Origin of the sequence: Hymenobacter siberiensis, assembly GCF_018967845.1 — a bacterium.
In the GTDB taxonomy this organism is placed as follows: domain Bacteria; phylum Bacteroidota; class Bacteroidia; order Cytophagales; family Hymenobacteraceae; genus Hymenobacter; species Hymenobacter siberiensis.
The window spans coordinates 1,835,839-1,892,157 of sequence record NZ_JAHLZZ010000001.1 but is presented as its reverse complement, the minus strand read 5'-3'; the positions used below and the strand labels follow the sequence as shown (position 1 = coordinate 1,892,157).

Here is a 56,319-nt window from a genome sequence, read left to right as displayed (position 1 = left end):
GAGGGGGACATTCCGGAGTGGAAGTGGCTCGACAAGTTCGGCGGCACCGTGTACTCGCGCCTCGGCTGGGGCACGGCTTACGTGCTGTTTTACATCAACTTCGCCACGGCCTGGTGGCAGTATCTGCTGCTCCCCATTCACTTCCTGATGGGTCCTATCCACGGGGCCATCGTGAACTGGGGCGGCCATAAATACGGCTACCAGAACTTCGACAACCGCGACAAATCGCGCAACACCCTGGCCCTGGATTTCCTGGCTTTCGGCGAGCTCTTCCAGAACAACCACCACAAGCTGCCCATGCGTGTCAACTTCGGCGTGAAGTGGTGGGAATTCGACCCTACTTATGTGGCTATCTGGAGTTTGGATAAGGTCGGCGTGATTAAGATTAAGCGCAAAAACATGAACCTGAACACGATGTCGAAACTGGCAAAGCCCAAGCGCGAAGCCATGGCGGCGTAGTTATAACGTCATTCCGAGCGCAGTCGAGGAATCTCGCGTGCAATAAGTAATTCAATCACAAAAGAGGATTGCTGCCATACGCGAGATTCCTCGGCTGCGCTCGGAATGACGTTGTAAAGCCCTGGCTCCGCGCCAGGGCTTTTTTATGCCCAAGCCTAGCTAATACCCTGAACAAACGCTACCTTTGCACTCCCAATTTCGGGAAACCCTAACCCGACGGACGAGCTCCGTCACACAACCCCACCGGTTTATGGCAGTTAAAATCCGCCTCGCCCGCCGTGGCCGCAAAAAGGCCGCGACTTACGACATCGTAGTAGCTGACGCCCGCGCTCCCCGCGATGGCCGTTTCATCGAGAAAATCGGTACCTACAACCCCCAAACCAACCCCGCCACCATCAACTACGACGCCGACCGTGCGTTCTACTGGATGATGACTGGTGCTCAGCCGACCGACACCGTTCGGGCCATGCTCAGCTACCGCGGCGTGCTCTACCGTCGTCACCTGCAGCTGGGTGTCGACAAGGGTGCCATCACCCAGGAAGTTGCTGACCAGCGTTTCAGCGCCTGGAAAGACGAGAAAGATGCTAAAATCGAAGGCAAGCGCACTGGCCTCGATGATGCCAAGGCTACCGCCAAGAAAGCTGCTTTCGACGCCGAAACCAAGGTGAAGGACAACCGCGCCGAGGTGCAGCGCCAGAAGGCTGCTGCCCTGCTGGCCGCCAACGCGCCCGCTCCTGCTGCCGAAGAAGCTACCGAGGCTCCGGCCGAAGAGGCTACCGAAGCTGCTGCCGAGTAGGTTGTACGGTTTCTGAAAACCGAAAGCGTTTGGGAGTTGTGAGCCGGACCGGCTGGCAACCCCCAGACGCTTTTTCGTTATCCCCTCCCCTATTATGACGCTCGACGAAACCTATCAGCTCGGCTACCTCATCAAAACCCACGGCCTGCGCGGCCAAATAGTGGCCCACTTCGACGTGGATGATGTAGCTGCTTACACCAAGCTCAAAACGGTGTACCTGACCTTGGCCGGCGCGCCCACCAAGCTGGTGGAGCACCACATCGAAAAGGTGCAGCCCCAATCCGGCAACAAAGTGCTGCTGAAGCTGCGCGGCATCGACCGCATTGAGGAAGCCGAGCCCCTGCGCGGCTCGCAGCTACACCTGCCCCTGGCTGCCCTGCCCGAGCTCGAAGAAGACCAGTTCTACTTCCACGACGTTATCGGCTTCACCGTGGTAGATGAAAATATGGGCCCGCTGGGCACCGTAGAGAACTTCTACGAGCTACCCCAGCAGGACATGCTGGCCATGAGCTACCAGGGCCAGGAAGTGCTAATTCCGGTAGTGGATGAGCTGATTAGCCACGCCGACCACGCCAAAAAAGAGATTTACGTGAACCTGCCCGACGGCCTGCTCGACGTGTACCTCAAGCCCAGTACCCGCCAGCAGGACGAAGCCGAGTAGAAACAGCTTTTAGCTGTCAGCCATTAGCTTTTAACTCTCAAATTTCACAAAACAGAGAGATGAGCTAACAGCTAAAAGCTATTGGCTAACAGCTAAAAAAATGAGAATCGACATCCTTACCTGCCTGCCGGAGCTGCTCGTCAGCCCCTTCGCCCATTCCATCGTGAAGCGGGCGCAGGACAAGGGTCTGGCCGAAATCCACGTCCACCAGCTGCGCGACAAAGCCATCAACAAGCACGGTCAAATTGATGACTTCGTGTTTGGGGGCGGCGCGGGTATGGTGCTGCGCGTGGAGCCCATTGCGGCGTGGATAGACGAGCTGATGGCCGACCGTACCTACGACGCCATCATCTACCTCACGCCTGATGGCGAAACCCTGCGCCAGCCGCTGGCCAACCGCCTCTCGCTGATGCAGAATATCATCATGCTCTGCGGCCATTACAAGGGCATTGATGAGCGCATCCGCCAAACCTACATCACCCACGAAATCAGCGTGGGCGACTATGTGCTGAGCGGCGGTGAGCTCGGCGCGGCCATTCTGGTCGATGCCGTGGTGCGGCTGCTGCCGGGCGTGCTGGGCAACGAAGAATCGGCTTTGTCCGATTCTTTTCAGGACGATTTGCTGGCTCCGCCCATCTACACCCGGCCCGCCGAGTGGCGTGGGCAGGCCGTACCGGAAATCCTGCTTTCGGGCAACACCCCCAAAATCGAAGAGTGGCGGCACGACCAGGCCCTGGCCCGCACGCAGGCCCGCCGCCCCGATTTGCTCTCGTAGCGCATGCTTTAGCTTGCGCAGTCGTTGAATTGACAGCAAATCAGGGAACAAGCTAACGCATGTTCTACAAATCACTTGCTAAACCCACGGGAAAGCGCTATCTTTGCGCTCCGTTTCGATAAAATACTAATTCCCGACGGCGGCGCCGTCTTTCGCAATTTTCTCAGCCATGAGCGTACTACTTGACTTTATCCAGGCCGAATCGCAGGAGCGCCGCGCCAGCTTCCCTCTGTTCGCCGCCGGCGACACCGTGAACGTGCACGTAAAAATCCGCGAAGGTGCCAAGGAACGCATTCAGCAGTTCCAGGGCGTTGTTCTTCAGCGTCGTAACCCCAGCTCCAACGGTGAAACCTTCACCGTTCGCAAGATTTCGAACCAAATCGGTACCGAGCGTATCTTCCCCCTGCTGTCGCCTAACATCGAGAAAATCGAGGTTATCCGTCGCGGTAAAGTACGTCGCGCCCGTCTGTTCTACCTGCGTGGCCTCTCGGGCAAGCAGGCTCGTATCAAAGAGCGTCGCTTGAACCCGGTAGCCAAGGCGGCCGTAGCTTAAGTATTGCCGCAGCCGCAAGGCTGCCCCACAAAAAAACCGACTCCCCAAAAGAGAGTCGGTTTTTTTGCGTGTAATACGGCCGGCTATGTCACCGGTAGATTGCAGCTCTAGCTATTCGATGCCGAGTCGGCCTTCAAATCCTCCGCAGGAGTATTCTCCTCATCGTGGCCCAGCTGCTTGGCTGCGGCCAGCAAGGCCTCGCTCAGCGCTTTTACACGGGGCTGCGTGTTGCCATCGGCAAAAACGGCAGCGCGGTCAGTGTTGGTACCCATCCGATGCAGGAGCTTGCGCACGAGCTGCATGTCGGGGTTGCTGGTGCCGCCAAAATGGGCTTTCAGGCCCTGCAAATCAACCACTACCTGATGTAGTTCGGGGTTGTCGAGGGCCTTCACGTCGGCAATCCATTGCTGCAGGGTATTGTCGAGGCCTGCGCGGGCCAGCGCTTCGGTAAGGCTGCCGCCGAGCAGTTCGATGGTGCTATCGAGATGAACCTGGTGTTGAACTTCGGTCTTTTCCATGGGTGGGGTGTCTTGGGTTGGATTAATAGGGCAGCAAGTACTGCCCTTATTGCCAACGTAGTTGAGCCGGCAGGGTTGGGCGCAGGGCAAACAAAAAGCTCCACCGGTGCGGGTGGAGCTTTTTGTTCTGGCAAGCATTTGACGGCCGGGGCCGGCGGACACTACTCGATTTTGTTCAGGCGGTCTTTCACGGCTTCCAGAGCCACGCGCATGTTCACAATATCGCCCCGGGCAGCTTCCTGCTCTTTCAGGTTGGTGTCGATAAGGTTATTGAATTGCTGGAGCTCAGCAGCGTTAGCAGCCAGCATCTGCTGGATTTCAACTTTGCGCGCCTTGTTCTTATCGATGTCCTTCTTGATGGTGTTCGCCTTCTCGATGACAGCCATGTGGTTGTTCTGCGAGGCCACGAGTGCACGCTCAGCTTCCGAAATCTGCGAAACCAGGTCTTCGCGGTACATCATGCGGGCGAAATCTTTCAGGTATTTCTCGGCCGACTTCCACTGCACGGGCGTCGACTCCTTGCCGAGGTAAGCATTGCCCAGGTCGATGCTCCACCATACGGTGGTACCGGTGGGGGTAGCGTCGACCTTGCTGATAACGCGAATCGGGTTGGGTACAATTTCTTCAATAACCACGCCATCCATCGTGAGCACGCCTTTATTATTCTTCAGCTTGCTACCGAATTTATCCCCTAACTGCTTGATCCAGTCGGTTTCAACGCGGCGGTTATCGAGCTGCATGCTCACCTGCTGACCTTTGCGCGGAATGCTGTTAATCGATTTATCTGCTTCATCCACAGGGGATTTCTGGGCATAGCTGCCCAGTGTAGCCAGGCATATAAGGATTAGAATGAGTACGCTTCGTTTCATGGGAATAAAAACTTATGAAAGCATTAAAGATGGTCGGTCAGAAAGCCGTTGCTAGCGGTACCGTTGTCCGGTTTTCAAATTTAGGACCTTTATTCTATGCAACTTCTGATAGACCTTGCTTTTTTCAGGATTATGCCATTTTTGTTGATTTATTCATATCAGGGCCATATTAAATTCTACAAAAATTTATTATTGCTTCCCCACGACCTCAGAATACTACTAGTAAGGGGCACCCTGACGCAACAAAGTATCGGAATCGGAGGTTGTAGCCGCCTATGCTAATAACTGTTTGCCGCACCGAGCATTTCAATGCTGCCCACCGCCTGCACAATCCTGCCTGGGACGACGCCCGCAACCAGCGGGTATTTGGCAAGTGCAATAACCCAAATTTTCATGGCCACAATTACAACCTGACCGTGCGCCTGACCGGTGAGATAGACCCGGAAACTGGCTACGTTTACGACCTGAAACGGCTGAGCGACCTCATTAAACACGAAGTCCTCGACCGCTACGACCACCGCAACCTCAACCTGGATACGGAAGAGTTCCGGAATCTAAACCCCACGGCCGAGAACATCGTCGTGGTCATTTGGCAGCGCCTACGCCCGCATCTGGACGCGGCGCTGGCCCTTTCGGTCACGCTCTACGAGACAGACCGTAACTTTGTAGAATATCATGGATAACCCTTCCGGCCCACTTCCGGCCTCCGACGCGCACTTGCCCATAGGCTTGCGTACGCCGCTGCGCGATGATGCTTTCGCGCGCTCTGATGAGGACAAGATTACGGCCATCAGCGGCCATTTTGAGGCTATCATGCGCGAGCTGGGCCTCGACCTGACCGACGACAGCCTAGCCGGCACGCCGCGCCGCGTGGCGAAGATGTACGTGCAGGAATGGTTCAAGGGCCTCGACCCCAAGAACCGGCCCGATGTGCGCATGTTCGACAACCGCTACGAGTACCACCAGCTGCTGGTGGAGCGCGATATCACGCTGTTTTCGTGCTGTGAGCACCATTTCGTACCCATTATTGGCAAGGCGCACGTGGCGTATCTGCCGGGGGTCAACGTAGTGGGCCTGAGCAAGCTGAACCGGGTAGTGCAGTACTATGCCCGCCGCCCGCAGGTGCAGGAGCGCCTGACGCGCCAGATTGCCGAGGAGCTAAAACAGAGCCTGGGCACCGACGATGTGGCCGTGCTCATCGAAGCCGACCACCTCTGCGTGATGAGCCGGGGCGTGAACGATACCAGCAGCTCGACGCTGACCAGCGAGTACGGCGGCCGTTTTGCGGAGGATGAGGCGCTGCGACGGGAGTTTCTGCGGCAGATTGGGAAATAATACCGGAATTAGCAGTTAATTCGGTGTCTGTTGTCGGCCGGCAAGGACACTCCAGTAAGCGGGCAATTGATGTTCCATAACCGATAACGCCACCATGACCGATACCTCCCCTCGTAAAGTCCTTATTACCGGTGGCACCGGCATGATTGGTACCCGCCTGGCCGAAATGCTGATTGACAGCGGCTTTGAGGTGGCCCTGCTGAGCCGCGAGCCTGCCAAAAGCAACCACTACCATAGTTTCCGGTGGGACGTGGATGCCGGCACGATTGACGAGGCAGCCATCCCGTATGCCGACTACATCGTGAGCCTAGCCGGAGCCAGCGTGGCCGACGGCAAGTGGACCGATGAGCGCAAGCGCGAGATTATGACCAGCCGGCTGGGTGGCCTGGCATTGCTGGCCCGCGAGCTAGCCAAGCCCGGCCACCACGTTCAGGCCGTTATTTCAGCGTCGGCGGTGGGGATTTATGGCGATGCCGGCGATAAGCTGGTGACTGAGGAAACGCCTCCTGCCCTGCCTACCCATGACTTTCTGGCCGATGTATCGCACCAATGGGAGTTGGCGGCCGCACCCATCGCGGCGCTGGGCATCCGCACGGTAATTCCGCGCATTGGCGTGGTGCTGAGCACGGACGGCGGGGCGCTGCCCCAGATTGCCCGGCCCGTAAAGCTGGGCGCGGGCGCGGCGCTGGGCAGCGGCCGGCAGTACATGTCCTGGATTCACCTCGATGACTTGTGCCGCCTGTTCATCGCCATGCTGGAAGACCCGGCCTGGCACGGCACCTACAACGCGGTGGCCCCCTACCCCGCCACCAATCAGGCCTTCACCGAAGTGCTGGCCGATGTGCTGCACCGCCCGCTGATATTACCCAAGGTGCCAGCCTTCGGCCTGAAGCTGGCGATGGGCGAGATGAGTGAAATCGTGCTGGCCTCACAGAACGTGAGCGCCAAAAAGGTACTGGCGCAGGGCTTCACGTTTGAGTATCCGGAGCTGCGCGGGGCACTAGGGGCATTGTACGGGACGGAGTAGCACACTGGCGAGCTTGGGATTGAACCGTCACTAGCGTTTTTCCTGTATCTTAGGCTACTGCCATCATTTCTTTTGTTATGATTAGCCAAGAACAGATTTCCGTTATCCTGAAAGACTTGCCGCGCGAGTTTTCCATCGATGAATTGGTTGATAAGCTCATTCTGGTAGAGAAAATTGAGGAGGCAATAAAGCAAGGTGAACGGGGCGAAACGTACTCGACCCAGGAAGCGCGCGAGCTGTTGCGGCAATGGTCCAAATAAGATGGTCGCGGCGCATTATTACGGAGATTCACGAAGCCCGCGATTACCTGCACGCCTTTTCGCCCCGCTCGGCTGAGCGGCTGACGGATGCTGTTTTTGGCAAAGCTGCCTTACTGGAAAGCCAGCCGTTGCTGGGCCGCGTGGTGCCAGAAGCCGAAGGCCCGGATGTGCGTGAGCTATTCTATCAGAAATACCGCCTGAATTACCGGGTCGTGAGCCAGACCGAAATTCTGATGCTCACGCTGCACCCGTCGTTACGGCCGTTGACAGCGGGCTCGCTGTTGGAATAATATGTTGCCGGTGATGTATTCAACGTTTCCGAAAACCGTTCTGATGGCTCCGAAAAGTTCTCTAATGGCCCCGCGAGCCAGCTGAGGTCTCCAGTAATGAGTCCGATGTACCGGAAAGGAAATTATTGTGCCTGCACATACCGAAGCTGTTTAGAAAGTCGGCTTTTGGTTGATTTTTCGCAAAAAGATGACGACAAAGGCGAGCCAGTGCCAGGCCAGCCAATTGCCGACGCTGGTTTCGTAGCGCACGAGCAACGTTTTAAAGCCGTCGAGCCAAGCGTTGGCGTGTTCGACCACGACGCGGCGGCGGTAGAGTTCGGGATCGAAAAAGGTGTCGTCGTCGGTCTGCCAGTCGGCGGCGCGGCGGTTGCGGGGAATGTTGGCCTCGATGTCGCGCCGGGCGCATTCCTGACGAAAGCCTTGGGTGTCAAAGGCTTTGTCGGCGTTCAGAAACAGCCCGGCGACGGGAATATTGGCCGCTTCGAGCGAGGCGCAGATTTCCCCGAACAAGGCGTTGAGCTGGTGGGTGTCGTGGTGGTTGCCCGCCTGCGGGCTGGCGCAGGCCAGCGGCTGTCCCCGGTTATCGGCCAAGAAGAGGGCTGTGGTGGTACGGGCTTTCTTGCGGCCCTGATAGCCGACGGCCTCCCCGCCGTTCTTGGCGGGCGTGTGGCTGCCGTCGAGTTGGACGCTGGAACAGTCCAGATGGGCCCCGTTTTCGCGCAACAAGCGGAGCCATACCCCTTGCCAGGACCCGTCCTTGCGCCACGCATTAAAGCGGGCGTACACGCCCTGCCAGGTCAGCGATGCGCCCGTAAAAAACTGTTTAACAGGCAATAATCGCCATTGACAGCCGCTTTTGAGTTTGTAGAGAATGGCTTCCACCAACTCGGCCGGCTCCACGATCGAGGGGCGGCCATGGGCGGAGAAGGTGAGCGCGGGCAGAATCCATTGGCGAATCATATCTTTGGACAGGACTTCCATTAAAATGCGAAAAAAGGAGTGTTACACCTCAAATTTCGCGCTTTTTTGGGAGTCCTTTGACTTTCTAAACAGCTTCACCCTCCCACTAATGGCTACAATACAGGAACAGGCAGCAACGAAAGTTTTTCTAGCAGACAAGTGCGTTGTCTTAACCCAAGGAAGCAAGGAAGTAGTCCGAATTCCTATTGATAGTATAAAGCTGATTGGCGAATACACAACGGCAAACGGCCCAGTGGCTGACGATTGGTTTATCGTCTTCATGACTTCGGAGAAGAACTGGACGCAGATTTCTCACTACACTCCCGGAATGTTGGAGATGCTACAGGAATTAGGCGCTCATCTGGAAGCTGGGATAATAGGGTGGCTGGCCTATTCGACTAGCTGGAAAACCAACATCATCTGGCCCCAACAGGTGGCAGGGCAAGAAATGTGGGACGCAATCAGCGAGGTTCCGACAACGCTAGTTGGCCGGCTCAAAAAAGCTTTGGGGCTGGGAAATCAGCACTTAGTGTTAACAACGGCTTCGGCCTCCGTTTTCTAAAATAGCGCTAACTAGCGCCGGCCCTTTACACTATCCGGCACACCGCTTCCGCTGTTCATCTGCTCCAGCAGGTTGTCGGCGGCTATGGTGTCCACGGCCTCGGCGCGGCGGCGGGTAGGCTCTGATTCCGACACGCAGTTATACTTCTTCACGATTTTGACCGAAGCGGCGGGGAAGTGGCCGGGGGTGTAGTCCAACTCTTTGTCTTTGTACACTTTCTCCATGAACTTGCCGAAAATGGGCAGGGCCGTGCGGCCGCCTTCGCCCTGCTGCGAGCCGGTGAAGTGAATGCTGCGGTCTTCGCCGCCCACCCACACGCCGGTCATCAGGTCCTTGGTCATGCCCATATACCAGCCGTCGGAATAGTTGGAAGTGGTGCCGGTTTTGCCGCCGATTTGGTTGTCGTTGTGCCAGAGGTCGTAGTCCCACAGGGCCTGGGAGGTTCCGCCGGGCTCTTCCATGCCGCCGCGCAGCATGTAGGTCATCAGCCAGGCGGTTTCGGCCGGGATGGCGCGGTGCTGCACGGGGTCAAACTGCTTAATAACGTTGCCGTTGCGGTCTTCGATGCGTGTCACGAGGCGCGGGTCGGAGCGGAAGCCGGAGTTCATGAACGTGCTGTAGGCGTCCACCATCTCGTACACGCTCACATCGCCGGCCGAGCCGAGGCCGATGCTGGGCACCGATAGCAGCGGCGACGTGATGCCGACTTTGTGGGCGTATTTGGCCACGTTGTCCCAGCCCACTTTCTCAGTCAATTGGGCCGTCACGGAGTTGACGGAGCGGGCCATGGCGTGGCGCAGGGTCATGTTGATGCCGGTGTATTCGCGGGTCACGTTGTCGGGCTTCCACTCCATGGGCTTGCCGTTTTCGACGTAGTTGATGGTTACGCGCTGGTCGCGGATGCGGTCGCAGGGCGTATAGCCGTTGTCGAGGGCCGTGAGGTACACGAAGGGCTTGAACGTGGAGCCGGCCTGGCGCTTGCCCTGCTTCACGTGGTCGTACTTGAAAAAGCGGTAGTCGAGCCCGCCCACCCAGGCCTTGATGTGGCCGGTGAAGGGGTCCATGCACATCATGCCCGATTGCAGGAAATGCTTGTAGTAGGCCAGCGAATCGAGCGGCGACATGACCAGCGTAGTGTCGTTGTCGTCGTGCTTCCAGGTGAATACTTTCATCGGCCGCTTGGCATTCAGGGCCGAATCGAGGCGCTGGGGCTGGTTGCGGTAGTGGTTGGCGAGGGTTTTGTAGCTCTCGGTGCGCTTCATCTGGGTCGAAATGAAGTCGGGGATTTCGTTGCCCTGGTCGTCCACCCACGGGTCGCGGCCCTTGTTCTGCCAGAAGTTATCGAACTGTCGCTGAAGGGCTTTCATGCGCTCGTGTAGGGCCTCTTCGGCGTGGGCCTGCATGCGCGAATCAATGGACAGGTAGATTTTGAGGCCGTCGCGGTACATATCGTGGCCCGTGCTGTCGCACCACGCATCCACAAACTGGCTGATGGCGCTGCGGAAGTAGGTATCGGGCCCGTCGATGTGCTTTTCGACGTGGTAATCGAGCACGATGGGCGTGGCTTTGAGGGCCGCGATTTCGGCTTTGGGCAGCACCCCGGCCTGGGCCATGCGGTCGAGCACCACGTTGCGGCGGCGCAGCGCGGCCGCCGGGTGGAACTTGGGGTTGTAGGCCGTGGGGTTGTTGAGCACGCCCACCAGCATGGCCGCCTGCTCGGGCTTCAAGCTATCGGGCGAGGTGTTGAAGAAGGTTTTGGCCGCTACTTTAATGCCAAAAGCACTGGAGCCATACTCCACCGTGTTGAGGTACATGCGCAGGATTTCGCGCTTGGTATAGTGCCGCTCCAGCTCTACGGCGGTGAGCCATTCCTTGGTTTTGGCCACAATGGTGCTCACCACCGGAATGTAGCCCAAAGCGCCCCGGCTCTGCTGGCGGCGAATTTTATAGAGGTTTTTGGCCAGTTGCTGGGTGATGGTGGAGCCCCCGCGCTTTTCGCCATGCAATGATGCCCAGAAGCCCCCGAGCACCGCCGTGAGGTCGATGCCCGAATGCTCGTAGTAGCGTACGTCCTCGGTTGCGACCAATGCTTTGATGAGTAGGGGCGACATCTGACTGAGGCGCACCGGCGAACGATTTTCGCGAAAGTACTTGCCAATCAGCACCCCATCCGACGTATAGATTTCCGACGCCCGCTCCACTTTGGGATTCTCCAAATCGGCCAGGCTGGGCGACTTACCAAACAGGAACATGAAATTGGTGCTCACCAGAAAAGGGTACACCAAAAACAGGATAATAACTAAGCCGAACACTACCCAGGCCCAACTGGCTACCCGCAGCGGCCAGCGGCGGCGCGGCGGCTTGGGCTTAGCACCGGAAGAAGAAGCGGAAGGAGACGTTTTGAGGTCGGCCATAAGAGGCGGCAAGTAGAAAAACGGAGCCTTGGCTCCGCCACGAAGAACGGCAAATATACCAGACCCCCGCCCCAATAGTCAGGAATAAACGCCCGGTGGGCAAATCGGGAGGCGTACCCCGGCCAGTAGGCTAGTCGCGCTGCCGGGCCGCCAGCACGGCTTTGTGGTGCACGTTGCGCAGGGCTTTGGCGCGGCGGCGCTGCCAACGCCAGCCCAACTCCCCCAGGGCCAGCAGGATAATGCACAGACCCAGGAAATAACTCCAGTGCAACAGGCGGATTTGGCCGCGCGTGGGCGAGTCCAGCTCCTGAAACAGCAGCAGGCCCCAAAGCTCATCGAGCAGCGTGAAAGCCCACACCGCCGCCGCCAATACCCGCCCGGCCCGGCCCAGCGCCAGATGCCAGTGCAGCAGATACAGCACCACGCCCGGCAGCGCCGACAGCAGCACCAGCGGCGCGGCCTTTACCAGCGGCAGGCCCAGGAAGATGATGCTCAGCGTTTCCTTTAGTACCTGCGCGCCGGCCAGGGTCCGACCCAAGCGCGAGATTTTGGGAACGACGGCCGACGGGTGCAAGTGAGAAGTAGGCATAGGGCGGGACAATGCGAAGCAGCTAAGTGGCCCCCAAGATACTGAGCTTCGGCTAGTAACGCCGCGCCATGGTGCGCGAAGCCTGGCAGCGCCACGTCAGCACCACAATCAGCAGACCTTTTACGGAATCGAGCAATAAGTTGTCGGGCTTGCCAAAGGCGAAATAAATACCCGCGCCGATGCCTATCCACCACACGCCCAGCAGGTAGCACCAAGTAGCAAACCCGGGCCGCCGCCGCGCCACTTGCACCACTGCCACTGCCGCCACCAACGACACAAACAGCAGCAGCCACGCCACGATGTAGGCCAGAAACGTGGTTTCGGGACCGTACTTCACCCCAAATTGCGTGAGGGTGAACACCGGGGCGAAAAATGCCCCCCCGGTCAGCGCCAACTCAATGAGCAGGGCGATGATGAGCACAGTCAGAAGCAGCTTACGCGCCATGTAGGGTAGGCGATGATGATACCGTAGTGGGCTGTTCTCAGTATGGGAAGCCTAACGGGCCGCCAAGCTAAACAATAATCTTTAATAAATCATTATTTCAAGTTTCGAGAAACCTTGCAACTGAATATTATGACTAGCATAAAGCCTGAATTGATTCATTGATAGGCATTTTTTGTCATTAACCCACGAGAGTGAGGCTGATGCCGGTTTACATAATCCCCTGATTGAGTACCACCCCCGGGTCGCTCCCAAAGGCTGTTTTTCACTCTTTGTTCTGACTACCCGGCCAGGGCACTTACAAGGCCATAACAGGTGAATAAGCAGGTAAAAAGCAGTAGCGGTGACAAAACCACGTAAGCCGGCAACACGATGCCCCACATCAGCAGGCGCACCACGCCCGAGCCATGATAAGCGCGCAGCCAGGTCCGCAACATGCTCAGGACCTGCACGCCCCCAACCTGCACCAAGGCTCCCAGCACAACCCAGCTCCAAAGCTGAGCTTTGTGGTGGGTTGGCATTATCTCATTCTCAAAAAAAATGCTCAGGCCCGCCACGACGATGGCTGCCGCCGTGAGCCACAGGCGGGGCGGCACCACGGGCCACGGCGGTAGCCAGCTGCGTTTGTTAGCCGCCATGACTGCGCGCGAAACAGCCTCCCCTACTGCCGCGACCATAACAGCATGAGTTGGGTGAAGGCCAGCAGCAGCAGGCTCAGCAGCACAATGGTGGCCGGCAGCACACCACGTATCAGTCGCCGCCAGCGGGCATCGGGCGAGGCGGCGCGTTCCTGCCACACCAGCAGCAGGCCCAGCGCGGCCACATCGCCGATGCAGAACAGGATGCCGAAAAACGTGAGCGCGAATTGGGAAATGGAGGTCATCCGGAGTCTTTATTTATAAGTGACTATTGCTGTTTTTCAATTGCTGGTGAGCCTACCAGTCGGCGTAGGTCAAGCCCTGCCAGCCGGTTTGGGCCCGGTGGTGCGCCTGCCATTCAACCACGGCCGCGTTGAGGTGCTGCTGGGCAGCGGCGGCCGTGATGGCGGTGGCATTGCCGTATTCATCGGCGGTGGTGAGGTGGGCGGCGGCATCGAGCGCGCTGCGGTGGGCTACCAGCGTGGGCAGCGTGCGGCCGGGCATGGCCAGCAGAAAGCCAATATCGACGCTGCGGAAGCGGGCCTGGAGGTTGTATTCCGCAATCCAGACCTCCCAGTTGCCGGCGGCCAGTAGCAGCAGCACCGCATAAGCGGCCAGCGAATTGAGGCGTACGAGGCTGTAGGCCGAGCGGCGGTGCCAGATTTTGAGCAGCACCATGGCCGGCCCAAAAAACACCAGCAGCAGGAAGAAGCACACCCCAATGCGCTTGTAGGCAATCCCGCTGTTCAGAATATAGTAATAGTTGCGCAGGCCCACCGAGGCAGCCAGCACGACATTTTGGGCCACCCACACCGTGGCGCCCCAGCGCAACCACGGCAGGCCGGGCGCATAAAAATTCAGGTTGCGACGGAAGAACCACAGCACGATGCCCATGGCCAGCAGGATGCTGAAGATGAGCACATACGTGCCTTCGTGCACGAACTGCGCCAGGTCGAACATCGGCGCGGGCTCGAACCCAAACCAGAGCCAATTGATATCGATGGCATTCACCGCTAGCAGCAGCACATTCACCAGCCCGAAAACGGCGGCGGCGACCAGAAATTCCTTGCGCAAATCGAGCATCCGGGTGTTGCGGAAGCCGAAATCGGGCCGGCGCACCCCGAAGGAGGCCACCCGGTCGCGCTGCCGCCGCACAAACTCCCCGAAGCGTGATTCGTGGTCGGCGAAGTAGTACACCGGCACCACTATCACCACCCCGGCCGTTACCAGAAAGCCCAGCGCGATAAACAGCAGGTGGCCCAAGGAGATATCGGGCAGCAACCGCACCAACCACTCGCCCAGCCGCGCCAGCGCCTGGCTGCTCAGGGCCTCGTGGCGCGGGTTGGCCACCGCGAAGAGCAGGTGAAAAGCCCCCAGAATGCCCAGCGGCACCAGAAAAAAGCGGCCGTAGAACCAGCTGCGGCGCATGCCCGCCCCGGTATTGCGCGGAGCCCGCCCCCCAACACTATGCGCAACTAGGCTTTTGCCAGGCTATTAGCCGCCGTTAGCAGGGCATAGAGCACCAGCTTCAGGTGCGGCTGGTTCACGTAGCCCAGCAGCATCAGCAACGAGGCCATACAGGCCAGCGCCGCCACCGCCGAACCATATACCGCCATCATGGCGGCCCCAAACAGGCTGCCGCCCACCATCAGCCAGAAGGAGCCGGAGCGGCGCACCGCCGCGTGGCGCGGTAGCAGCACAAACTGCACCACCAGCACAAACAACGTGAATACCAGCATATTTATCCCGCCGCCCTCGCGCCAGAAAAGCCAGTCGAATAGCACTACGCCCAGCGGCAGCAATGCCTTCTAGATGGTTGAAAGTGACGCTGCAGCCGTGGTTTGCAGCTGGGCCGTATCCGAATGGGCGGAAACAGGAATGACCGGGTTCATGAACAATCAGTTAGATGAAGAATAGATTTAAGGCAGCTAAATGAGCCGGGCCAGCAGCTGGAATAAATCGAAGAACCAATCTTAAAAAAACTTTGCTATTCAAAGTTACTAGTCAAAAAAAAGAGCCTGACTTGCTCCTTTCTCAAAAAATCAGGGCCGCAGCAGCTTCTCCAGCGTGGCCAGGTGCTGCTGAAACTCAGCCTTGCCGGCGGCGGTAGCGGTGTAAGTCGTGTTGGGTTTCTTGCCGATAAACTGCTTGCTGACGAGGACGTATTCGGCTTTTTCGAGGGCGGCTACGTGGCTGGCAAGGTTGCCATCGGTCAGGTCGAGCACTTCTTTTAAGTCGTTGAAGCTCACAGAATCGTTGGCCAACAGCACGGCCATTACGCCCAGCCGCACGCGGTGGTCAAAGGCCTTATTGAGAGTGTGGATGAGGTGCTTCACCGGGTTGCTGCGGGGTTATTGGGCCGAGGTGCCGGCCGCGCCCGGCCGCTCGTAGCGGTTATACATCAGCAGGCCGTAGCCAATGTGGCCCAGGCCAAAGCCGAGTGCAAAGTAAGCCAAGCCCCAGCCGGGCTGCAGCATGGCCAGCAGCCCAAGTCCGATTTGGCTGAGGCCCAGCAAACGAATTTCGTCGAGGGTGTACTTGCTGGCGTTGAGCAGCGCGAGGCCGTAGAACAGCAGCAGGCACGGCACCACCATGCCCGCATCGCCGCCCAGGTACAGGCGCAGGCAGAACAGCTCGCCCGCCACCAGGGCCACGGCCAGCCGGCGTGCCGGGCTGCTCCACAGGGTTTGCCCGCTGCTGTGGGTGCGGCGCCGAGTAAAAAACACGGCCACCAGCAGCGCCGCCGCAATCATACCGCCCGCCAGCAGCAGCAGAAACGGCAGGGCTGCCCGCCGTTCCGGCTCCGAGGCCTGCATCAGGCGCAGGTAGCCGTCGGGAAATTCGCTTTGCAAATAGAAGTGGCCCGCCGCCGACCCCAGCAGCGCCACCACGCCCGCCCCTACCCCACTCAGGCCCGAGAGCGACAAAAAGCGCGAGCTGCGCTCCATAATAGACATCTTTCATGCATATATTTATAAAACAAACAAGTTATAACATGTAAATCACTGGTTATGAATGATAAATACAAACTACTTCAGGCTAACCCAACCATTTGCAAACGGCTTTTTGGGGTTGATTTTGTTCAACTGCAACAAGTGCTGGTGAAAGTGCAAAACCGGATTGACCAGTATTTGCGGGAAAATCCGCTCTCCAAACGTGGAATTGAGGCAGAATTGAGCGTTGCGAATCAACTGCTGCTGACATTCGAATACCTGCGGCAATACCCCACTTTTTTGAGCCTGGGGTTTTCGTACGGAATCTCGGAAAGCTATTGCCACAAGATTTTTCACAAGATGCGACCCATTCTAGCCGACGTAATCGGGCTCAAAAATCCGGAGAAATTAAAATATACCCACGTAAAAACAGTTGTCGTTGATGTTACCGTGCAGCCCATCGAACGACCGAAAAAGAATCAGGAAGTCTACTATAATGGCTCTAAAAAAAACATATCATTAAGTCACAATTAATTATTAGTCAAAAGGATAAAACGATTGAGCATTGCCGGGTAGAACTGGAAGGCCGCAAGTCAGATATTCGCATTTTTCAGGAGACGCCCCTGGAAATTCATCGGAAAATTAAGGTGAAAGGCGATTTAGGATACGTTGGCATTCAAAAAGTGCATGCCCGCAGCCAAATCCCGCACAAAAAACCGAAAAACGGGGAATTGACCATCAAGCAAAAGAGGCAAAACAAGGCTTTTAGGAGCAAACGAGTCAAAATTGAACACGTTAACCGGCTGTGCAAGTGCTTTCGAATGGTTAAAGAAACCTACCGGAACCGATTGAATCACATTGCGCAAATTTGGCTCATCGTATGCGGACTCATAAATCTTAATATTGAAAAAGTTATACGTATTTAGGAAAGAGGTCTAATAGCGCGGATTTCGGTGAGCTGAGCAAGGGGGTCGGGAGCAGCGGCGGACTTCATATTTTTCGAAGTGCTTTGTAATGCAAAGTTGATAAAAAGAGTTGATGTATTTGTCATGCTTCCACCAAATTTTATTCTCAATGCCTGCCGCCCCCGCAGCTATTGCCCAGCCCAAGTTAGCGCCTACACAATCGGGGGAAGCAGCGCTTTGCTCAATACTTGCATCTACGGGACAGGATTCGTAATTCTCCGGTGGCGGAGGCGGGGTTGGATTTGGCCTGCTTACAGCAGTTTTCAGCGCATCAACCTACTGTCCAAATACTAAGCATACCCCAACTCACCGGTCAGCCTACGCCGATTCGGCGGGAAACAGCAGGGTAAACGTGGTGCCCCGGCCCAGCTCGCTGGCCACGCTCACCTCGATGTGCAGTAGACCGCAAGCCTTGGCCACAATGGACAAGCCCAGCCCGGTACCGCCGATTTGCTTGTGCGCCAGCGCATCGGACCGAAAAAGCGGGTCGAAAATCCGCGCCAAATCCTCCGGCCGAATGCCGATACCCTCGTCGCTGATGGTGCAGCGCAGGTGCGCTGCGGGCCGCGAGAAACCCACGGTGATGGCAGAGCCGGCAGGCGAATACTTAATGGCATTGGCCAGCAGGTTGTCCAGAATCAAATCGACCAGAAATGGGTCTGACACGATGGGCGGCAGGTCACCGTCTTCCACATCGACGCGGATGTGCTTGGCACTGAGGTCGACGCGGTGGCGATGCAGCACATCGTGCACGCAGCTGAGCACCGACAGCTCCTGCCGCTTCAGGTCTTTGGCCTGGGTTCCGAAGCGGGCCAGCAACAGCAGCTGGTCGACGAGGAGGCTGAGGCGGTCGATTTCGCCGATGCCGAGGCCGATGCTTTCCACGTATTCGGCGGGCGTGCGGGGCTTGCGCACCAGCACTTCGAGGGTGCCGCGCAGCACGGCCAGCGGCGTGCGCAGCTCGTGCGAGGCATCGGCGGTGAATTGCTTTTCGCGCTCCACCGCCTGCTCGATGCGCTGGAGCAGGCTGTTGATGGCGCTGGCCAGGGTGTGGAGCTCGTCGGGGCGCGGCGGCAGGGCAATGCGCTCGGCTAAGTTGTTGCGGGTAATGCGGTTGGTGGTGGCCGTGATTTGAGCAATGGGCGCAATGCTGCGCCCGGCCAGCCCCCGCGCCAGCCCAAACACCAGCAGCAGCACCACCGGAAACGAAAGCAGCAGCACGGTTTCGAGGCTGTCGAGCACGTGCCGGGCCGCCTCCGACGAAATGGCCGCCACCAGATAGCCCACCGTGGTGCCGGCCGGCCGAATAGGCTCGGCCAGCTGCCGCAGGGCCTGCCCGCGCAGCGTGGAATTCAGCGGCACCAGCGGCGGGGTGGCGTCGAAGGGCAACAGGTCATTTTTCAGGTTGGGCGAGCGGTCGAGCACCCGGCCGCGCGCATCGGCCAGTTGAATGAACACCGGGGCCACCTGCACCTCGCGGTGCTCCCGCTCCTGCCACTCCTGCCGGTGCAAAAAGACCACCTGCGAACCATCCAGCCGCAACTTTCCCATGTACTTGGCCACCTCAAATCGCAGGCTGTTGTCCAAATCGAGGTACACCCGGTGCTGCACCACGCCAAAAACCACCAGGTACACGGCCGCCACCAGCGCGGCGGTGGCCAGCATGTAGTGCAGGGCAATGCGGTTTTTGAAAGTGAGCGACATTGGGGGATTTTGGGGCATGGGTGGCAAAGTTGCTACGTTCTGGCATTTCGCCCTCCTACCTCAGCTAGTCCCGGGCCACGTAACCAATGCCGCGCACGGTCTGCAAATACTCGTCATCCTTTCTCATAACCAGCTTCTTACGCAGCGCGTTCATGTACACATCGAGCACGCCGGTATTGTATTCGAAGTGAATGTCCCACACATTTTCGATAATGCTTTGGCGGCGGCACACCTTGCCCTTGTTGCGCAGCAGGTATTCAAGCAGGGCAAATTCCTTCTGGGTGAGGGCAATTTTCTTGTCGTTTTTATGCACCTGGTGCGTGTCCACATCCAGCGTAATGGGGCCGAGCACGAACTGCTCGGCCGACGCGGGCACGGGCCGCAGCTGCACTCTGATGCGCTCCAGCAGCTCCGCAAAATGAAACGGTTTTTTGATGTAGTCGTTGGCACCGGCCTGCAAGCCGGCCACGGTATCGGCCACGGTGTCTTTGGCCGTGAGGAAGATAAGGGGCGTCGTGAGCTGCCGGGCGCGCAGCTGCTGGCACACTTCCAGCCCCGTGAGGCCGGGCAGCATCCAGTCCACGAGCAGCAGGTCGTAGGGCCGGGCCTGGGCCTGGGCGAGGCCGGCGGGGCCGGCAGCGGCCACATCCACCACAAAGCCCTCTTCCTCGAGGCCCTGTTTCAGAAAGCGGGCAATACCGGATTCGTCTTCGATGAGTAGCAGGTTCATAAGCGGGGAGGCGCCGACCGCAGCAGCGGAGAGCAAAGGTTCAAAGTTCAGCTTAACGGCATCCTCCTATCAGCGGGTATCCCCGAACGAAGATGAGCCAATATTTTAAGGGAATATTAATATTTTTCCAAGAAAAAGCAAAGATGCCGAGGCGTAAAGATGGCCAATTCAACCCCATTCAATGCAGGGCCCTGCTCATCTGCCGCGTCCTGGCTTTAAACCACCCGGTTTGTCGGCAGCAACGTCGGCGGGCCGGGTGGTTTTTGCGTAAGTTCGGTTTATGCGCCTTCGCCTTCGGTTGTTTGAGTTTGAGGATTTGCCGTGGTTTCCGGCCACCATTCGGGCCGGGATGATGGATTACCTACGATTTATGATTTCGCTGCTGGGCACCTACCGGCCCATTGCCCCGCTGCTGGCCGAGGGCCTCACCCGCACCGCCCAAACCCACGTGCTGGAGCTAGGTGCCGGGGCCGGCGGCGGCACCGAGACCGTGCTGGCCGCCCTGCGCACCCACGGCCAGCCCACGGCCACCATCACCCTCACCGACCTCTACCCCCAGCCCGTCGCCTGGGCCGATATTGCCCGGCGCACCCACGGCGCCATTGGCTACGAGCCGGCGGCGGTAAATGCCCTGGCTGTGCCCGCGCAGCTGGCGGGCTTCCGCACCATTTTTTCGGCCTTCCACCACTTCCCGCCCGAGGCGGCCACTGCCATGCTGCGCGATGCCGTGCGGGCCGGCACCGGCATCGGCGTGTTTGAGGGGGCGGGCAAGCACTGGGCCGAGCTGCTGCTGGCCGTGACGGTGCTGCCGGTGGCGCAGCTGCTGCTCACCCCGTTTTTCCGGCCGTTTCGACTCAGCCGACTGGTATTTACTTACTTAATTCCCATCATTCCGCTCTGCACTATCTGGGATGGGTCGGTATCGCTGCTGCGCATGTACTCCACGGCCGAGCTGCTGGCCCTGGCCCGGGCGGCCGACCCGGACAGCACTTTCGCCTGGCAGGCCGGCAAAAAGCGGCACTGGTGGGGGCCACAGGTCACGTATCTCATCGGCTGGCCAAATGCTACGCTTAATTGATAAGGAAGAATGAGGAAGGAAGAATTGACAGAGCGACCTTTGTTGTCATCCCTCATTCTTCATTCCTGATTCTTCATTGATAATTGAAAATTATCGGCGGGCACTGCCGCTGCTGCGCATCCCGTTTTCCGTGTACCTCATGCCCGTGTTCTGGTTTGGGCTGAGTGCCCTGCGCGGGCCGTGGAGCGGCTGGCGGGCCCTGAGCGTGTTTGTGGTGCTGCACCTACTGGCGTACCCCGCCTCCAACGGCTACAATTCCTATTACGATAAGGACGAAGGCAGCATTGGTGGCCTCAAAGCGCCGCCCAAAGTCACGCCCGAGCTGCTGCACCTGGTCTGGCTGTTCGATGCGCTGGCCGTGGCGGGCGCGGCGCTGCTGTCACTGCCCTTCGCGGCGCTGGTGGTGGTGTATTTGCTGGTGTCAAAGGCCTACAGCTACGAGGGCATCCGGCTGAAGAAATACCCGCTGCTGAGCACGCTGGTAGTGGTTATTTTCCAAGGCGCTTTCACGTTGCTGATGACACAGGTGGGCGTGGGCGCTACGCCGACGCAGCTTTTTGAGAAAACCAATCTGCTGCTGGCCTTGGTGAGCACGCTGTTCCTGTGCGGCTCCTACCCACTCACGCAGGTGTACCAGCATGAGGAAGATGCCCGGCGCGGCGACCACACCCTGAGCCTGCGACTGGGCATTCGGGGCACGTTCATATTTGCGGCGGTGGGGCTGCTGGCGGGCGCAGAGGCGCTGGGCCTGGCCTATTGGCTGCGCCAGGAAATCCACCCACTGCTGATTTTTCTGGTGGCTACCGGGCCGGTGGTGGTGCTGTTCGGCCGCTGGGCCTGGGCCGTGTGGCACGACGAAAGCGCCGCCGATTTTGAGCACACCATGCGAATGAACCAGGTTTCATCGTTGTGCCTGAGCGCGGCCTTTATCGCCATGCTGCTCTGGCGCTGAGCGCTGGCCGTGCGCCAGCGGTAACTTAAGCAGCCCCTCGGCGCGTATCAATGGGGCATTTCACTTCACTGTGCCCCCTGTACCACCCGACTCTTTCTGTTGCTGCCGCTACTGGTCGCCTGCAACGCCACTCCTTCGGCCGTAAATGAGGAAACAGTTTCGCGTGCAGCTGACCGCCAGGGCTCCGATACCACCCAGGCACTGCCCGCCCCCGATACTGCCCGCACCAAAGCCGTTTCGGCCCTGAGCGATACCCTGCGCGTGGCGCGGCTGACGCACAATTTCAGTCGCCCCAAAGGCCCGACCGATAAGTTCCAGCTGGTATTTCGTGGCCCGTCCATCCTCGAAGGCGCCGCCGAATTCACTATCACCGACCCCAACGGCCAGGTTGTTTTCCGCGAAATGCTGACCGAGCCCGACCTCGAAGCCGTCCTGGTGTATGAGATGAAAGCCCCCACCGCCACCCGCGCCGAGCGCGAAACCTTCGTGCTCCGCCGCATCGACCGGTTTTTCCTGCCAGTGCAGTTTCACACGCCGGCCGTGGGGGCCCTAACGCCGTTTGTAGGTGGCATTGAGAACCTCGCCCCCGCCACTTGGACTGACTTGGCCAAACGGCCTGATGCCATCGGCTTCGAGTACCTGAAAGGCAAGGAAGACCGCCGCCATATTACCTGGTCGCCCCTAAAAAAGCAAACTGTGCGGCTACAGTAGCGGCTGCGTTAGCGCCCCGATTCCTCGCGCAACAGCTGCTCCAGCCCCGCCCGCAACTGCTCAAACGGCTGGTAGCCCCGAGCCAGCACGTAGCCCTGCTCTCCAATCCGCACCACGGCCGTGGGGAAACCCTGAACCCCAATGCGGGCCACGGCCGCAAGCTCCTGTTGGGTGGCCGTAGCCGTTTCGGGTGCCGCCCAGCGCCGCAGAAATTCGGCCTCATCCACTTCAAACGGGGCCAGCAGCGGCGCATACGTAGTGGCAGCGTTCAAATCATGGCCGTCGCGGAAAAAGGCCGTTTGCACGGCGTGGGCAAAAGCCACGGCGCGGGCCGGGTCCTGCGTAAGCTGCCGAAACGCCACAATGGCCCGGCTCGGCGGCTCGGAATCGTAGTAGTAAGTCCCGGCCTCGCCCAGCGCCTTGAACGGTTCGCCAAAGGCTACGCCGGTTACGTCTTCCACCTGCCCCAGGGCCTGGCGGATGTAGTCCCAGCTTTCGCCAATCGGGCCGGCATCGGCATCGCGCACCATGCCGCCGCACAGCACCGACACATCTACGCGCCCCGCAAACGCCCGCTGCACCTGGTTGATAACCGAGCTCATGCCGTAGCACCAGCCGCACAACGGGTCGTGAACGTAGAGCAACTCGGGCAGCTGGACGAGAGATTCGGGATTCATACGCAGTTTTTTTGCCAAAAATAGCGCCCTATTGCTCGTCCGGCGACTTATGCGGAACAGGTAAAATTTATTTTCGACGGTGGTGAATTTATTCTTCCAGCCCACAGTTTGCTCCGTGATATCTAACCCTATTCAAGTGGACAATTTTTATACGTCCATTTATTATTATCGACGATTGTTATTCTACTGATAGCCCGCCGCAGCAATGTGGCGGGCTTTTTCAGGACCATTTGAGTCGATTAAATTATTTTAATAAAATGAATAATTCAAACGATTAGGCTGTACTGACTCATCAAAAAAAGCCCGCTGCATTGCTGCAGCGGGCCTTTTCGCTTTTGATAACCAGGTTATTTAGCCGTTCATCGCCAGCAGGAATTCTTCGTTATCCTTGGTGCCTTTGATGCGGTCCTTGAGGAATTCCATGGCCTCGGTGGCCGTCATGTCCGACATGAACTTGCGGAGCACCCACACGCGGTTCAGCTCGTCCTTGCTCATCAGCAGGTCTTCGCGGCGGGTGCCGGAAGCCGGAATGTCGATGGCCGGGAACACGCGCTTGTTGGCCAGCTTGCGGTCCAATTGCAGTTCCATGTTGCCGGTGCCCTTGAATTCCTCGAAGATAACCTCGTCCATCTTGGAGCCGGTTTCGATGAGGGCCGTGGCAATGATGGTGAGCGAGCCGCCGCCTTCCACGTTACGGGCCGCACCGAAGAAACGCTTGGGCTTTTGCAGCGCGCCCGCGTCGATACCACCCGAGAGGATGCGCGACGAGCTGGGCTGCACCGTGTTGTAAGCCCGCGCCAGGCGGGTGATGGAGTCGAGCAGAATCACCACGTCGTGGCCGCATTCAACTAAACGACGCGCTTTATCCAACGCCATTTCGGCGATTTTTACGTGGCGGTCGGCCGTTTCGTCGAAGGTCGAGCTGAGCACTTCGGCCTTCACGGTGCGGGCCATGTCGGTCACTTCCTCGGGGCGCTCGTCGATGAGCAGCACCATGAGGTAGACTTCGGGGTGGTTTTCGGCAATGGCGTTGGCGATTTCCTGGAGCAGCACCGTTTTACCAGTCTTGGGCTGAGCCACGATGAGGCCGCGCTGGCCCTTGCCGATGGGCGCAAACAAATCGAGCACGCGGGTGCTGATTTGGCTAGGCTTGGTGGTGAGCTTCATGCGGTGGTCGGCAAAAAGCGGGGTGAGGTGGCTGAACGGCACCCGGTCGCGGACTTCCTCCACGGTGCGGCCATTCATGCTTTCCACGCCCACCAAGGCGAAGTATTTCTCGCCCTCGCGCGGCGGCCGGATGGTGGCCACCACCGTATCGCCGGGCTTCATGGCGAACTGCTTCACCTGCTGCGGCGACACATACACGTCGTCGGGCGAGCTGAGGTAGTTGTAGTAGGGCGAGCGCAGGAAGCCGTAGCCGCCGTCAGGCATCAGCTCAAACGTGCCGCCGCCGGGCACCACCAAATCCAACTCCTGGCGCTGTGGGCGCTGGTTCTGCTGCTGGTTTTGATTCTGGTTCTGACCTTGATTCTGGCCCTGGGGCTGGTCGGGGCGGGGCGAGCCATCGGGGTTTTGCTGGCGCTGCTGGCGTTGCAGGTCGCGCTGGGCGTAGCGCTCCTCGCGGGTTTGGTTGCGGTTGCCTTCGCCACGGGGCTGGTCGTTGCGCGGCTGGTCCTGGCGGGGCTCGCGCTCCTGGCGGGGCTGGTCGTTGCGGGGCTGCTGATTGTCGCGGTTTTCGCGGGGCTGCTGGTCCTGGCGGGGGCCACGGGGCTGGTCCTGGCGGGGCTCGCGTGCTTCGCGGTTGTCGCGCTCGAAACGGTCGGCGCGGTTTTCGCGGCGGTCGGCAAAGCCATTGCCACCGAATTCGCGGCGGCCGTTAGAATTGCCTTCGCGGTTGTCGGCGCTGGGTTCGGGAGCGGGCGCAGCAGCGGCGGCAGCCTCATTAGCGGCTTTTTCGGCGGCCATTTCGGCAGCACGCTGCTCGGTGATGGGCCGGCCGGCACGGTCAACGCGCTCCCGACGGGGGCGGTCGAGGCGCGGAGCGGCAGCATTCTGGTCGTCGGCGCTGACGGCGGGGGCGGCAGCTTCTTCGGGAGCGGTGGCCGGTGCCTGGGCCAGGGTGGCACCAGTGGCCTCGGAAGGCGCAACCAGGGCCAGGCCCTCAATAGAATCCAATATCTCAACCGTGGGGGCCACCGCGACGGCCACTGCCGGGGCGGGCTCCTCGGCAACGGCAACGGCGGCTTCGCGGCGCGGCTCGCGGGCCGGGCGGGCATTTGGGGCCTTAACCACGGGTGGCGCTACATCGGAAAAGGGCTGTTCGGCCGTGCTGGGGGCGGCGCGGCGAGTGGCCGTGCGGGCTGGGCGGGCAGCACTGGCGGCGGGCACCACAGCGGCCGGGCTGGCCGCCGCCGGAGCAACGGCAGCCGGGGCAGCAATAGCTGGAACTGGAGCCGCGCCGGGGGTGAGAGCCTGGTGGTCGAGGATTTTATAAATCAAATCCTGCTTACTGAGCCGTTTAAAGTTGCCAACGTTTAGGTTTTCGGCAATTTCCTTGAGGTCGGACAGCAGCCGGTCCTTCAACTCGTTAATGGTATGCATAATGGAAATAAGGGGGGAACATCTGGCTGTAAAGCGCGGGGGGCTGGCTGCCCGCTATGGCCCACTGGGGGCGCAAAAAGCCAGCTACGACACGGCGGCGGGGCCGCTGGAAATATATTAATTCGCGGGGGTCCGAACAAGCTACTAGTGAGCAACGCACGGCGCGAGATGAATACGCAGGAAAATGAGGTGCAGAATGGGCCGCTGGAAATTCAGCAAACAGACGGACCAACGACGGGCACTGTGGCCTGCGGGCCCGACCAGGACGGCCGGTTGCTCCCGCAATGTTAGCGCATTACGGACAAACTGCCAAATCGGATGCCTTCCGAATAGTGTTTGAACGCGGGATGGGGCAAAATAAGTTGCGCGTCGTGCCAAAGCTTTCGCAGCCAAGGCGGTGGTGAGGTCGGTTTTTACTTACGACCTTTGCCCGGCTTACCCCAACCTGCCTCATGCTGCAACTTTCCGTTCTCCGCGACCAGACCGACCATGTGCTGGCCGGCCTCGCCAAAAAACGCTACGCCACCGGCCCCGCCGATGTGGCCGCCATCCTCGACCTCGACCAGCGCCGCCGCCAGCTCCAGACCAGCCACGACTCGGCCCAGGCCGAAGCCAACGAGCTGGCCCGCCAAATCGGCGGCCTCATGAAGTCCGGCGACAAAGCCGGGGCCGAAACCCTCAAGGCCCGCACCGCCGAGCTGAAGCAGCACACGCAGAGCGCTGCCGCCGAGCTGGCTCAAGTGGAGAGAGAGCAGCAGCAGCTCCTGTATAAGCTGCCAAACCTGCCCCACGCCAGCGTGCCCGAAGGCCGCGCCGCCGCCAACAACGAAATTGTGCGCGAGCACGGCAGCAAGCCCGAACTCGGCTCCGATGCCGTGCCGCACTGGGATTTGATTAAGAAGTACGACATCATCGACTTCGAGCTGGGGGTGAAAATCACCGGCGCGGGCTTCCCCGTGTACAAGGGCCAGGGCGCCCGTTTGCAGCGCGCCCTCATCAACTTTTTCCTGGATGAGGCCCGGGCCGCCGGCTACACCGAGATGCAGCCGCCCATTCTGGTGAACGAGGCCAGCGGCTACGGCACCGGCCAGCTCCCCGATAAGGAGGGCCAGATGTACCACGACGCCAAGGACGACCTCTACCTCATTCCCACGGCCGAGGTGCCGCTGACGAATATTTACCGCGACGAGATTATTCCCGTTGAGAAGCTGCCCGTGCGCATTGCCGGCCACACGCCCTGCTTCCGCCGCGAGGCCGGCTCGTGGGGAGCCGATGTGCGCGGCCTCAACCGCCTGCACCAGTTCGACAAGGTAGAAATCGTGCAAATCACGGAGCCGGAGCACAGCTATGCCGCCCTCGACACCATGGTGGCTCACATCGAAGGGCTGCTGCAAAAGCTGGAGCTGCCCTACCGCGTGCTGCGCCTCTGCGGCGGCGACATGGGCTTCACCAGCGCCCTGACGTTTGACTTGGAGGTGTGGAGCGCCGCCCAGGGCCGCTGGCTCGAAGTAAGCTCGGCCTCGAATTTTGAGACTTACCAGGCCAACCGCCTCAAGTGCCGCTACAAGGTGGACGGCAAAACTCAGCTGCTGCACACGCTCAACGGTTCGGCGCTGGCGCTGCCCCGCATCGTGGCCGCGCTGCTGGAGAACAACCAGACAGCGGAGGGCATCAAGCTGCCGGCAGTGCTGCACAGCTACTGCGGGTTTGGGATGATTGTCTGAACCGCGGATTCGTCGGATTTAACGGATTAATCGGATTTTGTGGCCGATTAGCCTCGTCCCTCTTTGCCTTTCTTGTTTGATGAATCTAGTTGTCGACCACAAAATCCGATTAATCCGCTAAATCCGACGAATCTGCGGTTCAGACCTAATACTCCGCCATTTCCTCATCCACGTAGCACCAGAGCCACTGCTCGCCCGGCTCGGCCGATGATACCACCGGGTGCTGACTGGCTTGGAAGTGCCTGGTAGCATGCTTATTCCTGGAAGAGTCGCAGCAGCCGACGTGGCCGCACTGCTGGCATACGCGCAGGTGCACCCAGGTATCGCCGAGGGCTACGCACTCGGGACAGGCGTACTCGGGGGCGGTTTTGAGCTTGATGACGGCGGTAAGGTGCTGGCAGGGTTCGGTTTCGGACATGGCGACGGGGGTTGGTGTTGGTGTATCAAGTTAGCGCCCATCGCGCAATGGCGGCAATTCCAGGTTCAGGGTCTGCTCGCGCATGCACTTGAAATGGCCTTGCGGGCACTTGGCAAAGCCGATTTTGGAGCAAGGACGGCAGCTCAGGCCCTCTACTTCCAGCACCTTAAATTCGGTGCGGTACGGGTACATGCCGAAGGCGGGCACGGTATTGCCCCACACGCTGAAAATCTCTTTGCCGAAGGCGGCCGCGATGTGCATCAGGCCGGTATCGTGGCTTACCACAAAATCGGCCTGCCGCAGCAGCGAGGCCGACTGGTGCAGCGAGTAGCGCCCGCAACCGTTGTGAATTGAAGATTGCACAACTTTATTACTGTGAGATTTTTCGCTCAAAAAGCGGATAGCGCTTATCACTGATTCAGCCTCGGGAGCATCTTCTGGGCCGCCGAGCAGCACAATGGGCCGTGGGGCCAGACGTTCGCACAGTTCAATCAGCTTGCCTAAAGGCAGGCGCTTAGTGGCGTGCTGCGCCCCGATAGCTACGGCCACGTAGCCAGTGGCAAAGCCGGCGGGCAACGTGGCCAGGGCCACTTCCTGACCGGTGGGGATGAAGTAATCGAGGCCCTTACCATCGTCGTGCACGCCCAGCGGGGCGGCGGCGGCCAGGTAGCGCTGCACGATGTGCACGCGCGGCAGCTTATCAATCTTGAAATTGACCAGCAGCCACTTTTGCCAGTTCAGCTTGTCGAAACTGCTGGATTTTACGCCCAGCCGTAGCTTGATGAGGCGGGTGCGCAGGTTGTTGTGCAGGTCTACGATGTAGTCGAACCGCTCGGCTTTCAGCGCCTCCACCAGCTCGCCCAGGCTACCGGTGAGGCAGTGCACTTTGGCGATGTAGGGATTGGGTTCCAGCAGGCTGCGGTAGCCGGGCTTGGTGGCGAAGTGCACCTCCGCACCCGGCACCTGCTGGGCCAGCGCCCGCACCACCGGCGTGGTGAGCACGATGTCGCCGATGGAAGAGAAACGGAGAACGAGGATTTTCATTGAGGCAAGGCAGAACGCTCACTTCCCCTCCTTTTTTAAGGAGGGGAAGTGAGCGCCGAAGAGGCGCGAACGGGGGTGGTGAGTCGTTGAACGATGCGCTGAAGCAAGTTGGGCGGGTATCGTTCGGGTATCGTTCAACGACTCACCACCCCAATTTTCACTTCGTAAAAATATCCCCTCCTTAAAAAAGGAGGGGAGTTTCGTTCTACTCAAACAACGACTTCTTATACTCCAGCGGCGGCGTGATGCTGGCTTTGCGGGCTTCGAAATAAGCCGCTGCCTCTTCCACTGATTTCGCGTTGAACGTCATCTCCTTCGTCAGATGGCCTTTGCGGCCCATCAGCACACCGTAGCGCATGTCCTCGTAGCCGTTGGTGTGATGGGCATCGGGGTTGATGCTGAGCTGCACGCCCTGGTCGAGGGCGTAGCGTACCCAACGCCAGTCGAGGTCGAGCCGCCAGGGGTTGGCGTTGATTTCGATGATGACATTGTGCTGGGCGCAGGCATCGATAACGGCTTTGTAGTTGATGGGGTAGCCCTGGCGGCGCAGCAGCAGGCGGCCGGTGGGGTGGCCCAGCATGGTCGTATAAGGATTTTCGATGGCGCGCAGCAGGCGGTTGGTCGCCTTGGCCTCATCCATTTTCAGGTTCGAGTGCACCGAGGCCACAATGAAATCGAAGCTGGCCAGCACATCGTTGGGGTAGTCGAGGGAGCCGTCGCTGAGGATGTCGCTTTCGATGCCTTTGAAGATGCGGAACGGGGCCAGCTCGGCGTTCAGCTGGTCGATTTCCTGATGCTGCTGGCGCACGCGCTCCACGCTCAGGCCGTTGGCGTAGTGGGCGGCCTGGCTGTGGTCGCAGAGGCCCAGGTACTCGTAGCCGTGGTCGCGCAACCAGGTGGCCATCTCACGGATGCTGTGGTTGCCGTCGGACCAAGTGCTGTGGTTGTGCAGGGAGCCGCGCAGGTCACCGTCTTCGAGTAGGTGAGGCAGTTTTTTATCGGCCGCCAGGGCAATTTCGCCCAGGCCTTCGCGCAGCTCGGGCACGATGAATTGCAGGCCGGCGCGCTCGTATAAGGCTTCTTCCTGCTGGAATTTCTCGCGCCGCGCCAGCTGGCGCAGGGTGAGGTGGTGAGCTAGTGAGGTGGTGAGCTGTTCGCTCAGATGCGCCTCGGCGGCAGAATTCAGGAAAACTTCGGTGGTAAAATCCTCCGGCTTCACCAGCAGCACTTCTACCGGCGTGCCCGATTCGGTGGCCGTGCCGCGCCAAGCAAACGGCCCCGAGCGGCGCGGGTCGGATGTGAGGCCGGCCGTGGTGCTCAGCAGCTCGTGGGCGGCGGCCGGCTTTTCGGTAGCGGCCACCAGGCGCACGGTTTCCACGATTTCGAGGCGGCGGCGGATTTCGCCGGCCACAGCCACCTGCTCGGTTTTCAGGCCATCGCGCAGCAGCTGGGCCAACTCGTTGCCCAGCTTTTCGGCCTGCGGGTAGAGCAGCTTGCCCTTGCTCTGGCCCGCAAATTCCAAGGCCTCCAGAATGCTGTCCTGGGTCTTTTTACCGAAGCCCTTGAGCTTACTCACCTGGTCGGTTTCGGCGGCCTCGCGCAGCTGCTCAATGGTTTCGAGGCCCAACTCACGCCACAGGCTGCGGATTTTTTTCGGACCAATGCCTTTGATGGCCAGCATTTCGACCACGCCAGGCGGCGTCACGTCCAGCAGGCGCTGCAGGTCGGAGAAGGTGCCGGTATCGAGCAGCTCGGCCACTTTGGCGGCGGCGGTTTTGCTCAGGCCGGTGCGGTCGGGCAGGCCGGCGCGCTCCACTTCCGCCACCGGAAAGCTCAGGGCATCGAGGGCGCTGGCCGTGCCTTCGATGGCGCGGACTTTGAACGGGTTTTCGTCGTGCAGCTCCATGAGCTGGGCGGCCAGCTTGAAGGCACGGGTGAGGGCGCGGTTATCCACGGGGAAGGGGCTTTGGGAGGCACGAAGGTAGTTTATCCCGGGGCTTACGTGGCGCGGCAACGGGCGACCAACCCGCTCGGCTCGGAAGTGCCCGGCCCGCAGGCAGTACCTTGGCCACCGGGCCGGGAGCGCGAAACAGCCCGCTCAGCCCACCCCATTGCCATGTCCAAACCGCCTTTTTCGCCCCGGCTGCTGCTGGCCCCGCTCCTGCTGGCTGCCGCCTGCGAGCACCCCAAAACCGCCGTTATTACCTCCTCCCCCGCTTCTATTGAGCAGCTGGAAGGCACCTGGCTGGCTGCGCACGAAGAGAACCACGGCGATACGCTGGTGTACCGCCCCAATACCCACAAGTTCCCACCGACGCGGGGCCGCACGGGCTTCGCTATCAGGCCCTACGGCCGGTTTGAGCAGTTCGATATCGCGCCCACCGACGGCCTTATCGGCCGCCCCGGTACCTGGACCGCCGACGGCGACACCCGCCTGCGCATTCACCTCACCGAGGGCCAGCAGCCGGACTATACTTTTGAAATTCTGTCGCTTGACAAAAAGGTACTGGAACTGCGGCGGGTGAACTAAGGTGCTTCCCTTCACAAAGGGCTTTTATGCTCCAGGTTGGAAATAGCCGCGTAGCGGTGGCGTTCCCGCTGGTAAGCTGTCACCGCTACGCGGCTTTCGCCCGCTTATTATCCGGTCTGCTACAAACCTGCCGCCGCTACACGGCTACTCCCAACCTGGGTTTTATAGCACCAACGGCGGCGGCGGCTGACGTTTCATGCCATACTCATTTTCTGGCAGGAGTTTTGGCATACTGCAGCGAGCGAACCCGCCTCGGCTCCGCGCTTCAACTTCCGGCCCCGCCCGTCGTAGAACCCGACGCAGCATGGACGGCATTGTTCACAGTCTCTCACTTTCTACGTGTATATCCTCATGTCACTCATCAATTCTTTTGGTCCCGTGCGGGCTTTTGCCCTCGGGCTGGCCCTCATTAGCCTGGCCCCGGCCCAAGCCCAGAAAACCACTGTTAAGACCAACAAGAGCAAGGTTAAAACCAAGATTTCGGATGCTTCCGGCACTACCGTCAGCAAAACCACTGTGGTAGCCCCTTCGGCCCCTGTGGTTGCAATGGAGCCCCAGTATGCGCCCAGGCCTGCGAATGCACCCGAGCAGCCCGCTCCCGCACCAGTTTCGCCCGTCGCCTCGTCGCCGCAGGTAGTAACGGCGGCCCCGGCCGCTCCGGCTGGGCTGCCCGCCGAATGGATTTCCGACCTCGGCGCGGCGCAGGCCCAAGCCAAGGCCACCAACCGGCCCATTCTGGCCGTTTTTTCGGGCTCCGACTGGTGCAAGCCCTGCATTATGTATGAGCAGGAAGTTTTTGCCAAGCCCGAGTTCATGGCCTATGCCAAGGATAAGCTGGTGCTGGCGCACTTCGATTTTCCACGCATGAAAAAAAACCAGCCCACCGCCGCGCAGCTCAAGCTGAACGAGGCCGCCGCTGCCCAGCTCAATAAGGAAGGTGATTTCCCGCTGGCCGTCGTTATCGCGCCCGATGGCAAGGTGCTGGCCAAAACCGGCTACATTGCCGGCGGCCCGGCTGCCTTCGAGGCCTACCTGAAAAAGGTGGTGCCCACGCTTTAGGAAATCTTAAGGCTGATGGGCCAGCCGGGCACGAACCAATGTCGGTCCTTTGGACTTTGCGACTAGCATGCACATGAAACTAACACCTGGAATAGCCGTTTGGGCGCTGCTGGTGATGCTGTTTTCAGCAAGGTCGGGCAGCGCCCAAACCGTTTCGGCCCCGCGCCACACCTTCACGCGCAGCGCCCACCTCATGGGTTCGCACTTTACGTTCACGGTGGTGGCCGAGAATGATTCGGCGGGGCAACAGGCCTTGCGCGCCGGCCTGGGCGAGGTGAAGCGCATCGACCGGCTGATGTCGTTCTGGGATTCCACGTCCGAAGTGGTGCGCATCAACCGGGCGGCGGGCGTGCAGCCGGTGGCCGTGTCCGCCGAAACGTTCGATTTGATTACCCGCACCCTTAACCTGTCGCGGCTCAGCGGGGGCGCGTTCGATATCACCTTCGCCAGCGCCGACAAGCTGTACAAGTTTGACCGGCATGCCCACCCTGCCCTGCCCGATTCGGCGGCCGTCCGGGCATCGGTGCGGCGCATTGGCTGGCAGAAAATTCAGATGGATGCCGCGAAGCACACGGTTTTCCTGCCCGAAAAAGGCATGCGCATCAACTTAGCGGGCATTCTGCAGGGCTACGGCCTGCGCCGAGCCAAGCAGGTGCTCGACAAAATGGACATCAAAGGCGGGCTGATGAATGGCTCGGGCGACATCTATTGCTGGGGCCGGCAGGCCGACGGCTCGCTCTGGCGCGTAGCTATCGGCGACCCCGACCACCCCAACAGCATGGCCGCCTGGGTGGACGTGACGGACATGGCCGTGGTGACGGCCGGCAACTACGAGCAGTATTTCACGGTGGACAAGCAGGTGTACGGCCACATCATCAACCCGCACACCGGCTACCCGTCTATCGGGCTGCGCTCGGTTACCATCCTCTGCTCCGATGTGGAGCTCGCCGATGGATTAGACGAAGTCGTCTTCGTGAAAGGCCCAACCGCCGGTTTGGCTTTCATCAACAGCCTGAAAGGTATTGATTGCACGCTGATAACCGACGACAACCGCACGCTGGCCTCGCGGGGCATGACATTGAACTACTACCACGGCGCGACTCCGGCCGCCCGTCCCTGATTTTTTGCAATTCCTATGACTTTGAAAACCATCTCCTTATCTGCGCATCCCCGCCTGGCGCTGGGGCTGCTGCTGCTGCCTTTCGGGGCGGCGCTGCCGAGCTGCGTGTCGGTGAAAGCCTACCAGAAAGTGTATCTCAACGACGAGGACATGAAGCTGGCCAGCAAAACCGTGGAAACGCCCGAAACCAACTTCGAAAGCTACCGCGAGGGAGCCGGGGGGGCCAATGGCGGCAAAGTAGGCGGCGGCTGCGGCTGCAACTGATTCAAAGCACAAAAGAGCGTCATGCTGAGCGCAACCGAAGCATCTCGCTCGCTTCGTTGCAACCAGCATTGATTACTACCACAGGCGAGATGCTTCGGCTGCGCTCAGCATGACGCTCTCTTACAATGTTCTACAAAACCAGTTCCTTGAAAAAGCTACTACTCCCCCTGCTGGCCCTGAGTGCCCTGGCCACCCCGGCCCTGGCCCAGACCGGTACCACGCAAAACCCGAACCGCATCGACGGCTACGGTGCGCCCGTGAGCCCTTCGGTGCCGGTGAGCCGTGCGGCCGACGAAACGACCATCGACATCATCGGCGGCTACTACCAGCAAACCGGCAGCCACGGCGCGGTAGAAGGCGGCCGGGGCACCCAGCAGCTCACCGATGTTCCCCCGGCCATCATCATCAATGTGCCGCTGGATACCGTGAGCCGCCTGAGCGTGAACGTAGGGGCCGATTTCTATGCCTCGGCCTCAACCGACCGTATTGACTTCGCACTGAGTACGCCTTCGGCCCATGACGTGCGCATCCACGGCGATTTCGGCTACAGCCGCGAGCAGAAGGCCAAGGGCACCATCTGGGGCGTGGGCACGGGCGTATCGAAAGAATATGATTACCTGTCGTTTAACTTGGCTGGCTCCTTCGCCAAAACCTCGCAGGACGGCAACCGCCAGCTGAGCCTGGCCGGGCAGGTATTCTTCGACCAAGTGACGCTGATTACACCCATTGAGCTACGTGAGCCGGGCAATGGTCGCGGCAAAAGTCAGTATGGCACCGACACGCGCCAGACCTACAACTTCACGGCCACCTACTCGCAGGTGCTCACCAAGCGCTTGCAGGCGGCCATTAGCACCGAGCTGGTGTCACAGAACGGGCTGCTGAGCACGCCGTTCCACCGGGTGTATTTCCGCGACAACCCCGCGCAGAATACCGTTCCGACCCTGAGCGACAACTTCATTCCGCGCTTCCCCACGGCGGCCCGCATCGAAAACCTGCCCCGCGCCCGCTTTAAGTATCCGGTGAGCCTGCGGCTGAACTACTACGCCTCTGATTTGGTGCAGATTCGTGGATTCTACCGCTTTTACAACGACAACTTTGGCGTTGTAGCCCACACCTTTGAGCTGGAGCTGCCCGTGAAAATCACGCCGTTTTTCGTGGCCTACCCCTTCTACCGCTACCATACCCAGACGGCGGCCAAGTATTTCGCGCCGTTTGCTCAGCATTCCATCAACGACACGTATTATACTTCCGACTACGACCTGGCGGCCCTCTCGGCCAACAAAGTGGGCCTGGGCCTGCGCTACTCGCCGGTGTACGGAATTGGGCGCTTCCACGTACCGGGCAAAAACGCGCAGGGCCTGCCCCGCGTCATGCGCTTCAAGTCGCTGGATGTACGCTACGCCAACTACCAGCAAACCGGCTCCTCCATTTACCTCGCCGCCGACCGCGCCGACCTGAAAGCCAATATTATCAGCTTCGATTTGGGCTTTGCCCTATAGAAACCGGGGCATTTGCGCCCGGCTTTATTTTCTTTGTGGTGTGTAAACCAACGGCCGGCCGGCATCAATGCCAGTGCCGGCCGTTTGCGTGTCGCGCCATTGCCCTACTTTACTCATTTACTCACTCACCCATTTACCCATTTACCGCTTGAAACACTGGCTCGTTAAATCAGAACCCGAAGCTTACTCCTGGGCCACCTTCGTGCAGGAAGACGGCACCGCCTGGACCGGCGTGCGCAACTACCAGGCCCGCAACAACCTGAACCTGATGCAGCCCGGCGACCTCGTGCTCTTCTACCACAGCGTGAGCGAAAAGGCCATTGTGGGCCTGGCCGAAGTAGCCGCCCTGGCCCACCCCGATGCCACGGCCGAGGCCGGCTCGCCCTGGGTGGCCGTGCCGCTGCGGCCGGTGCAGCCCATTTCGCGCCCCGTGGGCCTGGCCCAGCTCAAGGCCGATGCGCGGCTGGGCGAGCTGGCGCTCATCCGGCAGTCGCGGTTATCAGTGCTACCGGTGCGGCCCGAGGAGTTTGATGCCATCCTGGAGATGGGGGCCGAATAGCCGGTTGAGCGGCCAGATAAAACGCAGAATACAGTTGTAACTTTAAAGCAGTAGCTGCGCGTTAGAAACAAGTATTCACGGTTGCTTTTTACGGCGTACGGGCATGAAACTTCGCTACCTTTTGCTGTTGATTTCGTTGGCCACGCTGGCCGACCTGGCACCGGTGCGCGCTCAGCACAAGCTTCCGCTGCCGCCCCCCGCCAACGCGCCCCACCAGCCGGCCCGCACCGAGCTCCTGCTGGAGCGCCACGAAAGCGAGGTGCACGTGCAGCCCCTGGCCCCGGACAGCACCGTGGTGGTACTGATAGGCCGCGACCGGCCACTGTCGAACAAAACTAAGTTCTCGTTTCAGCAGTACGACCGCGACCTGCACCTGCGGCAGGAGCTGCCGCTGGAAGTGGACGAGGAGTTTGATTTTGTTCGTATGTGCGCCGAGGGCACCACGGTGTACGCGCTGTTCACGTCGCACAGCACCGCCGGCCGGCTGCTGGTGGCCGCCTTCAATGGCCCGGTGAGCCAGACCCGTACCCAAACCTTCGATACCAAGCTCAGCCGCGAGGTGGTGGAGCTGAAGGCGCTCGATGGCCGCCTGTTTGCCACGGTACTGCTGAACGACCAGCTCCACGTCACGGCGCTGCTGCTGGACGTGGCCACCGGCCAGATGCAGTACCTGCCCTCCGTGTACGAGCCGCTGCCTACGCAGCTCACCTTCGTGGCCGATGCCGCCACCCGCCGCGCCGAGTACGTGCTGAGCCAGACCAACGGCCGCAAAAGCCGCCTGCTCCTCAAGCAGCTCACCGATAAGGGCCAGCTCGTGAGCTCCGAATTTGTGCAGGCCGAGAGCGAGCGCAGCCTCATCACGGCCCAGCTCACGCCGCTGCAGGACACCACGGCCCGCCTGCTCATGGGCACCTACTCGCTCCGTGACCCCACTTATGCGCAGGGCCTGTTTGCCACCGACCTGCGCCTAGGGGCCAACACCGGCATCAAGCCCCCGCTGCGGTTCTACGACTTCCTGCACCTCAAGCATTTCTTCGACTACCTCAAGCCCAGCCGCCAGGCCCGGTTGCGGCTGCGCACCGAGCGGCGCATTGCCCGCGCGGTGCCACCCCTGCGCTGGCACTACCGGCTGCTACTGCACGAGCTGCGGCCCCAGCCCGACGGCAGCTACGTGCTGGTGGCCGAAGTGTACTACCCGCACTACCGCTACAACAGCTACGGCAGCTACACCGGCCCGCTCAATAGCGGCATCGGCAACCAGTATGGCTCGCCCTACGGCAGCTCCCGGATATTCGATGGCTACGAAACCACGCACGCCCTGGTATGCGGGTTCGACCGTGCCGGCAACCTGCTCTGGGACAATACTTTTGTGGTAGAAAACCTGCGCCGCTCCGAGCTCGAAGAAGCCGTGCGCCTGCAAATCCTGCCCGATGGCCGCCTGGTGCTGGCCTACCTCGACGAGGAAAAGCTACGCTATAAGCTGGTGAACGGGGCCGAGTCGTCGCCCAACGACCAGCAGGTGCCCGTCCAACTCGGGGCCGGCCCCAACGACAACGGAGCCGAACACGCCACCGATACCTATCAGGCCGACCTGCTGCCCTGGTTCGGCAGCCGCTTCGTGGCCACGGGCTACCAGCACGTGCGCGTGGAGCGTGGCAAAGACCGCGACGTTTTTTTCCTGAATTCGGTGGTGTTTTAGGAAAAATCGTTTGTCATCCTGAACGGAGCGAAGGACCTTATCACATAAGAACAGTTTGCAGTAATTTCAAACCCCTGCCAACGTGATAAGGTCCTTCGCTCCGCTCAGGATGACAAATGCCTGCACTTGTAGCCCAATCGCCTCCCCTACCTTTGCCGCATGATTACTAAACTCCGCTTCCCGGTCCTCATCCTGTTCTTACTGCTGTCGGGTTGCCGCGCCGGTGGCCCCGGCAGTCCTTCGCGCACCGTTTCTTCGTTTTTCTCGAAATACAACGGCCGCGAAGGCTTCAAAACCACCGAATGGTCGGCCGACCTGCTCCAGCGCCTGGCCCTGGTGAAAGCCGCCAAGTTCCTCGGCGGCTCCGACCTCACCAACGCCATCACCGGCATTCGCTCGGCCAAGGTTATTAGCTTTGCGCCCATCACCACTTCGGCCAAGGAGCTGGCCAGCCAGGGACTGCGTAGCGAAGCATCGGGCATTCTGCAAAGTAACAAGTATGACGCCCTCACCACCGCCGGCTTCGGCGGCAGCAACTACGCCGTGTCTACGCGCGGCGCGGGCAACAGCATTTCGGAGTTTGCCGCCCTCGGCACCCTGCCCGACGTAGCCGATTCGTTCGTGCTAGTGTCGGTACAGGGCAATTTCACCAGTGCCCAGGTAGCAGCCCTGAGCAAATACCTGCCGCAGATTGTGCAGGCCACCGGTAAATGAATGTGAAGAATTGAAAAATGTGGGGAATGTGGGGAATGTGAAAATGGAGTTGTTTAGAAAGTCCCCGAACGGTCATGCTTCGCTGCGCTCTGCATGACCGTTCGGGGACCTTTTGTGACTTTCTAAACAACTCCAATATTCTTGGGCGCTGTACAACTAGCTTACCCTATTCTCACATTTCCCACATTTTTCAATTCTTCACATTATTTTCTCATCAAGGCCTCAATCTCATCGGCCTGAATCGGAATATTGGCCATCAAATCTTCATTGCCATTGGCAGTGAGCAGGATATCATTTTCCAGGCGGATACCCAGGCCTTCCTCGGGAATGTAGATACCGGGCTCGCAGGTGTACACCATGCCGGCTTCGAAGGTGCGGTACTTATAGCCCACGTCGTGGACATCGAGGCCGAGGTAGTGGCTGGTGCCGTGCATGAAGTACTTCTTGTAGAGCGGCGCAGCGGGGTCCTGGTTTTTCACGTCGGCGGCATTCAGCAGGTCGAGCTTGATGAGCTGCTGCTCCATGGCTTCGCCTACCTGGCGGTGGTATTCTTCGATTTCGGTGCCGGGTACGAGGCGCGTTTTGGCGAAATCCATCACGTTCAGCACGGCATCGTACACCTGGCGCTGGCGCGGGCTGAACTTGCCATTGACCGGAATTGAGCGCGAAAGGTCGGCGGCGTAGTTGGCGTATTCAGCCCCGAAGTCGAGCAGAATCACCTCGCCGTCCTGGCACTGGTTGTCGTTGGTGGTGTAGTGCAGCACGGTGGCATTTTTGCCGCTGGCCACAATACTGCCGTAGGCCGGCCCCCGGCTGCGGTTGCGCATAAACTCGTGCACGATTTCGGCCTCAATCTCAAACTCCCACACGCCCGGCTTTACGAAGCCCAGCAAGCGCCGAAACGCCTTGCCCGTAATGTCGCAAGCCTCACGCATTACCCGGATTTCCTCGGGGCTCTTGATGGCACGCAGCTGGTGCAGCAAGCGCGCCGCCCGGCGGTAGGTGTGCAGCGGGTACTGCGCCTGCAGGCTCTTAATGAAGCGGGCATCGCGCGTTTCCACTTCAACCACGGCCCGAATGTGCTCGTTGGAGGCTAGATACACGTTTTCGGCCTCGTTCATAATCGCGGGCAGCACCGACTTGAAGCTCTCCAGCCACATAATGGTGGGGATGCCGGAGTTCTGGCGGGCCTCGTCCTTGGTCAGCTTATAGCCTTCCCAGATAAGAATGTGCTCGGAAGTTTCCTTCAAAAACAGGATTTCGCGGTGCTGAGGCAGGCGCGCATCGGGGAAAATAACAAGGATGCTTTCCTCCTGGTCTACGCCGGAGAGGTAGAACAGGTCGTTGCTCTGGCGAAATGCCATGGTACCGTCGGCGTTGGTCGGCATCACATCGTTGCTCTGGAAAATGGCCAGCGAAGCCGGCGGCAGCAGCTCACGGAAACGGCGGCGGTTTTCAATAAAAAGCTCGGGGGCAAGGGGAGCGTAGCGCATGGGCGGGAGTTGAGTTGGAATGGGGCCGCAAGTTAGGTAGCCGGCAGCCGGCATGGGCGGCAGCCACAAGCGGGCTTTAGCTGGGGCTAAAAACCAAAAAGGCCCTTGCTTACGAGAAGCAAGGGCCTTACCCAAAACTCAAAAAGCGCCGGCCGATAGGTCGGCGCTTTTTTTGTCTGTCATTCGTCTAGTAGTTGGGCGGCCATGTTGACCCCCTCCACGAGCAGGCGCAGGCTCCGGCGGCCGAGCCAGAGGGTTTGCCAGCCGGGCGACCCGTCGCCTGTGCGGCCCAGGTGGCCGCCGAGTGCGGCCAGGGCCAGGTAGACCTCGCGCACCGTGGTCAGCGGGCGCCGGCGCTGGTGGCGCAGCACCCGCAACTCATTGGTCGTCAAGCCGGCGGATTCGGCGGGGGCATCCGGTTCCAGCCGACTTTTCTCGCGCAGGTCCACCAGCGCCAGCGCCACCACGCTGAGCAGGGCCACGGCGGCGAAGAGCCGGTGGGCGGTTTGCAGTTGCAGCTTTTCGGCCCCCAGCCCCGTTTTTAGAGCCTTGTGGAAGTCCTCAATCAGCCAGCGGCTCGCGTACTGGCGGGCGCAGGTCAGGGCCTGGGCGAAGTCGGTGACGGGCTGGTCGCTGAGCAGCAGCCACTCCAGGCCGGGCCCTGCGGCGTCCGGGCCCCGTTCTTCCCAGACCCGCACCAGGCCGACGGGCACTGGTTCGCCCTTGCCGGTGGCCCCGCCCGGCCGCTGCGGGGCCCGCAGGGCCAGGGCCAGGGTGAAACTGACCTGCAACACCACCTCGCGGGCCGGCTGGCGGGGCCGCCCGCGCAGGGCCAGCACGAACGTGCCGGCCCTGGGCTGGGCCCGCGCCGAGGCGAAGAGGCGGCCGGCCGGCGTTTTGGCCGCCCCGGCCACCAGGGCCCGGTTTTGGGCGGCCCGCACCACGAAGCCCAGCCCCTGGGCCTGGCACTGCTGTAGGTGCTCGTAAATGTCGGCCCCGCGGTCGGCCACCACCACCCAGCGGGCCCCTGGCGGCGGACTGCCGACCGCCCGCAGGCTCTGGGCCCACAGGGCCGATTCGCGCACGCGGCCCTGGCGGGGGCGCGAGCCGCCGTTCGGGTGCGCTTTTTCGGCTTCGGGCACGGGCTGGCGCACGTGATACTGCTGGTCGAGCAGGCCCAGCAGCGGCAAGGCGGGCCGTTTGGCCGTCGGGTTCGGGTCCTGCGCCGGCCAGGCGGCGGCCACCAGCGAGTGCAGCAGAACGCCCTGGCTCGTGGCCTTGCCTGGCCCGACCGGCCCGAGGCCCGCCCGGCGCTCGGCCGCTTCGGGCCAGCTCAGCTCCGTGGTGTCCTCGACCAGCAGGTACGTGCCGGGGGCCTGCAGCTGCTGTGCAACCACTTGACGGTGATGGATTTGCAAAACATCGGGGGTGGCCTGGGCGTGGCCCAGTAGCTGGTAGGCGGCCTTACCGGCGTAGGCCTGCCCCTGGCTCAGGCGCGGAATACTGGCGCCGGGCGCGCGCGCCCAGCCCGCCGCCAGCGTACATACCCGCCGGCTGCGACGCACGTCGCCGAGCGACACCCCCTCAAAATGCGTGTGCGCCCACTGCTGCGCGTTGCCAAAACCAGTTGAAATGCTCATGCCCGCAAGCTACCAACCGCCTACAAAAAGAGCGCCGGCCTCTCGGCCGGCGCTCTTCAAAAGTTTTGGGTAAGGACAAGGCTTACGAGAAGCAAGGGCCTTTTAAAATAGCAAACAGCTGGGCCTTACATTTTAGTTGAGGTCTTTTTCACCGTCATTTTGTTGGCATGGTAGCGCATATCGGGCGTGCCGTCGGCCTTCATCGGGCCGGTGCGCATCTTGGTGGTTTTGGTCGATTTGTTCTCCGAGTAATGCATATCGGGCGTGCCATCGGCTTTCATTTTGGTGCTGCTGGTGGCCGTCGACGATTTGGTCATGCCCGAGGGCGTGGTCATCGTGCTCGATTTGCTGGTCACAGCCGCGCCCCTGGTCGTGGTGCTCGACTTGGTCATGCCCGCCGGGTTGCTCATCGTCGATGATTTTACCGTGGTCCTGGTGGCGGGGGCCTGCATGGTTTTGGTCGTCGTCATTTTCGACGAACTAGTGCTCATCTGGGTGCCGGCCGGCGTAGCAGTTTGGGCATGGGCCACCGAACTACCAAGCAAGCTGAGGGAAACGAGGAATCCGAGAATGCGTTTCATGAGATTGGGAGTGAGAATAAGCTGAATGGTGTGATAATTCGCCTCTTACGGGGTTTCGGGCCGCGTGGTTGGATACCAATGCAGCTATTTTTTTACGCCTCCTGCCAACCTCGTTTTCTCCCTTACGGCACGCATTAAACCTTCCCGGCCGCCGGGCCTCCAACCCGCATCTTTTCCCCTATCACTGTTTTTTATTCCCATGAAAAAGTCCTTGTTTTCGCTCTTGGCCGCTGTTGGTTTTCTGGCCGTTTCCTACACTTCCGCAGCGCAGGTCGTTATGCCCGGCATCAATGCCCGCCAGCGCAACGAAAGCGCCCGCATCCGCCAGGGCGTGGCCACCGGCGAGCTGACCCGCACCGAAGCTGCCCGCCTCAAAAGCCGCGAAGCCGATATCCGGCAGGACAAGCGCGCCGCCCGCGCCGACGGCGTGGTAACCCGCGACGAGCGCCAGGACATCCGCAAGGATGAAGCCAAGGCCAGCCGCGCCATCTACCGCCAGAAGCACGACGGCCAGGAACGGCCCCGCGCCGAGCGCTAAGCGCGTCGGTAATACGGCCCCTTTTTCGTCACAAAAATCCCTGCATCTTTTGTCAGATGCAGGGATTTTTTATTAAATTATGTTTGATATTTAAAATATAATACTACTTTAGTGCAATCAATCACACAGCCGGCTAAACCAAGCCGGTGTATACTCCCACTTCCTGCCGCCTTATATATGAAGCACATTCTCTACTCTGTCCTAACCATCAGCGCTTTATTTTTACTCGGGCCGGCTTCCGCCACCGCGACCCCCACTCGCCACAGCCTGAGCGATACGCCCGCCGATGTGCAGCGCAAAGCCGCCGCCCGCGAGAAACAGACTGCCGCCCGTGAAAAAGTTGTTGCTGCTAAAGCGGCTAAGCAAGCCTCCAAAATGCAGCGCCTGGCCATCAAATCCCGCAAGGTCACGGGTAAGCTGCAACGTACCATGCTCGTCTTTCTGGGCCTGGAAGAAAGCAAGGCTGTAACCTCGCCGGCCCGCCTGCGCCGCCAGCTCCACAGCCACCAGAAACAGCTGAAGGCCCGGGCCCTCATGGCCGCCCGCGCCCATCGCCACCGCACCCACGAGTAGTATCCGTACTCACCTGGGTTTCTCAAAATACCCTTTGCCGCCATGGTAAAGGGTATTTTGCTGTCTACTGGTTTTCAGAAGTTGTCTTGCCCGGCTCCAGCCATGCCTCACAGACTTGCTATAAATTATTTGCTATTTTATTTAATAATATATATTTTAGCATGTAATTGACTGAGCCAGTTGTGCCGGGCTACTCTGGGGGCCCGGGCGGCGTGTTGGCAATACTGCCCCACTGTTTGTGTCACCCATTGCTGTATCCCATGAAAACGTATTGCTACTCGCTATTGGCAGGCAGCGGGCTGTTCTTGCTGTCGGGGAATGCTCCTGCGGTAGCTCGCCCGGCTTCGTCGCCCGCCGACAGCCCCACCGAAATCTAGCGCAAGGCCGCGCGGGTACGCGCAGCAGCCGCCAAAAGAGCCGCCCTCATAACCCGTAATAATGCCCGCACCACCCGCAAAACGGCCACCAAGCTCAACTACGCCATACTGGCACTGTTGGGCTTGGAAGCCACTCGGAAAGTTACCTCCCCGGGCAAGCTGGACTGGCAGCTGCATCAGCAGCAGCTGAAGCGGGAGGCCCTGCACGCCTCGCAGGCCCGCAAACGGCGTTGCACCCGCGCGCTTAACTAACCCGCGCTGCGGAATAGCCGCAGCGCGGCAACAGGTTTGTAGAAAAAGAGGGATAAACCGGAAAAAGCCGCGTAGCAGTGACAGAATCGCCCCGTTTTTCTGTCGCCGCTACGTGGCTTTCCCTCTTTTGTCCACCGCCCTGCTACAAACCTGTAGCCGCTACGCGGCTGTTGAGGTACTTCGCAACTTGGATTAACTAGCTTGGTTGCTCGTTGAACGCTTGTAAGCTGCATTTTAGGGCGAGAAACGAGCAACCAAAAACCTATTTGAACTCCTGGCTCAGGAGTTACCGACGTACCAGCAGCTGATTAAGACCGGCTGTAACAGCCGGCCACAAAAAAGCCCTTTGCCAGTGCGGCAAAGGGCTTTTTCAGCGTCAAGCGGTGGCGATTAAGCCGTTACCTGGGCTTCCAGCTTTTGGGCGAGTACGTGCTTGGGCACGGCGCCTACTTGCTTATCAACGATTTGACCGTTTTTAAATACCAGCAGCGTCGGGATGCTGCGGATACCGAACTTCATGGAAATCTGGGGGTTGGCATCAACGTCAACTTTGCCGACAATGACTTTGCCTTCGTATTCGCCGGCCAGCTCTTCCACTACGGGGCCTACCATGCGGCAGGGGCCACACCATTCGGCCCAGAAATCGACCAGTACGGGCTTATCGCCGCTGATGATTTCGTCAAAGTTGGCGTCGGTTATCTCAATTGCTTTGTGTCCCATTTCAATTTGGGTTGAGGTTAATTAGATAGAATAGTCTGGCGTATACGGCCAACGGGGTCGCAAGGTAGCAGATAGTATGGTAAAACAGCGGGGCCGGAGGAAAGTTCAGTGGGGTGGGCCAAGCCTGGTTTATTCTGTTACTATCACCAGCTGCGTAGTTGCCAACCGTTGGTTATCGGCGTCCAGCACCAGGAAATAAAGCCCTGCCGCGAGGCGCGGCAGGCTGCTCAGCACAAAAGTAGTGGAACCGGACGGATACGGTGTGGGAGCCAGCGGCACGACCACCAGCCGGCCCAGGCCATCGTAGAGGCGCAGGCGGATGCACCGGGCTTCGGGCAGCACAAGTCGTACCGATACCGGCCCGGCAGCTGGATTGGGAAACACGCTCATTGCCAATGCAACAGCAGCGGCGGGAGCCGAAGCCACCGGTGCAGCCGACGACCGGCTCAGGCGCATGGCCTCGGCATAGGTCGAGCTGAGGCACAGGCTTGCCACGGCATGGTTGGGCTGAGGCGCAAGCAGCCCCGTGCAAGGTGCCGCCACCGGAGCCGACCCCAGGTCCGGCACCTCAACCAGGGTGGCTGGGTAACGGGCCACCAGCAGCACCGGCTGAGCGGCCGGCACACCGGGCCGGCGCAGCTGCACCCATATTTTCACGCTCACGGCGCTGTCGGGGAGGAAACCGGCCGCGCAGTTCGCGGGGCCGTCCAGGGTAAACACGCGCCCGGCCAGGCAGGCGGCGCTCACGTAGTCGGTGCGCACCAAATGCTGCATGGGGCCGGCCGGGTCATCGGTGAGGGGCACCGGGGCTTCGTAGGTGCCAAAGTTGCCGGGTGCGGGCGTGCCGGGATACGTATTGCCCCCCACCACCAGGGCAGCCCGGAAATCAGTCACTTCCAGGCCGGCGGCCGGGTTCAGCGCGTATTCCAGGTCGGCGGGCAGGCGGAAGCGGTAGCGCAGGCGCGGCTGCCCGGCCGCGTCGCGAACGGGCTCGATGCTACGTTCCACCACGGGGCGACGCAACAGGCTCAGCACGCCCAGCGCTTCGTTGTAGTAGGGGTAGCGGCTCGAATCGGCCCCCGCCGCAGCCCCCGGGGTAGCCAGGCGAATGGTGCCCAATGATACGTTGGGCGTGGAATACCCGCGTAGGCGGCTACCCGTTTGGGCAAAGGCACTGGGCTGAGAAACCTGCGGCACGCCCGGCCCGGGCAGGTTGGCACTGAGGCCACCGAGGGTCAGAAAATCGAGCCCGTTGGTAAGGCGCTCGGTGCGCGGATTTTGCAGAAAACCGGGGCTGAGGAAGCGTCGACTGCCGGTGCTGGCATCGGCATCGCGGGCTTTGAACCAGTACCATGCGGCCGAGTCGAGGGCCACGGCCAAGGCCGCGTCGTGCGTTCGGGCCTGCAGCCAGTCGCGCACGTTGCGCTGCTGGCTGGCCACCGCGCTGCTGGTATAGCCCATTGTCAGAAATGCGCCCGGTACCTGGCCCACGTAGCCGAGCATGGGCAGGCCGCGCAGCGTAGAGCTCTGCACGTTACCAGCCCCGTAAGGCGACAATACCAGGCCGCTTACAGGCCCTGCAACGTTCACGCTGGGCAGGTTGTACACGGCCGTGGGATTACCGGGCACCCGGGGGTCGATACCGGCTACTTCCACCTCCAGCTCCGACCGAAATAAACAGGTGCACGGGTCATAGTCGAGCGGAAAATCAGCAAAAAACCACTTACCTGATTGGTTCAAATGCTGCCCAACGCCCGTGAGCACGGCCGCCACGCCAGCCGGAGCATCGAGCAAGGCGGTAGCCGGAGCCGCCACCCGGTTTAGCAAACCCGATTTCATAGCTAATCCCTGGCCGCTGGCAAAGCGCAGGCTAATAGAATGATTGATAGGTCCCGCTGCCGGTTGGCCTCCGTGGCAAACACCCGCATTGTGCCCGTAAAGCGGTGGTAGAGCACCACGTAGGGCAGCGCCGCCCCACCGGCCCGAGGCTGCCCGTGCTCGGTGTAGCCGAGGTTATAAGCCAGCAGCTCCCAACCGTTGGCGGGCAGGTCGCCAGCCCCGAGCAGGGACGTTAGCATGGGGTTGTCCGACTGCTGGTAAGGCGTGTAGAGCTCGTACGCCAGCCCTTGCCCACTATGCGGGTCGAAGCCATAGAGCTGGTACAGCCGATTGGCGCTGGAGCCAGTACCACCGGGCGCGAACCAGTTGAAGAACGTGTTGCGGCGGTCGGGCCGGAGTGGGTTGGTGGGCTGATTGGGGTCGGTGCTAATGCCAGTGGCCGGGCATGGGCCGGTAGCCTGGGCCCGGGCCGCCAGTGGGCCGCCCAGCAACAGCAGTGCCAGCAGGCTCAACTGTTTCAGTAAGTGGTGTCGCATTTTAGCTGATTGGGTAGAAATCAGGCGGCAAGTTACTATTCCGCAATCATGCAACCGCTCATATCAGGGTGCAAACTTCCATATCCAGCTCTCTCATCTTTTCGATGAAGGTTTTGGGTTCAATCTGGAAGCGGCGCGAGAACATATCCACTGCCAGGTGCTCGTGCGGCTCCACAAACTGGATTTCGAGCCGCTTGCTGCCGGGCGCGTGTTCGATGGCTTCTTCGAGGCGGTCAAGCATGGGCGCGGTGACGGTGCGCAGGTCGAGGCGCACGCGCACGCCTTTGCTGCGCTTTTCGGCCACGTCGGCCAGCGGTTCCATGGTCAGGATGCGCAGGTCCCACTGGTCCTGGGTGTGGCGGCGCAGCTCCTGCTTGAGCTTGACGTACATGGGCGGCACCTGCTCGTTGGGGTAGTTGCGCGGGTTGATGAGCGGGGCAAACTTAGTGTAATCGTCGCGGAACAGGGCCGGGTTGATGCTCGTCTCGTAGTCCTCCAGGGTGAAGGTGCAAAAGGGCTGGCCGGTTTTAGTGGTCTTGAATAATACGTTGTTAATCAGGCCCGCCACGGTAATTTCTTTGTTCTTGATTTCGTCGACCTTTTCCAGGCCGCAGGTGCAATAAGCATCCAGCTCCAGCTTAAAGGCATCGAGCGGGTGGCCCGAAAGGTAGAAGCCCACCACTTCCTTTTCGCGGCGCAGCTGCTCGGTTTTGCTCCAGGGCTCCATCTCGTGGATTTTGGGCATGGGCGCAGCCACGGCCCCGAAAGCGCCCGCGCCAAATAGGCTGTGTTGGGCCGATTCCTTAGCGGCAGCATGCTGCTGGCCCACTTTCATGGCCTTTTCGATGAGGTTCTGGTCGCCGGCCGGGGCATCGAGATAGAGGCGGCGGTGCTTGTCGAAGCCATCGAACGCGCCGGCCTGGGCCAGGCTTTCGAAGGTTTTCTTGTTCACGGTGCGCAGGTTCACGCGCTTGGCGAAGTCGAAAATATCGGAGTAGTTGCCACTGCTTTCGCGCTCCTGCACCATGCTTTCCACGGCCAGCTCGCCCGCGCCCTTCACCGCGCCCATGCCGAAGCGGATGGCCCCTTCCTGGTTCACGTTGAATTTCAGGAGGCTTTCGTTCACGTCGGGGCCGAGCACGGGCACGCCCTGCTTGCGGGCTTCCTCGATGAAGAAAGTCACCTTCTTGATGTCGCCCATGTTGTTGGTGAGCACGGCGGCCATGTACTCGGCCGGGTAGTTCGCTTTTAAATATCCAGTCTGATATGCCACCACACTGTAAGCCGCTGAGTGGGAGTTATGTACAATCAGTCCGTTAGCCACGAAGTTATGGTCCTCGGCCACGGTCAGGTCGTAGGTTGGCTCCTCACCTGCCGGCGTGATACTCACAACCTCATCCCAGAAAATGTCGCTATGTGCGACCTGGCTCAAAGCTTCCGACTGGAAAAAATCGGCCAGCAGGGCCAGGGTGCTGCGCCGGAATGCCTGCTTGGCCTGGCTGCCCTGCCCGATAAATTCCTTCATGCTCACGCCCGACTGCGCCCCCACTTCCCGCCAAGTGAGGCCACGGCCTTCGCGGGCCGTGGCAACCAACTGCCGAGCGTAGCGGTGCGGCACGGTGTCTTTGCTGGTCAGGCCGCGCTGCATACTGGCCAAGTAGGTGCGCAACGTGGCCACGGCCGCCTCGCGGCTCAGGCAGTGCGGGGCAATCAGGTCAGCAAACCGCTCCACGGCCTCCGTGCCTATCAGGCGCACCGTGTAGCCGGGCCGCAACGTGTCGCGGTACTTGAACTGCTTGGCGTGAATACCGCTCTGGATGCCCACGCGCAGCAGTAGGGCCTGCACATCGTCGGCCAGCTGGCGCGAGGACGTAGCGTAGAACGGCGTCCGCTCTTTGTGGTTGGCAATGAAGCCGTCGCCGGCCCACAGGCGGCCCAAGAACAGTGTTAGGTTGCTGTCACACAGCGCAAATATCGGCGCGGGTACAAACTTTTCGGTGGCTTTCTTGCCCGTTAGCCCCAGCTTTTCGGCCCAGGCATAAGACCCGCAGCGGCGCGGCCCGCTGCCCGCGTGGCTTTGCCGGCCCGTGCTGGCGCACACTTCATAGCGCTTCGAATCGGCACGTTGATAGATGCGGCCCACGGTGTCGGGAAACTGCCCGATGGCCGCCGCAAAGTCCTCCACGAAGTCGAACTGGTTGCCGAAGAAATACAAGCAGCTGGGGTGGCAGGTGTTGCCCTCCGAAATCAGGCCGGCCAGCGCAATCAGCTCATGTGCGGGCCAGGTGGCGGCGGTAGCAACGGGCAGTTGGCGCGGGGCTGCGATGCGGTCGCCGGGAGCCAGGTTTTCCAGCAGCGTCCAGCCTGTCGGCGTGCGCAACGGGTGATTGGCGGTGGCCCGCAGGCGCTTACCCTGCCGCGTCAGCACCTCAAATACGGGCTTGGTGCCGTTGGCAAACACATCGGTCACGGGCTGCACACGCAGGGTGCCGGCCTCGGTCAGGGCGTGTACGTGCAGGTCGGCGGGCCGCTGCGTATGAATTTCGGCCATCGTCCAGCGCCGGCCGGTGAGGGCATCGAACACGACCGCATCACCCGTTAAGCAGCGATTGAAGCCGTACTCCGCGAATTTCTCCATCACGTCGAACACTTCGTTGGCTTTTTTGGCCGGAATGTCGTGCAGGTTTTTTGAGCCTTCGATGAATTTCTCGCGCTCGAGGGCCATCTTTTTCATGTCCTTCTTACCCATGGCGCGGCGCAGCAGGTCGGCTCCGCCCAGGGAGTAGCCGGCCAGAATCTGGGCCGTCTGCATAATCTGCTCCTGGTACACCATAATGCCCTGACTGTATTCCAGGATGGGTTTTAGCAGCTCGTGCGGGTACACCACTTCCTCGCGGCCGTGCTTGCGGTTGATGAAGTTCGGGATGAACTGCATGGGGCCGGGCCGGTACAGGGCGTTCATCGCAATCAAATCCTCGATGTTGGTCGGCTTCAGGTCCTTGAGGTACTGCCGCATCCCTTCCGACTCGAACTGGAACGTGCCGATGGTATCGCCGCGCTGGTACAGCGCGTAGGTCTTCTCATCATCGAGCGGAATTTCGTCGATGTCGATTTTCACGCCGTGGTTGCGCTCAATCAGGCGCATGGCATCCACAATCACCGTCAGGGTTTTGAGGCCCAGAAAGTCCATTTTCAGCATCCCGGCGCTCTCAATCACCTTGCCGTCGAACTGCGTGATGAGCAGGTCGGAGTCCTTGGAAGTCGAAACGGGGATGTACTTCGTGATGTCGTCGGGCGCGATAATCACGCCGGCCGCGTGGATGCCGGTGTTGCGCACCGAGCCTTCCAGCTGCGTGGCCAGACGCAGAATCTGGCCCTTGAGGTTGTCGGGCGACTCATCCCGCCGAATCATATCCAGCTCCAGATTCTCGGCGAAAGCGCCGGCCAGGGTGGTACCCGGCTTGTCGGGCACCATCTTGGTGAGGTCGTTGGTCTGGGGCAGAGGCAGCTCCATGGCGCGGGCCACGTCCTTGATAGCCGACTTGGCGGCCATGGTGCCGAAGGTGATAATCTGGGCCACCTGCGTTTTGCCGTACTTCTCCACCACGTAATCGATGACTTTCTGACGGTTCACGTCGTCAAAGTCAATGTCGATATCGGGCATCGACACGCGCTCGGGGTTCAGGAAACGCTCGAACAGCAGCGAGTACTTAATGGGGTCGATATTGGTGATGCCCACGCAGTAGGCCACCGCCGAGCCGGCGGCCGAGCCTCGACCCGGCCCCACGGCCACGCCGATGTTGCGGCCGTGGTTGATGAAGTCCTGGGTGATGAGAAAGTAGCCCGCGAAGCCCATCGTCTGGATGATGCGCAGCTCATAATCAAGCCGTTCCTCCACTTCGGGCGTGCGGTCGGAATAGCGCGGCGGCTTGGTCATCGTCACGGTACCGTTGCCGGCACTGGGGCCAAACGCGCCCACGTAGGTCAGCTCGCGCAGGAATTCGTCGGCGTTGGCGAAGGGCGCGGGAATGGGGAAGTTGGGCAGCAGGATATCGCGGGCCAGCTTGGGGGGCGTGATTTTGCCGACAATCTCATTGGTATTGTCCACGCTCTCGGGCACGTCAATGAACAGCTCGTTCATCTGCGCCTGGTTCTTGAAGAAGAACTGGTCGTTAGCGAAGCCGAAACGGGTGTGCGGCTTGGGCTTCTGCAGCTCCTCGTCGATGCGGCGGAGCTGGCGCTGGGCTTTTTCGTCGCGGGAGTTGTCGCGGCGCAGGTTCTCCAGCAGGTCGTATTTCACCTCGCCCTTGCCGGTCATCAGGGTATAGTAATTGGTGCGAATATCCCCAATCGGATTGCTACGCTCCTCCCCGGTATTCACGCACAGAAGCAGGTCGTGGGCCGCGTAGTCGGTCTGGTCCACGTAGTGCGAGTCGTTGGTGCAGATGACTTTGACGTTGTGTTTCCGGGCCAGGCGCAGCAGCACCTGATTCACGTCTTCCTGGCTTTTGCCGGTGCCATCGAAATTCATCAGGCCGTGACGCTGAATTTCAATGTAGTAGTCCTCGCCGAACATATCGAGCCACCACTTCAGCTTTTCTTCAGCCTCGGCTTCGGTTTTGAAAAGAATGGTTTGCGGAATCTCGGCACCGATGCAGCAGCTGGTGGCAATGAGGCCCTCGTGGTATTGTTCCAGCAGCTCCTTGTCGATGCGCGGAAACTTGGAGTACACGCCCTCAATAAAGCTCAGCGAGCACAGCTTGCTCAGGTTGTGGTAGCCGGCCTGGTCCTTGGCCAGCAACAACTGGTGGTGGCGCTTATCCTTCTCCCCTTTTTCTTTGCTGAACGACTTTTTGTGGCGGTCCTCCACTAGGTAGAACTCGCAGCCCACGATGGGCTTCACGTTATACTTGTTGGCCTCGGCCACGAAGTTGAACGCGCCGAACATATTGCCGTGGTCGGTGAGGGCCACAGCGGGCATGCCATCGGCCTGCGCCTTCTTCATCAGCTTGCTGATGCTGGCCTGGCCGTCGAGCAGCGAGTATTGCGTATGGCTGTGAAGGTGCGAGAAAACGGGCATATCTTTTAATTACTAATTAATAATTACTAATTATTAATTAACAGTGGGGTTGTTTAGAAAGTCACAAAAGGCACTCAAACGGTCATGCTTCGCTGCGCTCTGCATGACCGTTCGGGGACTTTCTAAACAGCTTCAGTGGCTGGTTTTAGTAAAGATACCCCCGACCAGCGGGCATTGCCAAATGCCCAAAGCCTGCTGCCTGATTCCCTGATAGCTGCATTTATTTCGGCTCGCGCGCCGAAAGCCAACCCCCTTTTCGTGCTCTTTTATTTCGTAGCAGCCTGCACGCGCAGCACTTCGCCCAGCTTCACGGAGGCATCGGGCTTGTTGTTCCAAGCTTGCAGGTCGGCGATGGTTACCTGGTAGCGCCGGGCGATGCTATACAGCGTTTCGCCTTTCACAACGATGTGCTGCACAGCCGCTTCGGCAGCCGGCGCGGATGGCGCGGCGGTAGCTACCGCCGTTAGATTCGCTTTTTTGGGTACGTACAACAGCGCCGGGTTTATTTGCCCGGCAGCACGCGCAGCGGGCATTGGCGCGGGCGCTTTTACAGGTGCCGCTTTAGCCACCGGAGCTGGCTGCTGCTCAGCATCTTTCAGCGTTAGCACCTGGCCCGTAACCAGGCCATAAGGCGGAGCCAGCTGATTGATGGCAATCAACGTAGCGGGAGCAATATTATACAGGCGGCCCACGGAATACACCGTTTCGCGGGCTTCCACGCGGTGCCTTGCGTCGCCGGGAATGGCGCGCACGGCCACAACAGCGGCGGGCTTTGGCGCGGGCACGACAGCGGCGGGCACCAGGGCAGCTTCGGGCCGGGGCGCAGCGGCAATCGGCGCGGCCACTACGGCCGGAGCTGGCTTTGGTGAATAAACGGGCGCGGCAGGCGCAGCTACAGGCACAGGCCGGGCCGCTACCGCCGGGCGGCTGGCCACGGGGGCCGCTACGGTCGAGTCGGGCTGGCGCGGCTCATCGGCCAGGGGCGCGGGGGCCGGGGCGGCAGCGGGCGGCGGCAGGTAGGTTCTTTTAGCAAACGACGGCTGCGCGGGGGCCGGAGCCGGGCGCGCCGGGGCCGGAGCAGCTACCACCGAAGCGGGCGCTACCGCTGGCAGCGTCGCCGCAGCGGTAGTAGCCGTTTCCAGCGCTTCTCCCCAGCCGTCGGTGCTTTCGATGGTGACGCGCTTGGTTTTGCCGGACTCATTTTTCACTTTGATTTTGACCTTCACTTTGCCATCGCCAGGAGACCCCGTGCGGCGGGCGGCCAGGGCTTCGTTGGCCTGGTCGACCAATATATCCGTCTCCGTTTCGGCGGCCGTGGTGGCTACGCTGGGCCGCTCCAGGGCCGCGCCTTCGGGCAGGGTGCGGTATTCGATGGCGGTTTCGCGGGGGCGGGTGTGCTGGAGCCACAGCACCCGGCCGGGCCGCAGCTCCTCGACGCGGGCCATGCGGTTTTTGCTGTAAATGGCCTTCTGGCGGATGCCGTACTTCTGGGCCACATCAAAAATGCGCTCGCCGGGCGAGAGGACGTGGTATGGCACGGCGGCCACGTCGCGCTTTTTCTCCAGGAAATAAGGCCGGCCCGTTACCACCTGGTCGAAGGCCGATAGCTCGTTGTGTTTCAGGAACTCGCCCAGGCGCTGGTGGCCGCGCCGGGCCAGGTCGGCCATGGTTTCGCCGGGCAGGGCGATGAGCGCGCGCAGCTTGTTGAGGCGCACCTCGGCGGTGTTGGCGGCCACGGTGGGGGCATTCAGGAGCTGGCCCCGGCTTTGGAGGCGCTGGTTGGCCACAATGCCGGCGGCCTGGGTCACGTCGCCCACCGGCACGATGAGCGTGTAGGCTTTATCGGCAGGCACGGTGGCGGCCAGCAGCCAGTGGTTGTGGATGGTCAGCGCGCCCGAGTCGACGTGCAGCGTGAGGGCCTGGGCATAAAGCGTTTGGCCGGCCACGGCGGGGAACTCCTGGAGCAGCAGCTTCGGCCGGGGGTTGAGGCCGCAGGATGGCTCGAAGGCGATTTTTTGGGCCAGAAACATCAGCACGTAGGGCGAAGTGGCCTCGGTGATGGCCATTTCGGTGGCGTCCGCGTCGGTGGGCAAGGTGTAGGGTTTCACGCCGCCCAGGCCGGTGTAGTAGCTCAGCAGGGCGTTCATCCAGTTGTGCAGGCTGGCGTTGCTGCGGGTGAGGTAGCGGGCGGCGGCGCGGGTGCTGGTGGTGAGGTGCTGGCGCTCATCCACGGCATCGTTCACGCTGAGGCCCAAGCCGGTGGCAGTTTCCTGCTTGAGCTGCCAGTAGCCCACGGCCTCGTGGTTGCTGCGCGCATTGCCCAGCAGGGCGCTTTCCTGAAGGGCCAGATAGCGGAAATCGAGCGGCACGCCTTCTTCCTTCAGCACCCGGTCGATGATGGGAAATGAGGCATCGGCCAAATCAACCCGCGCCTGGAAAGAGGGCTGGTGGCGGCACAGGCCGTCGGCCTTTTGCTGCACCAGGCGCTGGGCTTCTTCGCTGAGCACGAGGTGAATGCCGGCCACGTCCATGGCGGCGGGCACGTCGGGGTGCGGGCGCGGGGCCAGCGACTGGGCGGCCAATGCGCCCGTCAGCGTTAGTAAAATCCCCAGCAGCAGAATCGAATTTCGCATAAATAACCCCGGGCCGGCAGCAGCTACCGCAGCAGCTTTCGACCCGGAAGTTACAAAGAACCTGATTTTTGCGCAAACAGCGGGACGCTCATGAGACAGAGAAACATCATGCTGAGCGCAGTCGACCCATCTTTACCGAGGAAGTAAGTAGCTACTATCGTGGTAAAGATGGGTCGACTGCGCTCAGCATGACGGGCATTTTATTGCTTTCGCTCCGGAAAATCCGGCCCTTACTGCGGGCCACCGCCGGGCGGCGGGCCCCCGCCCCCACCGGGCCGGTCGCCGCCACCGTCCGGACGGCTGAAGCCACGCCCTTCGCCACGCCAGCCGCCGCGCCCGCCGCCGCGCCCGCCGCCTTCGCTCGGCGTGGGGGCTATCACGTTGCCGCTGCGGATGTTGTAGGTAAACATCAGCATGAAGTAGCGCTGGAGAATGGTGGTTTGCACGTCCTCGTAGTAGGCATCGGTCACGTTGCGCTGGATGGAGCGGTTCTGGCCCAGCAAATCGAAGGCGTACAGCCGGATTTCGCCGCGCTGACCGGGAAATACCTTCTTGCCCAGACTGGCATTCCAGAGGATATATTGCTGGTTGTAGCCCGCCGAGAGGCCCGAGTAAGCCTGGTGCAGCACATCGGTGGCAATATTGATGCCGGGGCCCACAATCCAGTTCAGCCGGAAGCGCGTCACCTGCGAGAAGTAATTGGTATTGAGCCGCGTTTGCAGGGTATTGATGACGTAATTCTGGTTCGAGGTGGTGGAGGCCGTGAAATCGAGGTTGGCGCTGATGTTGGAGCTCAGCGTGAGGCCGGCCCCAAAGGTGGGCACGCGGGCGTAGTTCAGGCCGCCGTTTACCAAGCCGGGGGTTTGGGTGTAGCCGGCATTGGCGCTCAGGTTCACGTTGGTTTTAATGGCCTTGATGGGCCGGCCGTAGCTCACCAGCGAGCGCACCGTGTACTGCTGGCTGAGGTTGATGGGCTGAATGAGCTGGCCACCGGCGGGCAGGCGCACGGCGGGCGAGCCTTCGGGCGTCACAATAGTGTCGCGGGCGGCCACGATGGTGCGGTTCGAAATCGGGTTCTGGGTATAAGCCCCCGATAGCAGCGCGAAGAAGTTGCTCGACACTTCGGGGTTAGAGACCGAGTAGCGGATGTTGAGCGAGTGCTGAAATTCCTGGCGCAGCGTGGGGTTGCCGATGGTGAGCTGCAAGGGGTTAGAGTTATTCACCACCGCCTGCAGCTGGCTCACGCTGGGGGCGTTGGTATTGGTGCGGTAGAACAGGCGCAGGTTCTTCTGCCGTGTGAATTTGTAGTTGAAGTTGGCCGTCGGTAGCACATTCACGAAGTAGTAGCGCCCAATGCTGGGGCGCGGAAACTGCGCATCACTGTACAGCTCCGAATACTGCCCGGCCAGCCCGAAACTAGCCTGGTACCTGGGCGTGATGTGCCGGTAGGTGAGCCCGCCCGACTGTGTCAGATAATAGTTCTGGAACACGTTGCTCAGGCCATCGTTCTGCTGGCGGGTGTCGCCGGTGAGCACGTCGTAGGTGTATTTGCTGGAGTTGTTGGGCGCATAGCTGATGGCGTAGTTGCCCTGCAACACGTCCTTTTTGGTGAGGGCTTCGGTGAGCGCGAGGTTGGCGTTGATGCTGCCACCGTGCTGCGTAAGGTCACTGGCCTGGTTGAGGTTGTTGAGGCGCGAGCCGGTGTCGATGGTTTGCAGCGTGGTATTGCTGTTGCGCTGCGTATAGGTGCCCCCGATGCTGAGGCTGGCGGTGCGGCCGGCCTTGGCAAAACGGTGGCGCAGCAGCAGGTCGCCGCCCGTGTTCAGGCCCTTGTTGTTGGAGCCGTAGTGGCTGTTTATTTTGCTTTGCGTGGTGTCGGCGCGGCGCGTGAGGCCGTCCACGGTGCTGTTGGCATCGTTCAGCTGGTA

The 56,319-nt window shown here is 60.5% G+C and carries 54 protein-coding genes and 2 pseudogenes (2 of these 56 cut by a window edge); 27 read left to right on the top strand and 29 right to left on the bottom strand.

The genetic code is table 11. The features are described 5' to 3' along the window. From KQ661_RS08220 to rplS, 5 genes are all read left to right on the top strand, one after another. A protein-coding gene (locus KQ661_RS08220) for an acyl-CoA desaturase (protein WP_216680176.1) crosses the window boundary here: on the top strand, positions 1-459 show its 3' portion. It extends 330 nt beyond the left edge of the window; the window shows 459 of its 789 coding nt (coding positions 331-789); its start codon lies off the left edge, out of view; its stop codon occupies positions 457-459. A gap of 250 nt (positions 460-709) precedes the next feature. Then, positions 710-1,255: a 30S ribosomal protein S16 gene (locus KQ661_RS08215; RefSeq protein WP_216680175.1), complete on the top strand. Its 546-nt coding sequence runs from the start codon at positions 710-712 to the stop codon at positions 1,253-1,255. Between the two features lie 94 nt (positions 1,256-1,349). Beyond that, positions 1,350-1,916 (top strand): ribosome maturation factor RimM, encoded by a 567-nt coding sequence (rimM, locus tag KQ661_RS08210; protein ID WP_216680174.1) that lies wholly within the window; start codon positions 1,350-1,352, stop codon positions 1,914-1,916. Positions 1,917-2,016: 100 nt separating this feature from the next. After that, positions 2,017-2,691: a tRNA (guanosine(37)-N1)-methyltransferase TrmD gene (gene trmD, locus KQ661_RS08205; protein WP_216686126.1), complete on the top strand. Its 675-nt coding sequence runs from the start codon at positions 2,017-2,019 to the stop codon at positions 2,689-2,691. Positions 2,692-2,860: 169 nt separating this feature from the next. Further along, positions 2,861-3,244: a 50S ribosomal protein L19 gene (rplS, locus tag KQ661_RS08200; RefSeq protein ID WP_168671900.1), complete on the top strand. Its 384-nt coding sequence runs from the start codon at positions 2,861-2,863 to the stop codon at positions 3,242-3,244. Between the two features lie 107 nt (positions 3,245-3,351). Here the strand turns inward: rplS and KQ661_RS08195 are convergent, their stop codons facing one another. Together KQ661_RS08195 and KQ661_RS08190 are read right to left on the bottom strand one after the other, a co-directional pair. Further along, positions 3,352-3,762 (bottom strand): hypothetical protein, encoded by a 411-nt coding sequence (locus KQ661_RS08195; RefSeq protein ID WP_216686125.1) that lies wholly within the window; start codon positions 3,760-3,762, stop codon positions 3,352-3,354. Positions 3,763-3,923: 161 nt separating this feature from the next. Next, positions 3,924-4,631: a hypothetical protein gene (locus KQ661_RS08190; protein ID WP_216686124.1), complete on the bottom strand. Its 708-nt coding sequence runs from the start codon at positions 4,629-4,631 to the stop codon at positions 3,924-3,926. A gap of 275 nt (positions 4,632-4,906) precedes the next feature. Here KQ661_RS08190 and KQ661_RS08185 point away from each other — a divergent pair, with 275 nt between their 5' ends. From KQ661_RS08185 to KQ661_RS08165, 5 genes are all read left to right on the top strand, one after another. Continuing rightward, on the top strand, positions 4,907-5,314 hold the full coding sequence (locus tag KQ661_RS08185) for a 6-pyruvoyl trahydropterin synthase family protein (protein WP_216680170.1): 408 nt from the start codon (positions 4,907-4,909) through the stop codon (positions 5,312-5,314). Then, entirely contained in the window at positions 5,307-5,966 is a 660-nt protein-coding gene (gene folE, locus KQ661_RS08180) for a GTP cyclohydrolase I FolE (protein WP_216680169.1), read from the top strand. The genes KQ661_RS08185 and folE overlap by 8 nt, the downstream gene beginning before the upstream one ends. Positions 5,967-6,060: 94 nt before the next feature. After that, the gene (locus KQ661_RS08175) at positions 6,061-6,993 is read left to right on the top strand and encodes a TIGR01777 family oxidoreductase (protein ID WP_216680168.1); all 933 of its coding nucleotides are present in this window, start codon (positions 6,061-6,063) and stop codon (positions 6,991-6,993) included. Between the two features lie 77 nt (positions 6,994-7,070). Further along, positions 7,071-7,253 carry a hypothetical protein gene (locus tag KQ661_RS08170; protein ID WP_168671906.1) on the top strand — a complete coding sequence of 61 codons (183 nt, stop codon included), beginning with the start codon at positions 7,071-7,073 and terminating at the stop codon, positions 7,251-7,253. Then, complete coding sequence (locus KQ661_RS08165; protein ID WP_216680167.1) at positions 7,241-7,543, top strand: type II toxin-antitoxin system RelE/ParE family toxin; 303 nt, start codon at positions 7,241-7,243, stop codon at positions 7,541-7,543. Before KQ661_RS08170 ends, KQ661_RS08165 begins: the two co-directional genes overlap by 13 nt. A gap of 150 nt (positions 7,544-7,693) precedes the next feature. Here KQ661_RS08165 and KQ661_RS08160 read toward each other — a convergent pair whose 3' ends face one another. After that, positions 7,694-8,524 carry an IS5 family transposase gene (locus tag KQ661_RS08160; protein WP_216685353.1) on the bottom strand — a complete coding sequence of 277 codons (831 nt, stop codon included), beginning with the start codon at positions 8,522-8,524 and terminating at the stop codon, positions 7,694-7,696. On the opposite strand from KQ661_RS08160, the gene KQ661_RS08155 reads away from it, so the two are divergent. Further along, on the top strand, positions 8,508-9,065 hold the full coding sequence (locus tag KQ661_RS08155) for a hypothetical protein (RefSeq protein ID WP_216686123.1): 558 nt from the start codon (positions 8,508-8,510) through the stop codon (positions 9,063-9,065). The two genes, KQ661_RS08160 and KQ661_RS08155, sit on opposite strands and share 17 nt — an antisense overlap. 11 nt (positions 9,066-9,076) lie before the next feature. On the opposite strand, the gene KQ661_RS08150 is transcribed toward KQ661_RS08155, so the two are convergent. The 9 genes from KQ661_RS08150 to KQ661_RS08110 all read right to left on the bottom strand — a co-directional run bounded on the left by KQ661_RS08150 (position 9,077) and on the right by KQ661_RS08110 (position 16,096). Further along, on the bottom strand, positions 9,077-11,479 hold the full coding sequence (locus KQ661_RS08150; RefSeq protein ID WP_235726944.1) for a transglycosylase domain-containing protein: 2,403 nt from the start codon (positions 11,477-11,479) through the stop codon (positions 9,077-9,079). Positions 11,480-11,609: 130 nt separating this feature from the next. Further along, positions 11,610-12,068 carry a hypothetical protein gene (locus tag KQ661_RS08145; protein ID WP_216686122.1) on the bottom strand — a complete coding sequence of 153 codons (459 nt, stop codon included), beginning with the start codon at positions 12,066-12,068 and terminating at the stop codon, positions 11,610-11,612. Positions 12,069-12,120: 52 nt separating this feature from the next. Next, positions 12,121-12,513 carry a hypothetical protein gene (locus tag KQ661_RS08140; protein WP_216680165.1) on the bottom strand — a complete coding sequence of 131 codons (393 nt, stop codon included), beginning with the start codon at positions 12,511-12,513 and terminating at the stop codon, positions 12,121-12,123. A 278-nt stretch (positions 12,514-12,791) separates the two neighbouring features. After that, complete coding sequence (locus tag KQ661_RS08135) at positions 12,792-13,148, bottom strand: hypothetical protein (RefSeq protein WP_216686121.1); 357 nt, start codon at positions 13,146-13,148, stop codon at positions 12,792-12,794. 23 nt (positions 13,149-13,171) lie between these two features. Continuing rightward, positions 13,172-13,393 carry a hypothetical protein gene (locus tag KQ661_RS08130; RefSeq protein ID WP_216680163.1) on the bottom strand — a complete coding sequence of 74 codons (222 nt, stop codon included), beginning with the start codon at positions 13,391-13,393 and terminating at the stop codon, positions 13,172-13,174. A gap of 52 nt (positions 13,394-13,445) precedes the next feature. Continuing rightward, a complete protein-coding gene (locus tag KQ661_RS08125) occupies positions 13,446-14,576 on the bottom strand; it encodes a DUF4153 domain-containing protein (protein ID WP_216686120.1) in 1,131 nt (376 codons plus the stop codon). Positions 14,577-14,623: 47 nt separating this feature from the next. Continuing rightward, the gene (locus tag KQ661_RS08120; protein ID WP_216686119.1) at positions 14,624-14,950 is read right to left on the bottom strand and encodes a hypothetical protein; all 327 of its coding nucleotides are present in this window, start codon (positions 14,948-14,950) and stop codon (positions 14,624-14,626) included. Positions 14,951-15,190: 240 nt separating this feature from the next. Further along, positions 15,191-15,484, bottom strand: coding sequence for a winged helix-turn-helix domain-containing protein (locus KQ661_RS08115; RefSeq protein ID WP_216686118.1), 294 nt, complete (start codon positions 15,482-15,484; stop codon positions 15,191-15,193). Positions 15,485-15,499: 15 nt separating this feature from the next. Then, positions 15,500-16,096: a hypothetical protein gene (locus KQ661_RS08110; protein WP_235726943.1), complete on the bottom strand. Its 597-nt coding sequence runs from the start codon at positions 16,094-16,096 to the stop codon at positions 15,500-15,502. A 63-nt stretch (positions 16,097-16,159) separates the two neighbouring features. On the opposite strand from KQ661_RS08110, the gene KQ661_RS08105 reads away from it, so the two are divergent. Next, entirely contained in the window at positions 16,160-16,615 is a 456-nt protein-coding gene (locus KQ661_RS08105) for a helix-turn-helix domain-containing protein (RefSeq protein ID WP_216686116.1), read from the top strand. Next, the gene (locus tag KQ661_RS23035; protein WP_216727948.1) at positions 16,597-17,007 is read left to right on the top strand and encodes a transposase family protein; all 411 of its coding nucleotides are present in this window, start codon (positions 16,597-16,599) and stop codon (positions 17,005-17,007) included. Before KQ661_RS08105 ends, KQ661_RS23035 begins: the two co-directional genes overlap by 19 nt. 357 nt (positions 17,008-17,364) lie before the next feature. Here the strand turns inward: KQ661_RS23035 and KQ661_RS08095 are convergent, their stop codons facing one another. After that, the gene (locus tag KQ661_RS08095) at positions 17,365-18,768 is read right to left on the bottom strand and encodes a sensor histidine kinase (RefSeq protein ID WP_216686115.1); all 1,404 of its coding nucleotides are present in this window, start codon (positions 18,766-18,768) and stop codon (positions 17,365-17,367) included. Between the two features lie 46 nt (positions 18,769-18,814). After that, positions 18,815-19,480, bottom strand: a complete 666-nt coding sequence (locus KQ661_RS08090) for a response regulator transcription factor (RefSeq protein ID WP_216686114.1) — start codon at positions 19,478-19,480, stop codon at positions 18,815-18,817. A gap of 280 nt (positions 19,481-19,760) precedes the next feature. On the opposite strand from KQ661_RS08090, the gene KQ661_RS08085 reads away from it, so the two are divergent. The 3 genes from KQ661_RS08085 (at position 19,761) to KQ661_RS08075 (ending at position 22,221) form a co-directional block, all read left to right on the top strand. Further along, positions 19,761-20,558, top strand: a complete 798-nt coding sequence (locus KQ661_RS08085) for a class I SAM-dependent methyltransferase (RefSeq protein ID WP_216680156.1) — start codon at positions 19,761-19,763, stop codon at positions 20,556-20,558. Between the two features lie 76 nt (positions 20,559-20,634). Then, complete coding sequence (locus tag KQ661_RS08080; protein ID WP_235726942.1) at positions 20,635-21,510, top strand: UbiA family prenyltransferase; 876 nt, start codon at positions 20,635-20,637, stop codon at positions 21,508-21,510. A gap of 99 nt (positions 21,511-21,609) precedes the next feature. Next, the gene (locus KQ661_RS08075) at positions 21,610-22,221 is read left to right on the top strand and encodes a hypothetical protein (protein WP_216686113.1); all 612 of its coding nucleotides are present in this window, start codon (positions 21,610-21,612) and stop codon (positions 22,219-22,221) included. A gap of 8 nt (positions 22,222-22,229) precedes the next feature. On the opposite strand, the gene KQ661_RS08070 is transcribed toward KQ661_RS08075, so the two are convergent. Both KQ661_RS08070 and rho read right to left on the bottom strand, forming a co-directional pair. Further along, a complete protein-coding gene (locus KQ661_RS08070) occupies positions 22,230-22,898 on the bottom strand; it encodes a DsbA family protein (protein WP_216680154.1) in 669 nt (222 codons plus the stop codon). A gap of 351 nt (positions 22,899-23,249) precedes the next feature. After that, positions 23,250-25,499, bottom strand: coding sequence for a transcription termination factor Rho (rho, locus tag KQ661_RS08065; protein ID WP_216686112.1), 2,250 nt, complete (start codon positions 25,497-25,499; stop codon positions 23,250-23,252). Between the two features lie 452 nt (positions 25,500-25,951). On the opposite strand from rho, the gene serS reads away from it, so the two are divergent. Continuing rightward, a complete protein-coding gene (serS, locus tag KQ661_RS08060) occupies positions 25,952-27,223 on the top strand; it encodes a serine--tRNA ligase (protein ID WP_216686111.1) in 1,272 nt (423 codons plus the stop codon). Positions 27,224-27,368: 145 nt separating this feature from the next. Here the strand turns inward: serS and KQ661_RS08055 are convergent, their stop codons facing one another. From KQ661_RS08055 to polX, 3 genes are all read right to left on the bottom strand, one after another. Further along, positions 27,369-27,641 (bottom strand): UBP-type zinc finger domain-containing protein, encoded by a 273-nt coding sequence (locus tag KQ661_RS08055; protein ID WP_216680151.1) that lies wholly within the window; start codon positions 27,639-27,641, stop codon positions 27,369-27,371. Between the two features lie 30 nt (positions 27,642-27,671). Beyond that, positions 27,672-28,685, bottom strand: a complete 1,014-nt coding sequence (locus KQ661_RS08050) for a glycosyltransferase family 9 protein (RefSeq protein ID WP_216686110.1) — start codon at positions 28,683-28,685, stop codon at positions 27,672-27,674. Between the two features lie 205 nt (positions 28,686-28,890). After that, the gene (polX, locus tag KQ661_RS08045) at positions 28,891-30,639 is read right to left on the bottom strand and encodes a DNA polymerase/3'-5' exonuclease PolX (RefSeq protein WP_216686109.1); all 1,749 of its coding nucleotides are present in this window, start codon (positions 30,637-30,639) and stop codon (positions 28,891-28,893) included. Between the two features lie 162 nt (positions 30,640-30,801). Between polX and KQ661_RS08040 the strand changes: the two genes are divergently transcribed. The 8 genes from KQ661_RS08040 (at position 30,802) to KQ661_RS08005 (ending at position 38,129) form a co-directional block, all read left to right on the top strand. Continuing rightward, complete coding sequence (locus KQ661_RS08040) at positions 30,802-31,215, top strand: hypothetical protein (protein ID WP_216680148.1); 414 nt, start codon at positions 30,802-30,804, stop codon at positions 31,213-31,215. 351 nt (positions 31,216-31,566) lie between these two features. Further along, on the top strand, positions 31,567-32,274 hold the full coding sequence (locus tag KQ661_RS08035; RefSeq protein ID WP_216680147.1) for a thioredoxin family protein: 708 nt from the start codon (positions 31,567-31,569) through the stop codon (positions 32,272-32,274). 73 nt (positions 32,275-32,347) lie between these two features. Beyond that, positions 32,348-33,394, top strand: coding sequence for an FAD:protein FMN transferase (locus KQ661_RS08030; protein ID WP_216686108.1), 1,047 nt, complete (start codon positions 32,348-32,350; stop codon positions 33,392-33,394). Between the two features lie 15 nt (positions 33,395-33,409). Continuing rightward, entirely contained in the window at positions 33,410-33,658 is a 249-nt protein-coding gene (locus KQ661_RS08025) for a DUF4266 domain-containing protein (protein ID WP_216680145.1), read from the top strand. 146 nt (positions 33,659-33,804) lie between these two features. Then, complete coding sequence (locus KQ661_RS08020) at positions 33,805-35,157, top strand: DUF3570 domain-containing protein (RefSeq protein ID WP_216686107.1); 1,353 nt, start codon at positions 33,805-33,807, stop codon at positions 35,155-35,157. 148 nt (positions 35,158-35,305) lie between these two features. After that, on the top strand, positions 35,306-35,716 hold the full coding sequence (locus KQ661_RS08015; RefSeq protein WP_216680143.1) for an EVE domain-containing protein: 411 nt from the start codon (positions 35,306-35,308) through the stop codon (positions 35,714-35,716). 103 nt (positions 35,717-35,819) lie between these two features. Beyond that, a complete protein-coding gene (locus tag KQ661_RS08010; RefSeq protein ID WP_216680142.1) occupies positions 35,820-37,415 on the top strand; it encodes a hypothetical protein in 1,596 nt (531 codons plus the stop codon). A 159-nt stretch (positions 37,416-37,574) separates the two neighbouring features. Continuing rightward, positions 37,575-38,129, top strand: a complete 555-nt coding sequence (locus tag KQ661_RS08005) for a DUF4252 domain-containing protein (RefSeq protein WP_216686106.1) — start codon at positions 37,575-37,577, stop codon at positions 38,127-38,129. A gap of 203 nt (positions 38,130-38,332) precedes the next feature. Here KQ661_RS08005 and KQ661_RS08000 read toward each other — a convergent pair whose 3' ends face one another. From KQ661_RS08000 to KQ661_RS07990, 3 genes are all read right to left on the bottom strand, one after another. Next, positions 38,333-39,622 (bottom strand): aminopeptidase P N-terminal domain-containing protein, encoded by a 1,290-nt coding sequence (locus KQ661_RS08000; RefSeq protein WP_216680140.1) that lies wholly within the window; start codon positions 39,620-39,622, stop codon positions 38,333-38,335. Between the two features lie 179 nt (positions 39,623-39,801). After that, positions 39,802-41,262 (bottom strand): IS4 family transposase, encoded by a 1,461-nt coding sequence (locus KQ661_RS07995; RefSeq protein ID WP_216686105.1) that lies wholly within the window; start codon positions 41,260-41,262, stop codon positions 39,802-39,804. Between the two features lie 125 nt (positions 41,263-41,387). After that, a complete protein-coding gene (locus KQ661_RS07990; protein ID WP_216686104.1) occupies positions 41,388-41,843 on the bottom strand; it encodes a hypothetical protein in 456 nt (151 codons plus the stop codon). A 199-nt stretch (positions 41,844-42,042) separates the two neighbouring features. Between KQ661_RS07990 and KQ661_RS07985 the strand changes: the two genes are divergently transcribed. Further along, on the top strand, positions 42,043-42,381 hold the full coding sequence (locus KQ661_RS07985) for a hypothetical protein (protein WP_216686103.1): 339 nt from the start codon (positions 42,043-42,045) through the stop codon (positions 42,379-42,381). A 177-nt stretch (positions 42,382-42,558) separates the two neighbouring features. Further along, a complete protein-coding gene (locus KQ661_RS07980; protein ID WP_216686102.1) occupies positions 42,559-42,954 on the top strand; it encodes a hypothetical protein in 396 nt (131 codons plus the stop codon). Positions 42,955-43,973: 1,019 nt separating this feature from the next. Here the strand turns inward: KQ661_RS07980 and trxA are convergent. The 7 genes and pseudogenes from trxA to KQ661_RS07950 all read right to left on the bottom strand — a co-directional run. After that, positions 43,974-44,303 (bottom strand): thioredoxin, encoded by a 330-nt coding sequence (trxA, locus tag KQ661_RS07975; protein ID WP_216680136.1) that lies wholly within the window; start codon positions 44,301-44,303, stop codon positions 43,974-43,976. A gap of 129 nt (positions 44,304-44,432) precedes the next feature. Next, on the bottom strand, positions 44,433-46,142 hold the full coding sequence (locus KQ661_RS07970; protein WP_216686101.1) for a T9SS type A sorting domain-containing protein: 1,710 nt from the start codon (positions 46,140-46,142) through the stop codon (positions 44,433-44,435). Between the two features lie 2 nt (positions 46,143-46,144). Then, entirely contained in the window at positions 46,145-46,678 is a 534-nt protein-coding gene (locus KQ661_RS07965) for a hypothetical protein (protein WP_216686100.1), read from the bottom strand. Positions 46,679-46,736: 58 nt separating this feature from the next. Further along, a pseudogene (locus KQ661_RS23030) lies at positions 46,737-49,271 on the bottom strand (helix-hairpin-helix domain-containing protein); the annotation flags it as partial. A 12-nt stretch (positions 49,272-49,283) separates the two neighbouring features. Beyond that, a pseudogene (locus KQ661_RS22050) lies at positions 49,284-51,758 on the bottom strand (DNA polymerase III subunit alpha); the annotation flags it as partial. A 266-nt stretch (positions 51,759-52,024) separates the two neighbouring features. Further along, the gene (locus KQ661_RS07955) at positions 52,025-54,391 is read right to left on the bottom strand and encodes a LysM peptidoglycan-binding domain-containing protein (RefSeq protein WP_216686098.1); all 2,367 of its coding nucleotides are present in this window, start codon (positions 54,389-54,391) and stop codon (positions 52,025-52,027) included. A 230-nt stretch (positions 54,392-54,621) separates the two neighbouring features. After that, on the bottom strand, positions 54,622-56,319 hold the 3' portion of the coding sequence (locus KQ661_RS07950; RefSeq protein ID WP_216686097.1) for a TonB-dependent receptor. The gene runs 1,227 nt beyond the window's last position; 1,698 of the gene's 2,925 nt are visible here — the last part of the coding sequence; its start codon lies off the right edge, out of view; its stop codon occupies positions 54,622-54,624.

What these genes read in the sequence shown, in the direction of transcription:
- rho (WP_216686112.1), bottom strand. Translation starts at nt 25,499, where the DNA reads ATGCATACCATTAACGAGTTGAAGGACCGGCTGCTGTCCGACCTCAAG.
- KQ661_RS08040 (WP_216680148.1), top strand. Translation starts at nt 30,802, where the DNA reads ATGTCCAAACCGCCTTTTTCGCCCCGGCTGCTGCTGGCCCCGCTCCTG.
- KQ661_RS07985 (WP_216686103.1), top strand. Translation starts at nt 42,043, where the DNA reads ATGAAAAAGTCCTTGTTTTCGCTCTTGGCCGCTGTTGGTTTTCTGGCC.
- rplS (WP_168671900.1), top strand. Translation starts at nt 2,861, where the DNA reads ATGAGCGTACTACTTGACTTTATCCAGGCCGAATCGCAGGAGCGCCGC.
- KQ661_RS08185 (WP_216680170.1), top strand. Translation starts at nt 4,907, where the DNA reads ATGCTAATAACTGTTTGCCGCACCGAGCATTTCAATGCTGCCCACCGC.
- KQ661_RS08095 (WP_216686115.1), bottom strand. Translation starts at nt 18,768, where the DNA reads ATGCCCCAAAATCCCCCAATGTCGCTCACTTTCAAAAACCGCATTGCC.
- KQ661_RS08195 (WP_216686125.1), bottom strand. Translation starts at nt 3,762, where the DNA reads ATGGAAAAGACCGAAGTTCAACACCAGGTTCATCTCGATAGCACCATC.
- KQ661_RS08090 (WP_216686114.1), bottom strand. Translation starts at nt 19,480, where the DNA reads ATGAACCTGCTACTCATCGAAGACGAATCCGGTATTGCCCGCTTTCTG.
- KQ661_RS08190 (WP_216686124.1), bottom strand. Translation starts at nt 4,631, where the DNA reads ATGAAACGAAGCGTACTCATTCTAATCCTTATATGCCTGGCTACACTG.
- KQ661_RS08160 (WP_216685353.1), bottom strand. Translation starts at nt 8,524, where the DNA reads ATGGAAGTCCTGTCCAAAGATATGATTCGCCAATGGATTCTGCCCGCG.
- KQ661_RS07980 (WP_216686102.1), top strand. Translation starts at nt 42,559, where the DNA reads ATGAAGCACATTCTCTACTCTGTCCTAACCATCAGCGCTTTATTTTTA.
- KQ661_RS07965 (WP_216686100.1), bottom strand. Translation starts at nt 46,678, where the DNA reads ATGCGACACCACTTACTGAAACAGTTGAGCCTGCTGGCACTGCTGTTG.
- KQ661_RS08000 (WP_216680140.1), bottom strand. Translation starts at nt 39,622, where the DNA reads ATGCGCTACGCTCCCCTTGCCCCCGAGCTTTTTATTGAAAACCGCCGC.
- KQ661_RS08105 (WP_216686116.1), top strand. Translation starts at nt 16,160, where the DNA reads ATGAATGATAAATACAAACTACTTCAGGCTAACCCAACCATTTGCAAA.
- KQ661_RS08030 (WP_216686108.1), top strand. Translation starts at nt 32,348, where the DNA reads ATGAAACTAACACCTGGAATAGCCGTTTGGGCGCTGCTGGTGATGCTG.
- KQ661_RS07955 (WP_216686098.1), bottom strand. Translation starts at nt 54,391, where the DNA reads ATGCGAAATTCGATTCTGCTGCTGGGGATTTTACTAACGCTGACGGGC.
- serS (WP_216686111.1), top strand. Translation starts at nt 25,952, where the DNA reads ATGCTGCAACTTTCCGTTCTCCGCGACCAGACCGACCATGTGCTGGCC.
- KQ661_RS08035 (WP_216680147.1), top strand. Translation starts at nt 31,567, where the DNA reads ATGTCACTCATCAATTCTTTTGGTCCCGTGCGGGCTTTTGCCCTCGGG.
- KQ661_RS08175 (WP_216680168.1), top strand. Translation starts at nt 6,061, where the DNA reads ATGACCGATACCTCCCCTCGTAAAGTCCTTATTACCGGTGGCACCGGC.
- KQ661_RS08085 (WP_216680156.1), top strand. Translation starts at nt 19,761, where the DNA reads ATGCGCCTTCGCCTTCGGTTGTTTGAGTTTGAGGATTTGCCGTGGTTT.
- KQ661_RS07990 (WP_216686104.1), bottom strand. Translation starts at nt 41,843, where the DNA reads ATGAAACGCATTCTCGGATTCCTCGTTTCCCTCAGCTTGCTTGGTAGT.
- KQ661_RS08150 (WP_235726944.1), bottom strand. Translation starts at nt 11,479, where the DNA reads ATGGCCGACCTCAAAACGTCTCCTTCCGCTTCTTCTTCCGGTGCTAAG.
- KQ661_RS08050 (WP_216686110.1), bottom strand. Translation starts at nt 28,685, where the DNA reads ATGAAAATCCTCGTTCTCCGTTTCTCTTCCATCGGCGACATCGTGCTC.
- KQ661_RS08215 (WP_216680175.1), top strand. Translation starts at nt 710, where the DNA reads ATGGCAGTTAAAATCCGCCTCGCCCGCCGTGGCCGCAAAAAGGCCGCG.
- KQ661_RS08140 (WP_216680165.1), bottom strand. Translation starts at nt 12,513, where the DNA reads ATGGCGCGTAAGCTGCTTCTGACTGTGCTCATCATCGCCCTGCTCATT.
- KQ661_RS08110 (WP_235726943.1), bottom strand. Translation starts at nt 16,096, where the DNA reads ATGGAGCGCAGCTCGCGCTTTTTGTCGCTCTCGGGCCTGAGTGGGGTA.
- folE (WP_216680169.1), top strand. Translation starts at nt 5,307, where the DNA reads ATGGATAACCCTTCCGGCCCACTTCCGGCCTCCGACGCGCACTTGCCC.
- rimM (WP_216680174.1), top strand. Translation starts at nt 1,350, where the DNA reads ATGACGCTCGACGAAACCTATCAGCTCGGCTACCTCATCAAAACCCAC.
- KQ661_RS08055 (WP_216680151.1), bottom strand. Translation starts at nt 27,641, where the DNA reads ATGTCCGAAACCGAACCCTGCCAGCACCTTACCGCCGTCATCAAGCTC.
- KQ661_RS07970 (WP_216686101.1), bottom strand. Translation starts at nt 46,142, where the DNA reads ATGAAATCGGGTTTGCTAAACCGGGTGGCGGCTCCGGCTACCGCCTTG.
- KQ661_RS08070 (WP_216680154.1), bottom strand. Translation starts at nt 22,898, where the DNA reads ATGAATCCCGAATCTCTCGTCCAGCTGCCCGAGTTGCTCTACGTTCAC.
- KQ661_RS08130 (WP_216680163.1), bottom strand. Translation starts at nt 13,393, where the DNA reads ATGACCTCCATTTCCCAATTCGCGCTCACGTTTTTCGGCATCCTGTTC.
- KQ661_RS08145 (WP_216686122.1), bottom strand. Translation starts at nt 12,068, where the DNA reads ATGCCTACTTCTCACTTGCACCCGTCGGCCGTCGTTCCCAAAATCTCG.
- KQ661_RS08165 (WP_216680167.1), top strand. Translation starts at nt 7,241, where the DNA reads ATGGTCCAAATAAGATGGTCGCGGCGCATTATTACGGAGATTCACGAA.
- trmD (WP_216686126.1), top strand. Translation starts at nt 2,017, where the DNA reads ATGAGAATCGACATCCTTACCTGCCTGCCGGAGCTGCTCGTCAGCCCC.
- KQ661_RS08170 (WP_168671906.1), top strand. Translation starts at nt 7,071, where the DNA reads ATGATTAGCCAAGAACAGATTTCCGTTATCCTGAAAGACTTGCCGCGC.
- KQ661_RS08135 (WP_216686121.1), bottom strand. Translation starts at nt 13,148, where the DNA reads ATGGCGGCTAACAAACGCAGCTGGCTACCGCCGTGGCCCGTGGTGCCG.
- KQ661_RS07995 (WP_216686105.1), bottom strand. Translation starts at nt 41,262, where the DNA reads ATGAGCATTTCAACTGGTTTTGGCAACGCGCAGCAGTGGGCGCACACG.
- KQ661_RS08005 (WP_216686106.1), top strand. Translation starts at nt 37,575, where the DNA reads ATGATTACTAAACTCCGCTTCCCGGTCCTCATCCTGTTCTTACTGCTG.
- KQ661_RS08025 (WP_216680145.1), top strand. Translation starts at nt 33,410, where the DNA reads ATGACTTTGAAAACCATCTCCTTATCTGCGCATCCCCGCCTGGCGCTG.
- trxA (WP_216680136.1), bottom strand. Translation starts at nt 44,303, where the DNA reads ATGGGACACAAAGCAATTGAGATAACCGACGCCAACTTTGACGAAATC.
- KQ661_RS08125 (WP_216686120.1), bottom strand. Translation starts at nt 14,576, where the DNA reads ATGCGCCGCAGCTGGTTCTACGGCCGCTTTTTTCTGGTGCCGCTGGGC.
- KQ661_RS08010 (WP_216680142.1), top strand. Translation starts at nt 35,820, where the DNA reads ATGAAACTTCGCTACCTTTTGCTGTTGATTTCGTTGGCCACGCTGGCC.